Annotated in this window: 46 protein-coding genes and 1 pseudogene (1 of these 47 only partly in view); 27 read left to right on the top strand and 20 right to left on the bottom strand. The window is 67.2% G+C overall.

Annotation, left to right across the window (positions count from 1 at the left end):
* Positions 1-975 carry the 3' portion of a 3-isopropylmalate dehydrogenase gene (gene leuB, locus V3B25_RS13050; RefSeq protein ID WP_049421758.1) on the top strand. 87 nt of this gene lie to the left of the window's left edge, so only the last 975 of its 1,062 coding nucleotides appear in the window; the start codon falls outside the window, past its left edge; it ends in the stop codon at positions 973-975.
* 164 nt (positions 976-1,139) lie between these two features.
* Here the strand turns inward: leuB and V3B25_RS13045 are convergent, their stop codons facing one another.
* Positions 1,140-1,913: an SDR family oxidoreductase gene (locus tag V3B25_RS13045; protein WP_049421759.1), complete on the bottom strand. Its 774-nt coding sequence runs from the start codon at positions 1,911-1,913 to the stop codon at positions 1,140-1,142.
* Positions 1,914-2,030: 117 nt separating this feature from the next.
* On the opposite strand from V3B25_RS13045, the gene V3B25_RS13040 reads away from it, so the two are divergent.
* Positions 2,031-2,936: a LysR family transcriptional regulator gene (locus V3B25_RS13040; RefSeq protein WP_049421761.1), complete on the top strand. Its 906-nt coding sequence runs from the start codon at positions 2,031-2,033 to the stop codon at positions 2,934-2,936.
* Positions 2,937-3,055: 119 nt separating this feature from the next.
* Positions 3,056-3,199: pseudogene (locus V3B25_RS13035) on the top strand (LysR family transcriptional regulator); the annotation flags it as partial.
* Positions 3,200-3,511: 312 nt separating this feature from the next.
* Here the strand turns inward: V3B25_RS13035 and V3B25_RS13030 are convergent.
* Entirely contained in the window at positions 3,512-6,673 is a 3,162-nt protein-coding gene (locus V3B25_RS13030; RefSeq protein WP_329810814.1) for an efflux RND transporter permease subunit, read from the bottom strand.
* 4 nt (positions 6,674-6,677) lie between these two features.
* A complete protein-coding gene (locus V3B25_RS13025; protein WP_005410958.1) occupies positions 6,678-7,808 on the bottom strand; it encodes an efflux RND transporter periplasmic adaptor subunit in 1,131 nt (376 codons plus the stop codon).
* A 117-nt stretch (positions 7,809-7,925) separates the two neighbouring features.
* On the opposite strand from V3B25_RS13025, the gene V3B25_RS13020 reads away from it, so the two are divergent.
* The 3 genes from V3B25_RS13020 (at position 7,926) to V3B25_RS13010 (ending at position 10,765) form a co-directional block, all read left to right on the top strand.
* Entirely contained in the window at positions 7,926-8,606 is a 681-nt protein-coding gene (locus tag V3B25_RS13020) for a TetR/AcrR family transcriptional regulator (RefSeq protein WP_049421766.1), read from the top strand.
* Between the two features lie 136 nt (positions 8,607-8,742).
* A complete protein-coding gene (locus V3B25_RS13015) occupies positions 8,743-9,390 on the top strand; it encodes a protein-L-isoaspartate O-methyltransferase (protein ID WP_049421767.1) in 648 nt (215 codons plus the stop codon).
* A gap of 16 nt (positions 9,391-9,406) precedes the next feature.
* Positions 9,407-10,765 carry a TolC family outer membrane protein gene (locus V3B25_RS13010; protein WP_049421769.1) on the top strand — a complete coding sequence of 453 codons (1,359 nt, stop codon included), beginning with the start codon at positions 9,407-9,409 and terminating at the stop codon, positions 10,763-10,765.
* A gap of 100 nt (positions 10,766-10,865) precedes the next feature.
* On the opposite strand, the gene V3B25_RS13005 is transcribed toward V3B25_RS13010, so the two are convergent.
* Positions 10,866-12,083, bottom strand: coding sequence for a hypothetical protein (locus V3B25_RS13005; RefSeq protein WP_049421771.1), 1,218 nt, complete (start codon positions 12,081-12,083; stop codon positions 10,866-10,868).
* 229 nt (positions 12,084-12,312) lie between these two features.
* Positions 12,313-13,611 (bottom strand): lipid IV(A) 3-deoxy-D-manno-octulosonic acid transferase, encoded by a 1,299-nt coding sequence (waaA, locus tag V3B25_RS13000; RefSeq protein ID WP_049398381.1) that lies wholly within the window; start codon positions 13,609-13,611, stop codon positions 12,313-12,315.
* A gap of 60 nt (positions 13,612-13,671) precedes the next feature.
* Between waaA and V3B25_RS12995 the strand changes: the two genes are divergently transcribed.
* A complete protein-coding gene (locus V3B25_RS12995) occupies positions 13,672-14,589 on the top strand; it encodes an LpxL/LpxP family Kdo(2)-lipid IV(A) lauroyl/palmitoleoyl acyltransferase (protein WP_329810813.1) in 918 nt (305 codons plus the stop codon).
* A gap of 146 nt (positions 14,590-14,735) precedes the next feature.
* On the opposite strand, the gene V3B25_RS12990 is transcribed toward V3B25_RS12995, so the two are convergent.
* The 4 genes from V3B25_RS12990 to V3B25_RS12975 form a co-directional block, all read right to left on the bottom strand.
* Positions 14,736-15,185: a transposase gene (locus tag V3B25_RS12990; RefSeq protein ID WP_121504416.1), complete on the bottom strand. Its 450-nt coding sequence runs from the start codon at positions 15,183-15,185 to the stop codon at positions 14,736-14,738.
* Between the two features lie 201 nt (positions 15,186-15,386).
* Positions 15,387-16,718 carry an O-antigen ligase family protein gene (locus V3B25_RS12985; protein WP_049421775.1) on the bottom strand — a complete coding sequence of 444 codons (1,332 nt, stop codon included), beginning with the start codon at positions 16,716-16,718 and terminating at the stop codon, positions 15,387-15,389.
* The gene (locus V3B25_RS12980; RefSeq protein ID WP_201117284.1) at positions 16,699-17,814 is read right to left on the bottom strand and encodes a glycosyltransferase; all 1,116 of its coding nucleotides are present in this window, start codon (positions 17,812-17,814) and stop codon (positions 16,699-16,701) included. Before V3B25_RS12980 ends, V3B25_RS12985 begins: the two co-directional genes overlap by 20 nt.
* Positions 17,815-17,829: 15 nt before the next feature.
* On the bottom strand, positions 17,830-18,027 hold the full coding sequence (locus V3B25_RS12975; RefSeq protein ID WP_005410967.1) for a zinc-finger domain-containing protein: 198 nt from the start codon (positions 18,025-18,027) through the stop codon (positions 17,830-17,832).
* A 421-nt stretch (positions 18,028-18,448) separates the two neighbouring features.
* On the opposite strand from V3B25_RS12975, the gene V3B25_RS12970 reads away from it, so the two are divergent.
* From V3B25_RS12970 to V3B25_RS12955, 4 genes are all read left to right on the top strand, one after another.
* Positions 18,449-21,793, top strand: a complete 3,345-nt coding sequence (locus V3B25_RS12970; protein WP_329810812.1) for a GH92 family glycosyl hydrolase — start codon at positions 18,449-18,451, stop codon at positions 21,791-21,793.
* Entirely contained in the window at positions 21,790-22,524 is a 735-nt protein-coding gene (locus V3B25_RS12965) for a basic secretory protein-like protein (RefSeq protein WP_164080779.1), read from the top strand. The genes V3B25_RS12970 and V3B25_RS12965 overlap by 4 nt, the downstream gene beginning before the upstream one ends.
* A 206-nt stretch (positions 22,525-22,730) precedes the next feature.
* On the top strand, positions 22,731-23,546 hold the full coding sequence (locus V3B25_RS12960) for a hypothetical protein (protein WP_049421781.1): 816 nt from the start codon (positions 22,731-22,733) through the stop codon (positions 23,544-23,546).
* On the top strand, positions 23,543-23,686 hold the full coding sequence (locus V3B25_RS12955; RefSeq protein WP_154353323.1) for a hypothetical protein: 144 nt from the start codon (positions 23,543-23,545) through the stop codon (positions 23,684-23,686). Before V3B25_RS12960 ends, V3B25_RS12955 begins: the two co-directional genes overlap by 4 nt.
* Before the next feature lie 525 nt (positions 23,687-24,211).
* Here V3B25_RS12955 and V3B25_RS12950 read toward each other — a convergent pair.
* Positions 24,212-26,503: an NADP-dependent malic enzyme gene (locus V3B25_RS12950; protein ID WP_032129106.1), complete on the bottom strand. Its 2,292-nt coding sequence runs from the start codon at positions 26,501-26,503 to the stop codon at positions 24,212-24,214.
* Positions 26,504-26,733: 230 nt separating this feature from the next.
* Positions 26,734-28,077: a dicarboxylate/amino acid:cation symporter gene (locus tag V3B25_RS12945; RefSeq protein ID WP_049398388.1), complete on the bottom strand. Its 1,344-nt coding sequence runs from the start codon at positions 28,075-28,077 to the stop codon at positions 26,734-26,736.
* Between the two features lie 332 nt (positions 28,078-28,409).
* On the opposite strand from V3B25_RS12945, the gene V3B25_RS12940 reads away from it, so the two are divergent.
* Both V3B25_RS12940 and V3B25_RS12935 read left to right on the top strand, forming a co-directional pair.
* Positions 28,410-29,579: a porin gene (locus V3B25_RS12940; RefSeq protein WP_049421782.1), complete on the top strand. Its 1,170-nt coding sequence runs from the start codon at positions 28,410-28,412 to the stop codon at positions 29,577-29,579.
* Positions 29,580-29,645: 66 nt separating this feature from the next.
* On the top strand, positions 29,646-32,288 hold the full coding sequence (locus V3B25_RS12935) for a PAS-domain containing protein (RefSeq protein WP_329810811.1): 2,643 nt from the start codon (positions 29,646-29,648) through the stop codon (positions 32,286-32,288).
* Positions 32,289-32,926: 638 nt separating this feature from the next.
* Here V3B25_RS12935 and V3B25_RS12930 read toward each other — a convergent pair.
* Genes V3B25_RS12930 through V3B25_RS12915 form a run of 4 tightly spaced genes read right to left on the bottom strand, consistent with a single transcriptional unit; the run spans position 32,927 to position 36,731 of the window.
* The gene (locus V3B25_RS12930) at positions 32,927-33,577 is read right to left on the bottom strand and encodes a response regulator transcription factor (RefSeq protein ID WP_005414428.1); all 651 of its coding nucleotides are present in this window, start codon (positions 33,575-33,577) and stop codon (positions 32,927-32,929) included.
* A gap of 28 nt (positions 33,578-33,605) precedes the next feature.
* Entirely contained in the window at positions 33,606-34,661 is a 1,056-nt protein-coding gene (locus V3B25_RS12925; RefSeq protein ID WP_329810810.1) for an ABC transporter substrate-binding protein, read from the bottom strand.
* Positions 34,658-36,049 (bottom strand): sensor histidine kinase, encoded by a 1,392-nt coding sequence (locus V3B25_RS12920; RefSeq protein ID WP_032129112.1) that lies wholly within the window; start codon positions 36,047-36,049, stop codon positions 34,658-34,660. Before V3B25_RS12920 ends, V3B25_RS12925 begins: the two co-directional genes overlap by 4 nt.
* Positions 36,042-36,731: a response regulator gene (locus tag V3B25_RS12915; protein WP_049421790.1), complete on the bottom strand. Its 690-nt coding sequence runs from the start codon at positions 36,729-36,731 to the stop codon at positions 36,042-36,044. The genes V3B25_RS12920 and V3B25_RS12915 overlap by 8 nt, the downstream gene beginning before the upstream one ends.
* Before the next feature lie 242 nt (positions 36,732-36,973).
* Between V3B25_RS12915 and V3B25_RS12910 the strand changes: the two genes are divergently transcribed.
* From V3B25_RS12910 to V3B25_RS12890, 5 genes are all read left to right on the top strand, one after another.
* Positions 36,974-38,113, top strand: coding sequence for a porin (locus V3B25_RS12910; RefSeq protein WP_329810819.1), 1,140 nt, complete (start codon positions 36,974-36,976; stop codon positions 38,111-38,113).
* Positions 38,114-38,188: 75 nt separating this feature from the next.
* Complete coding sequence (locus tag V3B25_RS12905; protein WP_032130486.1) at positions 38,189-39,517, top strand: CitMHS family transporter; 1,329 nt, start codon at positions 38,189-38,191, stop codon at positions 39,515-39,517.
* Positions 39,518-39,541: 24 nt separating this feature from the next.
* Positions 39,542-40,282, top strand: coding sequence for an acetoacetyl-CoA reductase (phbB, locus tag V3B25_RS12900; protein ID WP_005419193.1), 741 nt, complete (start codon positions 39,542-39,544; stop codon positions 40,280-40,282).
* Between the two features lie 148 nt (positions 40,283-40,430).
* The gene (locus V3B25_RS12895; RefSeq protein ID WP_329810809.1) at positions 40,431-40,967 is read left to right on the top strand and encodes a hypothetical protein; all 537 of its coding nucleotides are present in this window, start codon (positions 40,431-40,433) and stop codon (positions 40,965-40,967) included.
* Positions 40,968-41,104: 137 nt separating this feature from the next.
* A complete protein-coding gene (locus V3B25_RS12890) occupies positions 41,105-43,402 on the top strand; it encodes a TonB-dependent receptor (protein WP_329810808.1) in 2,298 nt (765 codons plus the stop codon).
* A 521-nt stretch (positions 43,403-43,923) separates the two neighbouring features.
* Here V3B25_RS12890 and V3B25_RS12885 read toward each other — a convergent pair.
* Both V3B25_RS12885 and rsgA read right to left on the bottom strand, forming a co-directional pair.
* Positions 43,924-45,177, bottom strand: a complete 1,254-nt coding sequence (locus tag V3B25_RS12885) for a flavohemoglobin expression-modulating QEGLA motif protein (protein WP_329810807.1) — start codon at positions 45,175-45,177, stop codon at positions 43,924-43,926.
* Positions 45,178-45,405: 228 nt separating this feature from the next.
* A complete protein-coding gene (rsgA, locus tag V3B25_RS12880) occupies positions 45,406-46,515 on the bottom strand; it encodes a ribosome small subunit-dependent GTPase A (protein WP_049421802.1) in 1,110 nt (369 codons plus the stop codon).
* 114 nt (positions 46,516-46,629) lie between these two features.
* On the opposite strand from rsgA, the gene V3B25_RS12875 reads away from it, so the two are divergent.
* From V3B25_RS12875 to V3B25_RS12865, 3 genes are read left to right on the top strand one after another with little or no spacing between them, the layout of a single operon-like run.
* Entirely contained in the window at positions 46,630-47,904 is a 1,275-nt protein-coding gene (locus V3B25_RS12875; protein WP_032129867.1) for a pyridoxal phosphate-dependent aminotransferase, read from the top strand.
* 3 nt (positions 47,905-47,907) lie between these two features.
* The gene (locus V3B25_RS12870) at positions 47,908-48,525 is read left to right on the top strand and encodes an SGNH/GDSL hydrolase family protein (protein WP_329810806.1); all 618 of its coding nucleotides are present in this window, start codon (positions 47,908-47,910) and stop codon (positions 48,523-48,525) included.
* A gap of 4 nt (positions 48,526-48,529) precedes the next feature.
* Complete coding sequence (locus tag V3B25_RS12865; RefSeq protein WP_329810805.1) at positions 48,530-49,249, top strand: class I SAM-dependent methyltransferase; 720 nt, start codon at positions 48,530-48,532, stop codon at positions 49,247-49,249.
* Between the two features lie 119 nt (positions 49,250-49,368).
* Here the strand turns inward: V3B25_RS12865 and V3B25_RS12860 are convergent, their stop codons facing one another.
* Positions 49,369-50,148 carry a polysaccharide deacetylase family protein gene (locus V3B25_RS12860; RefSeq protein WP_329810804.1) on the bottom strand — a complete coding sequence of 260 codons (780 nt, stop codon included), beginning with the start codon at positions 50,146-50,148 and terminating at the stop codon, positions 49,369-49,371.
* A 59-nt stretch (positions 50,149-50,207) separates the two neighbouring features.
* On the opposite strand from V3B25_RS12860, the gene grxD reads away from it, so the two are divergent.
* Positions 50,208-51,134 (top strand): Grx4 family monothiol glutaredoxin, encoded by a 927-nt coding sequence (grxD, locus tag V3B25_RS12855; protein WP_049421809.1) that lies wholly within the window; start codon positions 50,208-50,210, stop codon positions 51,132-51,134.
* Positions 51,135-51,211: 77 nt separating this feature from the next.
* Here grxD and V3B25_RS12850 read toward each other — a convergent pair whose 3' ends face one another.
* Together V3B25_RS12850 and V3B25_RS12845 are read right to left on the bottom strand one after the other, a co-directional pair.
* Positions 51,212-51,751 carry a DUF924 family protein gene (locus V3B25_RS12850; RefSeq protein WP_049421811.1) on the bottom strand — a complete coding sequence of 180 codons (540 nt, stop codon included), beginning with the start codon at positions 51,749-51,751 and terminating at the stop codon, positions 51,212-51,214.
* 43 nt (positions 51,752-51,794) lie between these two features.
* Positions 51,795-52,571 (bottom strand): AMP nucleosidase, encoded by a 777-nt coding sequence (locus V3B25_RS12845; RefSeq protein WP_005414446.1) that lies wholly within the window; start codon positions 52,569-52,571, stop codon positions 51,795-51,797.
* Positions 52,572-52,722: 151 nt separating this feature from the next.
* Between V3B25_RS12845 and V3B25_RS12840 the strand changes: the two genes are divergently transcribed.
* From V3B25_RS12840 to V3B25_RS12820, 5 genes are all read left to right on the top strand, one after another.
* Positions 52,723-54,132, top strand: a complete 1,410-nt coding sequence (locus V3B25_RS12840; protein WP_049421813.1) for an amidohydrolase — start codon at positions 52,723-52,725, stop codon at positions 54,130-54,132.
* On the top strand, positions 54,132-55,394 hold the full coding sequence (locus V3B25_RS12835; RefSeq protein WP_329810803.1) for an amidohydrolase family protein: 1,263 nt from the start codon (positions 54,132-54,134) through the stop codon (positions 55,392-55,394). Before V3B25_RS12840 ends, V3B25_RS12835 begins: the two co-directional genes overlap by 1 nt.
* A gap of 20 nt (positions 55,395-55,414) precedes the next feature.
* Positions 55,415-56,047, top strand: coding sequence for a 2-hydroxychromene-2-carboxylate isomerase (locus V3B25_RS12830; protein ID WP_049421816.1), 633 nt, complete (start codon positions 55,415-55,417; stop codon positions 56,045-56,047).
* A gap of 95 nt (positions 56,048-56,142) precedes the next feature.
* On the top strand, positions 56,143-57,084 hold the full coding sequence (locus tag V3B25_RS12825) for a DegV family protein (RefSeq protein WP_032129875.1): 942 nt from the start codon (positions 56,143-56,145) through the stop codon (positions 57,082-57,084).
* 77 nt (positions 57,085-57,161) lie between these two features.
* Positions 57,162-57,500, top strand: a complete 339-nt coding sequence (locus tag V3B25_RS12820) for a hypothetical protein (protein WP_006469105.1) — start codon at positions 57,162-57,164, stop codon at positions 57,498-57,500.
* The last annotated feature ends 171 nt before the right edge of the window (positions 57,501-57,671 follow it).

Here is a 57,671-nt window from a genome sequence, read left to right as displayed (position 1 = left end):
ACACGCTTCAACCACACCTTCACCTTCAGCGAGCACGACATCGGTGGCATCGCCATCGACCGCCACGGCGAGCCGCTGCCGGCCTCTACGTTGACCGCCTGCCAAGCCGCCAACGCGGTGCTGCTGGGTGCGGTCGGCGGCCCGAAGTGGTCCGATCCCAACGCCAAGGTGCGCCCGGAACAGGGCCTGCTGGCGATCCGCAAGGCGCTGGGCCTGTATGCCAACCTGCGCCCGGTGCGTACCCACGAAGCCGCAGTGCACGCCTCGCCGATCAAGGCCGAGCTGCTGCAGGGCGTGGACTTCGTGGTGGTACGTGAGCTGACCGGTGGCATCTACTTCGGCGACAAGACCCGCGACGCCGACAGCGCCAGCGACCTGTGCCGCTACACCGTGGCCGAGATCGAACGCGTGCTGCGCAGTGCCTTCCGCCTGGCCCGGCAGCGCCGCGGCAAGGTCACCTCGGTGGACAAGGCCAACGTGCTGGAGACCTCGCGCCTGTGGCGTGACGTGGCCGCGCGCATCGGCCGCGAGGAATTCCCGGACGTTGCACTGGAGCACCAGCTGGTCGATTCCATGGCCATGCACCTGCTGGCCAAGCCGCGCGAGTACGATGTGATCGTCACCGAGAACATGTTCGGCGACATCCTCACCGACGAAGCCTCGATGCTGGCCGGCTCGCTCGGCCTGCTGCCGTCGGCCTCGCTGGGCGAACCCGGTGCGGTCGGCATCTACGAGCCCATCCATGGCTCGGCCCCGGACATCGCTGGCAAGGGCATCGCCAATCCGTACGCGACGATCTTCAGCGCCGCGATGCTGCTGCGCCATTCGCTGGGGCTGGAAGCCGAAGCCGCTGCGGTGGAAGCCGCCGTGCACGCCGTGCTGGATGATGGGGTGTTCACCGCTGATCTGGCAGCCAAGGGCCACGCGGTGAGCACGGCAGCCGCCACCGACGCGGTGCTGGCCAAACTCGCCTGATCCGATAGCGCCACGCCATGCGTGGCGCCTCTCCCTTCGCACATTGCGGGCCGCCCCCCATGGGGTGGCTCTACTGTAGATCCACGCCATGCGTGGATGCGCCATCCGTGCCAACCAAGGTTGGCACCTACCACCGCAGTAGAGCCACGCCCTGCGTGGCTGCGTTACTTGGTGGTGTACCCACCATTGACCAGGATGGTCTGCCCGGTCATCCACCAGCCATCGGTGACCAGGAAACGGATCCACGGCACGATGTCGGCGATGTCGGTCAGGCCGGTGCGGGTGAACGCCGAGAGCGCGGCCGCGGTCTTGTGGTACGCCTGCGCATCGGCACTCTCGGCCGGGTAGAAGAACGGCGTGTCCATCGGGCCCGGCCCGATCGCAGTCACCGAGATTCCGCGCTCACCGAACTCCTTCGACGCGGCGCGGGTGAAATGCTCAACCGGCGCCTTGGTGCCGGCATAGCTGGAATAGAACGGCGTGAACGCACCCAGCAGTGAGGTGACCAGAGTGCAGATGCGGCCACCGTCGTTGACGTGGTGTCCAGCCTCCTTGAGGAAGAAGAACGCGGCCTTGGCATTGACCGCGCTCATCTCGTCGTACTCGGCTTCGCTGATCTCCAGCAGCGGCTTCTTCAGCACCTTGCCGACCGTATTGATGGCGATGTCGGGACGGCCGACTGCGGCCACGGCATCGGCGAACAAGCGCTCCATCGCTGCGGCCGAAGTCAGGTCGCCCTGCAGCGCCACCGCCTTGCTGCCAGCGGCCTGCACGGCGGCGACCGTTGCTTCCGCATCAGCCTGGGTGGCGGCACTGTTGTAGTGGATGACGATGGCTTTGGCGCCCTGGCTGGCGAAGTCGCGGGCGATCAGTCCGCCCAGGTTCTTGGCGCCACCGGCGATCAGCACGGTCTTGCCCTTGAGGGAATGGTCGGTCATGGCGTTTGTCTCAGGAGGGGGCTGCCCGGGGTGGCAACCCTGCCCTGACGACGATATCGTGCAGAAAATGCGGATAAAGCCCGCCACATTGACTTAACTTTCCAGAGTAGGCGAACAATGGACCGGATCGATCGCTTCCGCATCTTCACCCGGGTGGTGGAATGCGCCAGCTTCACCCGCGCCGCCGACCAGCTCGGCCTGCCCCGCTCCACGGTATCGGCGGCCATCGCCGAACTGGAGCAGCGGCTCGGCACCCGCCTGCTGCAGCGATCGACCCGTCGGGTGTCCACCACCCATGATGGGGACGTGTTCCATGCCCGCTGCCTGCGCCTGATCGCCGAGGTTGAAGACGCCGAATCGCTGTTCCGGCAAGACGATGCGCAGCCGGTGGGCCTGCTGAAAATCGATGTGCCCAGCCGGATCGGCCGCCGCATCCTCGCCCCGGCCCTGCCCGACTTCTTCGCGCGCCATCCGCAGGTTGAAGTGGACCTGGGCATGACCGACCGCGCGGTGAACCTGATCGAAGACGGCTGTGATGCGGTGCTGCGGGTCGGCCAGCTGGGTGACTCCAGCCTGGTGGCCCGCATGCTGGGACAGCTCGACTTCGTCAACGTCGCCGCGCCGGCCTACCTGCGCGAACACGGCGTACCGCAGCATCCTGCCGACCTGCAGCAGCACCGCGCGGTGAACTACGCATCGCCGACCACGGCGCGGGTGGAACCGTGGGAATGGCAGGACGGTGGCCAGCTGCGCACGCTGCCGATGCCTGGCTGGGTACGGGTAAACAGCGCCGAGGCCTCGATCGCGTGCTGCGTGGCGGGGCTCGGCCTGCTGCAGATTCCGCGCTACGACGTGCAGGCCGAACTGCAATCCGGTGCGCTGGTGGAAGTGATGCCGCAGTACGTGGCGCAGCCGTTACCGGTGACCTTGCTGCAGCCGCACCGGCAACACCGCGCGCAACGCGTGCAGGTGTTCATCGAATGGCTGCTGCCGGTGCTGCGGAACGGCCTGCAGCTGCAGTAGATCCACGCCATGCGTAGATGCATGCCGCGCAGATCAGTAGATCCACGCCATGCGTGGATGACTGATCCTGGTCCTCCGCAGCCACCCATGGGGTGGCTCTACTGCAGAAACTACCAACCTTGGTGGAAGTGATGCCACAGCACGTGGCGCAACCGCTGCCGGTGACCCTGTTGCAGCCGCATCGGCAGCACCGCGCGCAACGCGTGCAGGTGTTCATTGAATGGCTGCTGCCAGCGCTGCGGAGCGGCCTGCAGCTGCAGTAGATCCACGCCGTGCGTGGATGCACGCATCAGTGCCAACCAAGGTTGGCACCTACCAGGGCGAAGACCCGCTGCGGTAAATCCATGCCATGCGTGGATGCGTGCATCAGTGCCAACCAAGGTTGGCACCTACCAGGGCGAAGACCCGCTGCGGTAAATCCACGCCATGCGTGGATGCGTGCATCAGTGCCAACCAAGGTTGGCACCTACCAGGGCCAAGACCCGCTGCGGTAGATCCACGCCATGCGTGGATGCGTGCATCAGTGCCAACCAAGGTTGGCACCTACCAGGGCAGTGGCCGCCGAACCCGGGGCATTACGCCCCGGATTCGTCCGGCTTGACCCGGAACCACGCGGCGTACAGCGCCGGCAGGAACACCAGGGTCAGCACCGTGCCCACGATCAGGCCACCCATGATCGAAATCGCCATCGAGCCATAGAACGCACTGCGTGACAGCGGAATCATCGCCAGCACCGCCGCCAGCGCGGTCAGCACGATCGGGCGGAAGCGGCGCACCGTCGCGTCGATGATCGAATGCCAGCGGTCATGCCCGGCATCGATGTCCTGCTGGATCTGGTCGATCAGGATCACCGAGTTGCGCATGATCATGCCGGCCAGCGCGATCGTGCCCAGCAGTGCCACGAAGCCGAACGGCGCGCGGAACAGCAGCAGGAACAACGTCGCGCCGATGATGCCCAGCGGCGCGGTCACCAGCACCATCGCCGCACGCGAGAAGCTGCGCAGCTGCAGCATCAGCAGCGTGGCCACCACCACCAGGAACAGCGGCATGCCGGCCTTGATTGAGTTCTGGCCACGTGCCGAATCCTCCACGGTACCGCCGGTTTCCAGCAGGTAGCCATTCGGCAGCTCGGCACGGATGCCATCCAGCGTCGGCAGGATCTGATGCACCACGTCGAGTGGCTGCATGCCATCACTGATGTCGGCGCGCACGGTCACCGTCGGCAGACGGTTACGGTGCCAGATGATGCCATCCTCGAAGCCGTACTCCATCGTCGCCACCTGCGACAGCGTGATGCTGCCGCCGTTGGCGGTCGGCATCGACAGGCTGGACAGCAGCTCCAGCTGGTTGCGCTCATCGGCCGGGCCACGCAGCAGCATCTCGATCTGGCGGTTGCCCTCGCGGTACACGCTCACCGACTGCCCGGCCAGCGAACTGGACAGGAACTGGCTGACCTGGGCACTGCTCACGCCCAGCGCCCGCGCACGCTCCTGGTCGATCACCAGCCGCACCACCTTGCTCGGCTCGCTCCAGTCCAGGTTGACGTTCATCACGTGCGGGTTCTCACGCACCTTGGCTTCGACCTGGCGCGCGATCGCCTGCACCTTCTCGATGTGCTCGCCGGAAATGCGCATCTGCACCGGATAGCCGACCGGCGGGCCGTTCTCCAGGCGGGTCACGCGCATCTGCACGTCCGGGAACTTCGGAATCACCTCGTGCAGCAGCCAGTCACGGGTGCTTTCGCGCGCCTTGATGTCCTTGGCCAGTACCACGAACTGGGCGAAGTTGGTGGCCGGCAGCTGCTGGTCCAGCGGCAGGTAGAAGCGCGGCGAACCGGTGCCCACGTAGGACACGTAGTTGGCGATGCCATCGCGGTTGGACAGCAGCTTCTCCAGCTTCTCGGCCTGGGCCTGGGTCGAGCGCAGCGATGCGCCCTCGGCCAGCTCGATGTCCACCATCAGTTCCGGCCGGGTCGAATCCGGGAAGAACTGCTGCGGCACGAAGCGGAACATCATCAGCGAGAACACGAACAGGGCGATGGTCGCGGCAATCACCCACCAGCGGTGGCGCAGGCAGCCATCGAGGAAGCGACGGAAGCTGCGGTAGAACGGGCGCTGGTACGGATCGTGGTCGTGCCCGTGCAGCGGCGGCGCGATCAGGTTGGCCAGCGCCGGATAGCGGTCGGCCCACTGCTGGCGCTTGGCATGCCAGCGCGCGGACAGGCTGCCCGGCTTCGGCGGCTGCGGATTGAACAGGTCCGGCAGCATCTTGTCGCCCAGGTACGGGATGAACAGCACCGCGGCAATCCACGACACCACCAGTGCGATAGTCACCACCTGGAACAGCGAGCGGGTGTACTCACCCGTGCTCGATGCCGCCGTGGCGATCGGCAGGAAGCCGGCCGCCGTGATCAGCGTACCGGTCAGCATCGGGAACGCGGTCGACTCCCAGGCGAAACTGGCCGCACGCAGGCGGTCGTAGCCCTGCTCCATCTTGGTGGCCATCATCTCCACCGCGATGATCGCATCGTCCACCAGCAGGCCCAGCGCCAGCACCAGCGCGCCCAGCGAGATCTTGTGCAGGCCGATGTCGAAGTAGTGCATGACGAAGAAGGTCATCGCCAGCACCAGCGGGATGGTCACACCTACCACCAGGCCGGTGCGCAGGCCCAGCGAGAAGAAGCTGACCAGCAACACGATCACTACGGCTTCGGTCAGCACCTGCACGAACTCGCCGACCGACTCCTCCACCGACTGCGGCTGATCGGACACCTTGCGCAGCTGCATGCCGGCCGGCAGGGTCTTCTGCAGGCGTTCGAACTCGGCATCGAGGTTGGCGCCGAGCTTGAGGATGTCACCGCCATCCTTCATCGCCACCGCCAGGCCGATGGCCTCTTCGCCCATGAAGCGCATCTTCGGCGACGCCGGGTCGGCGAAGCCGCGCTTGACCTCGGCGATGTCGCCCAGGTGCACGGTGCGGTCACCGGCGCGGATCGGGAACTGGCGGATCGCTTCGATGGCGTTGAACTGGCCGGTCACGCGCAGCTGCACGCGGTCGGTGGCGGTCTCGAAGAAGCTGGTGCCGGTGACCGCATTCTGGTCGGCCAGCGCCTGCTGTACCTGCTGCATCGACACACCCAGCGTGGCCAGGCGGGTGTTGGACAGCTCGATCCACACCTTCTCGTCCTGCAGGCCGACCAGGTCGATCTTGCCGACATCGGGCACGCGCTGCAGTTCCAGCTGGATGCGGTCGGCGTAGTCGCGCATCACCGCGTAGTCGAAGCCCTTGCCGGTCAACGCATAGATGTTGCCGTAGGTGTCGCCGAACTCATCGTTGAAGAACGGACCGAGGATCTCGCGCGGCAGCGTCGCACGGATGTCGCCCACGCGCTTGCGCACCTGGTACCACAGGTCCGGGATCTGCCTGGAACGCAGGCTGTCGCGGGCCATGAAGATGACCTGCGATTCGCCGGGGCGCGAATAGGAGCGGATGAACTCGTACTCGCCGGTGTTCATCAGCGCCTTCTCGATCGGCTCGGTCACCTGCCGCGAGACCTGTTCGGCGGTGGCGCCCGGCCACAGCGTGCGCACCACCATCGCCTTGAAGGTGAACGGTGGATCCTCGGACTGGCCCAGGTGCTTGTACGACCACGCGCCGATCAGCGCGAAGGCCAGCATCGCGAACAGCACCAGGGGGCGGTTGGCCAGCGCCCACTCGGATAGATTGAAGCGGCGCACCGGCTTACTCCTTGGCCTTGGCGGCAGCGGCCGGCGCGGCCGGCTTCAGCACCGGGCGGTTCTGCCGGTCCACGGCGATCACCGGCTGGCCCGCCCGCAGCAGGTGGCCACCGGCGGCAACCACCCAGTCACCCGCGTTCACGCCGGACAGCACCGGCACGGTCTCGCTGCCAAACGCACCGGTGGTGACCGAGGCGGCCTTCAGCGTGCTGTTGGCCGGATCGACCACCCACACGCTGGCGGCACCGTTGGCACCGCGCTGCAGCGCGCCCAGCGGCAGCTGCAGGGTACCGTGGCGACCGGCGCTGCTGTAGACGCGTGCGCTCTGGCCCAGTTCGACATCGGCCAGCGCATCGGCGGCCAGGCTGACGCGGGTGGCATAGGTGCGTGCCTGCGGATCGGCGGCGGCGGCGATCTCGCGGATCGTACCGGGCAGGCGCTGGCCCGGTCGGTTCCACAGTTCCACCTCGACCGGCTGGCCGACCGCGTAGTCGCGGATGGTCGCCTCGGGCAGGTCGATCAGCACTTCGCGGCCGCCATCGGCGGCCAGGTTGAAGATGGTCTGGCCGGCGGACACCACCTGCCCGGCTTCGGCCTCGCGGCTGGCGATCACGCCATCGGCCGGCGCGCGCAGCTGCGCGTAGTCGGCCTGGTTGCGCAGCACATCGAGGTTGGCGCGGGCCGCGTTGGCCTGGCCCTGCGCGGCCTTGAACGCCGCGGACTGCTGGTCCAGCTGCGAGCGGCTGACCAGTTGCTGGTCGGCCAGCACTTGGTAGCGCTTCAGGTCATCGCGGGCACGCACCAGGTCGGCCTCGGCCGCAGCCAGCTGCGCCTGTGAGGCACGGGCCTGCAGCGCGAAGTCAGCCACGTCCAGTTCGGCCAGCACGTCGCCCTTCTTCACCCGCTGGCCGGCATCGACGTGGCGCTTGACCAGGTTGCCTCCGACGCGGAACGACAGCGGGCTTTCCTGACGGGCACGCACCGTGCCCGGGAATGCCGCCGGCGCCTGTCCGGCCTGTTCGCCGGGGTGAACCACCAGTACCGGCACGGCCGCCTGCGGCGCCTGTTCCTGTCCCGAACAGGCTGCCAGCGCAGCCACCCACACCATACCGCCCATCCAGCGCACGATCTTCATCGGTCAACGTCCTGAAAACGCAGGGTTGCAACAAGGGGGAGCCGCGACTGCCGGCCCAATTTAATAAACCGGCCGGTATAGTATAAATATCGAACCGCTTGGTCTAGTATTGTTGCGATGAGTTCTTCCACTTCCCGCAAGCCGTCGGCCAAGCCCGCTGCCAAGGCCGCCGGACCCGGGCGCCCCAAGGATCTGGGCAAGCGCGCGGCGATCCTTGAAGCAGCCAAGGTACTGTTCATCGAACAGGGGTATACCGGCGTGAGCATGGACGCCATTGCCGCCCAGGCCGGCGTCTCGAAGCTGACCGTGTACAGCCACTTCGGCGACAAGGAGACCCTGTTCTCCGAGGCCGTGCAGTCAAAGTGCATTGAAATGCTGCCCGATGCCCTGTTCGTGGCCGACGCGGACGGCCCGCTGCGCGACCAGCTGATCGGCATCGGCCTGGCCTTCTTCGAACTGATCACTTCCGATGCGGCGATCTCGATCCAGCGCATGATGATGGCGCCGGAGACCGACGAACGCCTGCGCGAGCTGTTCTGGCAGGCCGGCCCGGAGCGTACCTGCGAGGCTCTGGCCGACTTCCTGCGCGCGCGCGGTGAACGCGGCGAGCTGGACATCCCCGACTATTACCTGGCCGGTCAGCAGTTCCTGACGCTGGTCAAGGGCGAAGTGCACATGCATATGATGTGCGGCATGCCACTGTCACCGGTGGAGTGCGACCCTCTTGCCCATGTGACCGCCAGCATCGACTTCTTCCTGCGCGCCTATGCGCCGCGAGGGGCCGGGACGGCTGAATAACCAAAACTGAACAAACCGGAGGTCGCGATGACTTCCGGCACTGCGACCCCGGCCACCCGGCAGCTGATGCTCTGGGCGCGCCGCCGGCCTCCGGCACCGGTAAAATGGCCGGCCCACTGCGCTGGATTTGAACCTCATGACGATTGATTACGCCCACGCCCGCGAACTGATGGTGGAACAGCAGATCCGTCCCTGGGACGTGCTGGACATCAAGGTGCTCGACGTCCTGGCCCGCCTGCCGCGCGAGGCCTTTGTCGCCGATGCACACCGGGCACTGGCCTACGCCGATGTCGAACTGCCGATCGGCCATGGCCAGAAGATGATGAAGCCGGTCATCGAGGGCCGTACCCTGCAGGCGCTGGACCTGCAGCCGGGTGACGAAGTGCTGGAGATCGGCACCGGCAGCGGCTTCCTGGCAGCCTGCATCGGCGCGCTGGCGCGCGACGTGCTGAGCCTGGAGATCGACCCGGAGCTGGCTGCCGCCGCACGTGCGCGCCTGGATGCTTCCGGCCTGGGCACCAACGTCCGCGTGGAAGTGGCTGACGCCCTGTCCTGGCAGACCGAACGCCGCTTTGACGTGATCTGTGTCACTGGTGCGGTCGACGTGGTGCCGTCACAGTTCGCCTCGTGGCTGCGTCCGGGTGGTCGCCTGTTCGTGATCCACGGCCGCTCGCCGGCGATGGAGGCCCTGCTGGTCAAGGCCGACGGCAGCAGCGAGTCCCTGTTCGAGACCGATATCGATTACCTGCGCGGTGCCGCCCCGGCACCCCAGTTCCACCTCTGAGTCCAAGGAAGCCGCAATGATCCGCCGATCCCTCGCTGTTGCGCTGGCCACTGCCCTGCTGCCGTTGTCCGCCCATGCCGCCGACCTGCTGCAGGTCTACGAGATGGCCCGCAACGGCGATCCGCAGCTGTCGGCTGCCGAATCGACCCGGCTGTACGACAAGGAAGGCGCCGTGCAGGCGCGCGCTGCCCTGCTGCCGCAGATCGACGGCACAGCCACGCTGAACCGCTCGCGCAGCGAAGCCGACCATGACGCCAACTCCGGCACTGTCACCAGCAAGCGCCGCAACTACACGATCAACGGCAGCCAGACGCTGTTCAACTGGACCCAGATCAACAACCTGCGTTCGCAGCGCGAGCTGAGCAAGGCGGCGGATTTCACCCTCGATTCGGCCAACGACAGCCTGATCGTGCGCACCTCGGCAGCCTATTTCAACGTGCTGGTGGCGATCGAATCGCTGAACGCCGCACAGACCAATGAAGCGGCCGCGAAGAAGCAGTTCGACTTCGCCGACAAGCGCCTGGAAGTGGGCCTGGCGCCGATCACCGACGTGCACGAAGCACGCGCCCAGTACGACCAGGCGCGTGCCAACACCATCGTTGCGCAGAACACCCTGGCCGATAACTACCAAGCCCTGACCGAACTGACCGGCCAGCCGGTGGTGAACCTGCGCGGCCTGCCGGCGGACTTCCGCCCGGAAGTGCCGGCCAACCGTGGCAACATCGATGAGCTGGTGCACCAGGCCACCAACCAGAATCCGGCACTGAAGGCACAGGAACTGAAGGTCAGCGCCGCCGAGGCCGGCGTGCAGGCCGCACGTGGTGGCCACTACCCGACCCTGTCGCTGGGCGGCAGCTGGGGCAAGACCGCCACCTGGGGCGACAGCACCGGTGCTGGCTCGTTGTCGCCGGATGCACGCACCAACAGCATCGGGCTGACCCTGAGCGTGCCGATCTTCGCCGGCGGTGCCACCCAGTCGGGCGTGCGCCAGGCGCTGGCCCAGCGTGACATCGCCCAGGACGGCTACGAACAGCAGAAGCGCGCCCTGGACCGCAACACCCGCAATGCCTACCAGACCCTGGTGCAGGGCATCAGCGAAGTGGAAGCCCGTCGCCTGGCGGTCGTTTCGGCACAGAGCGCCTACGACGCGTCGCAGGTTGGCCTGGAAGTCGGTACCCGTACCGTGCTGGACGTGATCCAGAACCAGCGCATCCTGTTCTCGGCGCAGCTGGACTACGCCCAGGCCCGCTATACCTTCCTGCAGAACCGCCTGCTGCTGAGCCAGTCGCTGGGTGCGCTGGACGTGGCCGAGCTGCAGGACGTGAACCGCCTGCTGACCCAGGACGCGGGCAACCCGTCGACGACCACGCACTGAGTCGTCGCCCTGCCGGCAACGAAGAAGCCACCTGGGAGGGTGGCTTTTTTGTGGGCAGCGCGTACGGCCCCACCCAGACATGGCGCAGATCCGCCGGCCGTCAGCCCGGCCACGCGCCTGCCCGCTCCACTGCGGCCAGCACGCACAGCGCCGCGGCCAGGGGCGCAAGCACCATCGCAGCACCCGGCATCGGCGCGCGCACACGCAGTACTGCCAGGCACAAAGCCGCCATCACCAGCAGGGTTGCCGGACCTGGCAGCACCGGCAATGCATCGACGGGCGTTCCCAACGCCAGCAGCGCCGCCAGCACCACGGTAACCGGTATCAGCCGTGTCCGGAACCCGGGCGCTTCATCCACGGCCACAGGCCAGAGCTGCGCTGCCAGCTGTGTGGCCAACGACAACAGCACCAGCAGCAGTGCTGCCAGCCCAGCCATGCCCGCCAGCGGCAGCAACGGCAGCAGCCACTGCAACTGCGGATGGCCCTGCAATGCCACCGACAACGGCCGCGTACCGGCCAATGCCGGGAACTCGACCAGGCCGGCCTGCAACGCCGCCAGCACGATCAGCAGCAGCATTGCCAGCAGCAGCGCGGCCGCCAGCAGCCCTGGTGACCGCGCACGCACCTGCGGGCCACGCCCAGGAAACCCCAATGCCAGACCCACACTGGCAAACACCGCCAGCAAGGGCACGCTTGCCGCCAGCACCCCGCCGGGTCCGAACCGATAGGGCGCGGTGGCGTCCGGCAGCCACGGGATCCAGTTCGCGTAGTGCACGTGGCGGACCGCCAGCGCCAGCAGCAACAGCCCAACACCGATCTTCGCCGTCAACAGCACGCAGACCATCAGCGCGATGCGACGCGGAGGCAGCAACACGAACGCACCCAGCACCAGCAGGCTGGTGACAGCCATCACCGGATCCGGCAATGCGCTGCCGGTTTCAATACCGCGACTGGCAAACACCACACGCGCGTGGCCCGCCATGGACTGCGCCACGCCGGCGCTGGTCACCACCAGCTCCAGCAGCAGCACAGCACCCAGCAGGCGCGCGACTGCCGTGCCCCAGGCGGCCCGCAGCGGGCCGTACAGGCCATCGGCTTCCGGCTGCTGCTGGTTCAGCACGTGCAGGCAATACAGCATCGGCGCTGTGCCCAGTGCGGCCAGCAGCAGACTCAGTACGATGGCCGGGCCGGCCTGGGCGGCGGTGTACTGGCCGACCAGGGCGATCACGCTGCCCCCCAGCAACAAGGTCAACGCCACCAACGCGAAGTGATCCATTCCCAGCAGCGCGTGCCGGCCACGGCGGTTGTCGCTGTCCATCGCAAGCCCTCTTGATTCCGCCCATGCGCGGTCGACAGCAGGCTGGCAGCCTGCGCCAAAGGGCGGTATCAGAATCCGTACCGTGCGCATCGCGATGTGACCACAAACACGTTCGCAGCCACGCATCCGGTCCTGCTGCGACAGGAATCCGGTTGCTAAGCAGAATTGATGCAGTCGATCACGTCAGTCGGTCCACGTAGTGTCCGCCCTGGCGGTGTTGCTGCCCGGCTCAGCTGCGCGGCGGCGGCAGATGTGGCGCGACCAGCGCCAACGTGCGCTGCAGGGCACCGCGGCCATTGCTGACCAGCGTGCATCCAGCACGGGCCATGTCCTCGCGCGCCGCTGCGTCGCCCAGCAGGTGCTGCAGCAGGTCACCTACCGCCTGCACGTCCTCGCCGATCAGCAAGGCACCGGCCTCACGCATGCGCCGTGAGATCTCGGCGAAGTTGTGCAGGTGCGGACCGGTCACAGCGGCAGTGCCCATCGCCGCCGGTTCCAGCAGATTGTGGCCACCAATCGGCTGCAGGCTGCCGCCGACGAAAGCGACCTGCGCGCAGGCATAGAACGGCATCAGCTCGCCCAGGGTGTCGATGACGAATACATCCGTGCCGGCCTCCGGCCATTGCTTCGCGCGACGGGTCGTCACGTTCCAGCCCTGCTCGCGCGCCAGCGCCTCCACCTTCGGGAAGCGCTCGGGGTGCCGCGGCGCCCACAGCAACAACAGGTCGGGGTGCTGCTGGCGCAGGCGCCGATGCAGGTCGATCACCGCCTGCTCCTCACCATCGTGGGTACTGGCCGCGATCCACACCGGGCGCCCGGCGGGCACGCAGGCGTGGAACTGCTCGACGAAGCCCTGCACATCCGGCGTGGCGATATCGAACTTGAGGTTGCCCAGCGCCTGCACCTGTTCACGCGCAGCACCCAGCTGCACGAAGCGCTCGGCGTCGTCCTGCGACTGCGCGGCCACGCAGGTGACCGTGCGCAGCGCACGGCGGATCAGCGCCGCCAGCACCCGGTAACCGCGCAGCGAACGCGCGGACAGGCGGGCGTTGAGGATGTAGACCGGGATGCGACGGTCGCGGCAGCCGAACAGCATGTTCGGCCACAGCTCGGTTTCCAGGATCAGTGCAAGGCTGGGCTGGAAATGGCCGAGGAAGCGGTTGACGCTGCCCGGTACGTCGTACGGCAGATAGACATGGTCCAGCGCGTCTCCCCACAGCGCGCGCACGCGCTCCGAGCCGGTCGGGGTGATGGTGGTGATGACCCAGCGGATGTCCGGACGCTGCTGGCGCAGGGCATTCACCAGCGGCGCGGCGGCATTGACCTCGCCCACCGAGACCGCGTGCAGCCAGACCCGCGGCTGGCCGGTCGGCTGCGGATACGAGGCATAACGCTCGTCCCAGCGCCGGAAGTATTCACGGACCCGGAAACCGCGCCAGACCAGGTGGTACACGGTGATCGGCAGCAGGATGTAGAGCACGGCCGAGTACAGGCCGCGCAGGATCCATTCGACAGGGTCTTTACGCATGCGGCAAGGATACGGGAGCCCCCCGGGAAAGACACGCAGCCGGGTTGGTAGAATGGCGCCATGTCCGATGCCACCACCGCCGTCCGCCCGTCGCTGCGCGATCCCCGCAACTGGCCGATGTTCGCCGCCATGCTCGGCGCCTTCGCCATCGCCCGCCTGCCGTGGATGCTGCAGCGTGCGCTCGGCCGTGGCGTCGGCTGGATCAGCTGGCGCCTGCTCGGCAGCCGCCGTCGCGCCGCCGAGGTCAACCTGCAGCTGTGCTTCCCGGAGAAGGACGAAGCCTGGCGCCAGCGCCTGGTGCGCGACAGCTTCGACGCGCTGGGCGTGGGCGTGCTCGAGTGCATCCGCGCCTGGTGGGGCAGCATCGACCGCATCCGCCCGCAGGTGAAGATCGAAGGCCTCGAGCATCTGCGGCAGATGCAGGCCGAATGCCGCGGCGTGCTGCTGGTCTCCGGCCACTTCATGACCCTGGAGATGTGCGGCCGCCTGCTGTGCGACTACGTCGATCTTTCAGGCATGTACCGCAAGCACAAGAACCCGGTGTACGAGTGGGCGGTGAAGTTCGGCCGCCTGCGTTATGCCAAGGCGATGTTCGCCAACGAGGACATCCGCGCGACCGTGCGCCACCTGAAGAAGGGCGGCTTCCTCTGGTATGCGCCGGATCAGGACATGCGTGGCAAGGACACCGTGTTCGTGCCGTTCTTCGGCCATACCGCATCCACCATTACCGCCACCCACCAGCTGGCGCGGATGACCGGCTGCGCGGTGATTCCGTACTTCCACCGCCGCGAGGGCGGGAAGTACTTCCTGAAGATCGGCGCACCGCTGGAGAATTTCCCCAGCGAGGATGTGGAAGCCGATACCACGCGGGTCAACCAGGCCATCGAAGAAATGGTGCGCGAAGCCCCGGACCAGTACCTGTGGATCCATCGGCGGTTCAAGCGCCAGCCGGGCGGGCGGAGCGATTTCTACAAGTAGCGGTGGGAGGGATGGCTTCATCCACGCATGGCGTGGATCTACTGCCTTGTGCGGCTTCATCCGCGTATGGCGTGGATTCAATGACGTGGGGCATTCTGAAGTAGATCCACGCCATGCGTGGATGCTCTTCGATTCCGTGCCGGGATTCACAACGGCCAGCGGCACCAGGCGTACGGGTACTCCCCCATCACGCACGCCAAGCCCGCACGGACCGGATTGGCCAGGATGTACATCGCCTTCTCGTGAAGGGATTCATCGCTGCGTACGGCGTGATCGTGGTAACCGTGCTGCCACAGCGACCCTCGCCGCTCCAATCGCCGATTCAGCAGCCGGCTGCTGCGTGATTTGAGCAGGGCCATGCACTCGGCCAGGGTTCCCCCGCGCAATTCCATCAACCAGTGCAGATGGTCGGGCATCACCACCCAGGTGAAGCTGTGGCTCACCCCCTTGCGCTCTACGAAGCGCAGTGCCTCAACCAGAATCGCTACGTTGGAAGCATCGGCAAAGAAGGGTTCACGATCGAGGGTTACCGTAGTCAATGAATAGACGTTACCGGTGCAGGAGTAACGACCGTAGCGGAGTCTTGGGCTGGCCATGGCCTCAGCGTGCGATACACACGGAGGCACGGCTAGTGGAGGTTGGCGCGTGTTTGCGTCGGTAAAGCCCCATCCACGCATGGCGTGGATCTACTACGGCGACGTTCGTTCGGTGACCGCCCCATGCACGCCATGGCGTGGATCCACCATGGGGACGTTTGTTCGGTACGGAGTAGAGCCACGCCATGCGTGGATGGACGATCACACCACCGTCGGCGTGTCGTCCGTTTCGCGGGCCAACAGGCTGCCGGCGAACAACGCGGCCAGCATCACCGTCAGGCCCCCCCAGAACGCGGAATAGAACGCCAGATGGGTATTGAGCGGGAATACGGTGACCGCCAGCGCCAGCATCGCCGGGCGCGCACGCTCACGGGCGGCGGCCGGTGCATATCGCCAGGCCCGCCAGGCCTGGGCCACCGCAGCCAACCACAGCAGCAGGCCGAGCACACCGGTTTCCGCCAGGATCTCCAGCACGATCTGATGGGCATGCAACGCCGGGGCATCGCCCCACACCGCCGGTTCGTCGCCAGACACGCAGGCCGGATAGGCATCGCGGAAACCGCGCGCGCCGACCCCGTTGATCGGGTGCTCTTCAATCATGCAGGCCGCGGCGTCCCAGATCCGCGCGCGCCCCGACAACGCCTCGTCGACACCGCGTTCGCTCCCCTCCCAGGCCATCGCCGTACGTGCGAAGCGCTCACGCAGCTGCGGCACGCTGGCGGTCAGCACACCCGCTCCGAGGACAGCGACCAGCCCCAGCAGCACCAACCGCTTCCAGCCGAACTGGCGCACGCCGCTGTAGGCCAGCACCAGCGCGAAGGTGATCCACGACGCGCGCGAGCCGGCCAGCAGCAGCACGCAGCCCAGCGCCGCCGCAGCCAGGACCCACCCTGGATTGCCGAAGCGGCGCGCCAGCGGCAGCAACAGGAACGGTGAGAGGCTGGCCAGGACCTGGCCGAACTTCAGGTTGCACGGCCCCAGCGCGCCACTGAGGCGATCGACCCATGCTGCCTCGCTGGCCGGGCACAACGCGTGACCGCTTACTGCAAACTTCAGCTGCTCAAGTGACCAGAACCACGGACTGGTACCCACAACCGCCTGCACCAGTGCATCCAGCGTCCACGCAGCGGTAATCAATGCGAGGCCACCGAAGGTCAGCCGCCGGCGTTCCGGCGTGGCCACGGCGATCGCCACCAGCCACATGAAGGGCAGGTAGCGCAGGCCGGCGGCCGCCTTGGTCCACGACGCCGCCGGATCGATCGCATCGAAGGCGGAGAACGCCTGCGGCAGCCAGTAACCGAGGAACAGGATCGAGGTCAGCGCCCACGCGGCGGGTGTCAGCAGGTGCGGGCGGCGCTGCAGGCGGCGCATGATCATGCGCACCGCGGCATAGAGCGCACCAAGACCCAGCACGGTTTCAGCGATGCCCGGCAACGGCCACAGCGCCACGTAGGCCAGCACCCACCACGGCGCCCAGCGTCCGGCGCGGTCCTCGCGCACGAGGGTTGCGGGGTCAGCCGGCGAGGTCGGCATAGAGGCGGAGGGTGTCGCGCTGCATGGCCTGCAGGGTAAACGGGATGCGGGTCGGCAAGGACGGCGGCTGCGCCAGCAGGGCCAGCGCACGTTCACCCAGCGCCCGTGCATCGCCCAGCGGCACGGCGCCGGCCGGCTGCAGCTGCTGCAGCAGTTCGCCGACGCCGCCATGGTCCCAGCCCAGTACCGGGCGACCGACCGACAACGCTTCGACCACGGTGCGGCCGAACGCTTCGGGCTTGTCCGAAAGCTGCAGCACCAGATCGCTGGCCGCATAGGCCTGGGCGATGCGCGCGGTCGGCGTGCTGATCTGCACGGCGTCGGTCACGCCCAAAGCAGTCGCCTGCCGGCGCAGGTCGGCCACGTAGGCTTCACGGCCGGGTTCATCGGTGCCCAGCATCCACAGCTGTGCCGGCACACCGGCCGCGCGCACATCCGCCAGCAACTGCAGCGCATGAGCATGCCCCTTCAGCCGGGTGCCCCGCCCCGGCAGCAGCAGCAGCGGGCCCTCAACCTGCGCCAGCCACGGGTAATCGGCTGCCAGCGCCAGTCGTGGCCGACGGTCGGCGCGGGCCACGCGGGGAAACTGTGCGACATCGACGCCGCGCGGAATCACCTGCAGCCTCGCTTCGGGAACCGTGGGGTAGTGCCGCTGCACATAGTCGCGCACGGTATTGGACACGCAGATCACGCGTTCACCGCTGGTCATCACTGCGCTGTAGCGGCTGGGCGAGTTCAACCCGTGCACGGTGGTCACCCAATGCGGGCGCTGTGCGGCAGGCATCGCGCGGATCGCGTACAGGCCCAGCCAGGCCGGCAGCCGCGAACGGGCATGCACGATGTCGGCGCCAACTTCAGCGAACAGGCGGCGCAGGGTCGGCAGGTGGCGCAGGGTCAGCAGCGATTTGCGGCCGATATCAAGGGTGAGGTGCTCGGCACCGCTATCGAGCAGCGGCTGCACCAGGCGGCCACCGGCGGAGACCACCAGCGCACGATGGCCGGCAGCGACCAGGGCCGCAGCAATTTCCAGGGTCGAGCGCTCGACACCGCCGGAGTGCAGCGCCGGCAGCAACTGCACCACGGTCAATCGGCGCATCGAAGGGGCGGCCGCTTAGTCGGCCAGCACGAACACGGAACCGCAGTACGGGCACTGCGCTTCGCCGTTGGGCTCGTCTTCGATCGGCAGGTACACGCGCGGATGCGAGTTCCACAGCGCCATTTCCGGGGTCGGGCAGCTCAGCGGCAGATCGCTGCGGTGCACGGTGTAGCGCTTCTCGGCGTTGGCGGGCGCGGTGGCGGTATGGCTCATGGCGGATGTCGATGAACGGGTTGCGAGGCCTGTGATTCTAGCATCTGGGCCGCCCCGACATTGCGCCGCAACGGGTCTTTGCGCGTACCGGGCCGATTCCCTGCGGCCCTGCATGCCACCTCGGGACGGGGTGCCGGTGGAAATTCCCGATCGATCCTGCAGGTTCACGCCGAAAATCCGCCTACAACGATATTTCCCGCATTTGGATCGAACTAAATGGCACTTGTCAGGTTGCCACGGCTGTTGCAGGATCGGGCCAGGTCGTAAACCGGCCCACTCCAATCCGACCCGATCGCATGGCCCGCCCCCACCGGACCGGCATCGCTTCTTCCACTGCCATCCCGGCGGGCGGAGCGATGCTGTCCGTGGTGTCCGCCGATGCGGGTTCTGCCCGCCGCCTGCCCTTCCGGGAGACCCCTGCATGACCCTGTCCGATCCACGCCGCGCCCTGCTCCCGCTCGCCCTGGCCCTGGCCTGTGCGACTACCGCGATGCCGGTGCGGGCACAGGGACTGCAGACCTCGTTCGAACCGGGCCAGCCGGCTCCGGCACCGGCCGCAGGCGCACTGCAGGTCACGATCGGCAACGGCCCTGCTGCGCCTTACGCCGCCAAGCGCAATGCGGGCTACAGCGGCCTGCATGCACTGCGCTACAGCAGCGAAGGCGGCAGCGCGCGACGCGAGCTGTTCAAGGCGGACATGACCATCGAGGCCGATACCACCCTGTCGTGGCTGGTGCTGCCGGAGATCGTCGGCAAGGACACCGTGGCCTCGACCTATGTGTCACTGGACCTGCTGCTGGACGATGGCAGCCGCGTTTCGGCCAGCGCTGCACGCGACCAGCATGGCGTGGCCATCGGTGCGCGCGCGCAGGGCGATTCGAAGACGCTGTATCCGCAGCAGTGGGCGCGCAAGGCGGTGCGGCTGGGCGACGTGCCCGCGCTGAAGGGCCGCCGCGTGCTGGCGATCGAACTGGACGTGGCCAGTGCCGACGGTGCACCGGTCTCGGGCTGGATCGATGACGTGCGCCTGGACACAGTGCCACGTCAGCAGCCAGCGCGCGTCTCCGACTGGGTGCTGACCACCCGTGGCACCCAGGCCAACGGCACCTTCTCGCGCGGCAACAATTTCCCGGCCACCGCGGTACCGCACGGATTCAACTTCTGGACCCCGGTGACCGATGCTGGCGCACTGAACTGGCTGTACCGCTGGAACGAACAGAACGACGCACAGAACCGCCCGCAGCTGCAGGCGCTTGCGCTGAGCCATCAGCCCAGCCCGTGGATGGGCGACCGCCAGACCTTCCAGGTGATGCCCTCGGCCAGCCGTGGCGTGCCGGAGGCCGACCGTCGCAAGCGCGCGCTGTCATTCGAGCGCAGCCATGAAAGCGCGCGCCCGTATCGCTACGACGTGCGCTTCGACAACGGCATCGCGGCCGCCATCGCGCCGACCGATCATGCCGCGCTGTTCCGCTTCGAGTTCCCCGAGGGCGGCGACGCCAACCTGCTGTTCGACAATGTCGATGCACGCGGTGGCCTGACCCTGGACGCTGCCACGCAGACACTGTCCGGCTACACCGATACGCGCAGCGGCCTGTCCAACGGCGCCAGTCGCATGTACGTGGTGGCCAGCTTCGACAGGCCGTGGCGCAGCAGTGGGCGCCTCAACACCGGCCGACCGACCGGTTACATCAAATTCGATGCCGGCAGCGACCGGCGGGTGACCATGCGCATCGCCACCTCGCTGATCTCGGTGGAGCAGGCACGGCACAACCTGGCCCTGGAAATGGCCGCAGCCGATACGCTGGAAAGCGTGGCCGGCCGTGCCCAGGATGCATGGGATGCGCGCCTGGCCCGTTTCGACATCGGCGATGCCAGCGACGACCAGAAGACCACGCTGTACTCCAGCCTGTACCGGCTGTTCCTGTACCCCAATTCCGGCCATGAGAACGTGGGCAGCGCCGCCGCACCGGAGTGGCGCTACGCCAACCAGGCCAGCGCCAGCGATGACAACACCGAGGGCAGCGCGACCCGCAGCTATGCCGCCGTGCGCGACGGCAAGGTGTTCGTCAACAACGGCTTCTGGGACACCTTCCGCACCACCTGGCCGGCCTATGCGCTGTTCACGCCCGACGATGCCGGGCAGCTGGTGCAGGGCTTCATCGAGCAGTACCGCGCCGGCGGCTGGATCGCACGCTGGTCGTCGCCGGGCTACGCCGATCTGATGGTCGGCACCAGCTCCGATGTGGCCTTCGCCGATGCATGGCTGAAGGGCGTCGGCGGTTTCGATCCGGCCGAGGCCTATGCCGCCGCGCTGAAGAACGCGACCGTGGTGCCGCCGGACCGCCATGTCGGCCGCAAAGGCATGAACCGTTCGACCTTCCGCGGCTATGCCAGTGCCGACGTGCACGAAGGCATGTCGTGGACGATGGAAGGCGCACTCAATGACTTTGGCATCGCCAACATGGCCGATGCCCTGGCCAAGCGCGCGACCGCGCCCGCCGCACGCGAGCGCTACAGCACCGAGGCCGACTACTTCCGCCATCGCGCCGCCAGTTACGCGACGATGTTCGATCCGGCGGCAGGCTTCTTCCAGGGCCGCAAGGCCGATGGTCGCTGGCGCGTGGACGCAAAGGCCTACGATCCGCGCGTGTGGGGCCACGACTACACCGAATCCAATGGCTGGACCTTCGCCTTCACCGCCGCCCATGACGGCGAAGGCCTGGCCGCGTTGTATGGCGGCCGCGAAAAGCTGGCGGCGAAGCTGGATACCTTCTTCGCCACACCTGAAACCGCGGACCCGGCACTGGCCGGCTCCTACGGCGGCACCATCCACGAGATGACCGAAGCCCGCGACGTGCGCATGGGCATGTATGCGCACAGCAACCAGCCGGCGCACCACATCCCGTGGATGTACCTGTACGCCGGGCAGCCGTGGAAGACCCAGCAGCACGTGCGCGAGATCCTGTCGCGGTTGTACGTCGGCAGCGAGATCGGCCAGGGCTACCCGGGCGATGAGGACAACGGTGAAACCTCGGCATGGTACGTACTGGCCTCGCTGGGCCTGTACCCGCTGCGCATGGGCGCCCCGGAGTACGTGATCGGCTCGCCGGCATTCGAGCATGCACGGGTGGAGCTGCAGGGTGGTGCGGTGCTTTCCGTGAACGCGGCCAACAACTCGCGTGAGAACGTCTACGTGCAGTCGCTGAAGATCAACGGTACGCCGTGGACGAAGACCTGGGTGCCGCACGACCTGATCGCCAAGGGCGCGACCCTCGACTTCGTGATGGGACCCCGCCCCTCGCGCTGGGGCAGCGGCGTGGACGATGTGCCGCGCTCGTTGACCGCGCGCGGCCAGCACCCGCAGCTGCTGCACGACCTGCTCGGCAGCGGCGCGAAGGCGACGCTGGCCGATGGCCGTGCCCTGCCCGCGCTGGTCGATGACGATGCCGGCACCACGGTGGGTCTGGGCGCCGGTGCAACCATCGCGCTGACCGGTCTGGCCGAGGGCACCCCGACGATGTACACGCTGACCAGCGGTGACGGCCGCATCCAGGGCGGTGAGTGGACGCTGGAGGCGCGCAACGGCGGCGGCAGCTGGGCCGTGCTCGACCAGCGCAGCGGCGAAGACTTCGAATCCGCCCGCCAGACCCGTCCGTTCCGCATCGCCAAACCCGGTCGTTACAGCGAGTACCGCCTGCGCCTGGCGGCACCGGCACGGCTGCCGCTGGCGGAGATCGAACTGCTGGCGGCCGGCACCGTACAATGAGCTGCATGCGCTTCCGTCTACTGCCTCTGGCCCTTGTTGCCCTGTCCTTCTCAAGCTTCGGCCAGACCCAGGCGTTCGATACGCAGCTGACCCGCGACGGCGTGACGCTGAACTACCAGGACGCCCGTGGCGCCCTGGCCGCACCGCAGCGCAAGCGGGTGATCGATACGTTCTTCTTCGCGTACCTGCGCGAACGTGCGGACTTCCATCCCGCTGCGCCGTCAATGGTGCGCATCGTGATCGATCCGGCCTACACCGGCATCGCCTTCGTCGGCGACAAGGACCAGGCAGCGACGATCACCATCAATCCGGGTTGGCTGGCGCAGCATCCGAACGACATCGACCTGGTCACCCACGAGGCGATGCACATCGTGCAGGGGTATCCCGGCTACGGCGATGCACGGGTACCGGGCTGGCTGGTGGAAGGCATCGCCGACTACGCGCGCGACCGCTACGGCATGGACAACGCCGCCGCTGGCTGGGCATTGCCGGTGAAGGTCGAGAAGGGGCAGAACGTCGACAGCGGCTACCGGGTGACCGGTGCGTTCCTGAAGTGGGCGGAGGCGGAGCATCCCGGCCTGGTGCTGGCACTGGACAAGGCCCTGCGCGACGGCCGCTATGCACCGGCGCTGTGGCAGAAGCACACCGGCAAGGCACTGCCGGCGTTGTGGGCCCAGTACGCCAAGCCGCGTTCGGACGCACCGCCGCCGGCACGGCGCGGCAAGCGCTGACCGCAGGTAGCACCGTGGCTTGCCCGGCGAAACGCCTGTTTCGCCGCGCTGCGCGCCCGCCTGGCATGGCCCGGCATGACCTGCCCAACGGGATCTCATTACGATCTCACGCGGAGTAATCCGACAAGTCGGATAGGCGCCTGTTCACAACAGCACGCGGCAGCAACCGACATCGTGACTGAGCGAGGGTCGCTAACCTTGCTTGCATGAAAATCAGAACCAAGGTCGGTAGGCGCAAAGCGGTCGTTGTGCTGGTGACAGGAGCAGCCATTGCACTGATCACGACCGCGATCTGGACGAGAAGCAACACGCCGAGCGTTCTCGCTGTTGCCCCCCAAGAGCAGCAGACCGTACGGGTTCGTATCAACGGAAAAGATGCTGCGATCGAGACGACGCAGGCCACAAGCGTTGCCGCCGCCGTGACTCAGTTGATTGCAATTCGCCGAAAGTTGTCGCCCCAGCAGGCCCTTCTGCTGGCGCAGGACATAGCGCGTTGCACAAACGCCGCAAGCTTGGCGGAAACAGACATTCCGACGGGACTGACTCCCGACCAGCAGCGTGAGTTCCGGGAAAACGTTCTGGGTGACTCAGACTGCTCCGCTCTTGAATCAGAACACTCCATCTATGACCTCGCCTACTACGCGGCGTCAGACGGCGACTCCACTGCGAAATTGATGTTCTCGGGACTGGCGTCTCATCAGTTCGACGATGAGCACTCCATGTTCGATGAAGAGCTCGTCAAGCGATTCAAGGAAGCGACAGTGAGATTCCTCAACGAAGCCGCGGACTCGGGTGACAGCAATGCCCTGATGCATCTTGCGGCCACCTTTGAGGATGGTCTGCATGTGCCTCGCGATGCAGCACGCGCACACGCCTATGCGCGCGCATTCAGCCAGGCCAGTGGCGGCAAGGGGCTTCGCTATGCCGAGCGGCTCTGGAGCCAACTCTCACCGGACCAGCAACGGGAATCGAACCGATGGCATATCGAGATATCGAGTCGAAGAAAAGGAGAAATGAAATGAACGGAAAGCTGAAACACAATCGCTGGTTGATGATCGTGGTCGCGTGCCTGGGTGGCACAGCAATCGCAGCGTCGGTTGGGAAATTCTACTGCGGCAAGGCCTGCAATGTAGCCGGGGATATGGTGGCGGAGGAAGGGTGACCATCGGAGATGTTTCGGTAGCTCAATAGCTACCACTGCGGCACACCTTGGTTGCCACGTTCGCTCAGTAGCGCCAGGCCACACCCGGCGAAATGCCTGATTCGCCACGCTGCGCGCTCGCCGGGCATGGCCCGGCGCTACCACATCGCTGCCTCAGCGCGACCGCACGAAGCCGGCGTAGAGCGCGAACAGCTGCTGGAAGTACCGCCGCGTCACTCGATTGCGCATGACACCCTCGCCCATGAAAAGTTGGTCGGGCCCAGGGTGGGAAGGCCGGTCCGGTCCCTTCCCACGGCCGGGCCGCGTGGGCGTATTGGGCCGCAACGGCGTTGCAGGGACATGACCGGGCGGCGTAGCGCGTGTGGCACAGGCCGGCGGGCGGTAGAGCCGGCCGCTGGCCGGCTGCGGTGGTGGTGGACATGATTGCGGTTGCTGGTCAGCGGCCGGCACTACCCGTTTCCGCTTTGCGGAAACAGAAACGCGCCCTGGGGGGCGCGCTTCTGCAGCTGACGCTGGAAAGAAGGCTTACGCCTTCTTTTCCGCTTCCAGCTGCTTGCGGATCTGCGCATCCACCGCCGCAATGGCGGTCATGTTCAGGATCCTGCGCGAGGTCGCGCTGGTGGTCAGGATATGCACCGGCTTGTTCACGCCCATCAGGATCGGGCCGATCGCCACGCCGTCGGTGAACACACGCACCAGGTTGTAGGCGATGTTGGCCGCTTCCAGGTTCGGCAGCACGAACAGGTTGGCGCGACCCTGCAGGGTCGAGCCCGGCAGCAGCTTCTGGCGCAGCGCTTCGTCCCATGCGGTGTCACCCTGCATTTCGCCGTCCACGTTCAGACGCGGGTTGCGCTTGAGCAGCAGCTCGCGCACCTGGCGCATCTTCAGCGCGTCCTTCGAATCGTGGCTGCCGAAGTTGGAGTGCGACAGCAGCGCCACCTTCGGCTCGATGCCGAACAGCTTCATGCGGTAGGCCGCCTGCAGGGTCGCTTCGCACAGCTGCTCGGCGGTCGGGTCTTCCTGCACGTGGGTATCGACGAAGAAGAACACGCCCTGCTGGTTGATCACGCCGGTCATCGCCGAGGTCGAGGTGACCTTCGGCTCCAGCGGCAGCACGCTGCGCACGTAGCCCAGCTTCTTGTGGAAACGGCCGACGATGCCGGTCAGCATCGCATCGGCTTCGCCACGGGCCACCATCACTGCAGCGATCAGGGTCGGGCGCGAACGCATCAGGTTCTTCGCCGCGGCCACGGTCACGCCACGACGGCCGGTCAGGCCGTGGTAGTACTGCCAGTACTCGTTGAAGCGCGGGTCGTCGTTGATGTTGGTGACTTCAACGTTCTCGCCGATCTTCAGGCGCAGGCCGAGGCGCTCGATGCGCGACTCGATCACTTCCGGGCGGCCGATCAGGATCGGGTGCGCCAGGCCGTCATCGACCACGTTCTGCACCGCCTGCAGCACCACTTCCTCTTCGCCCTCGGCATACACAACGCGCTGCTTGTCGCTGCGCGCGCGGTCGTAGACCGGCTTCATCATCAGGCTGGTGCGGTAGACGAACTGGGCCAGCTTGTCGCGGTAAGCGCCCATGTCGTCGATCGGGCGCGAGGCCACGCCCGAGTCCATCGCGGCCTGGGCCACGGCGGCCGACAGCTCCACCAGCAGGCGGCGGTCGAACGGGCGCGGGATCAGGTATTCACGACCGAAGCTCGGGGTCTCGCCGCCATAGGCCGAACCCATGTCGGTGGCCGCACGACGCGCCAGCGCCGCGATGGCGCGCACGCAGGCGATCTTCATTTCCTCGTTGATCGCGGTCGCGCCCACGTCCAGCGCACCACGGAACAGGTACGGGAAGCACAGCACGTTGTTGACCTGGTTCGGGTAGTCCGAACGGCCGGTGCCGATGATCGCGTCCGGACGGGCGGCGCGCGCCAGTTCCGGCATGATTTCCGGGGTCGGGTTGGCCAGCGCGAAGATCACCGGATCCGGCGCCATGGTCTTGACCATGTCGGCAGTCAGGATGCCCGGCGCCGACAGGCCCAGGAAGATGTCCGCGCCGTCGACGATCTCGGCCAGGGTGCGCTTGTCGGTGTCGCGCGCATAGCGCTGCTTTTCCGGGTCCAGGTCGGTACGACCGGTGTGGATCACGCCCTCGCGGTCGAAGGCCAGGATGTTCTCCGGCTTCAGGCCCAGCTGCACCAGCATGTTCACGCAGGAAATGCCGGCCGCGCCCATGCCCGTGGTCGCCAGCTTCACTTCCTCGATCTTCTTGCCGGTGATCGCCATGGCGTTGAGCACCGCTGCGCCGACGATGATCGCCGTGCCGTGCTGGTCGTCATGGAACACCGGGATCTTCATGCGCTCGCGCAGCTTGCGCTCGACCACGAAGCATTCCGGCGCCTTGATGTCTTCCAGGTTGATGCCGCCGAAGGTCGGCTCCAGCGAGGCGATGATGTCGACCAGCTTGTCCGGGTCGGTTTCATCCACTTCGATGTCGAACACATCGATGCCGGCGAACTTCTGGAACAGCACACCCTTGCCTTCCATCACCGGCTTGCCGGCCAGCGCGCCGATGTTGCCCAGGCCCAGCACCGCGGTGCCGTTGGAGATCACCGCCACCAGGTTGCCGCGGGCGGTCAGCTCGCTGGCCTGCTGCGGGTCGGCCTTGATCGCTTCACAGGCGTACGCCACGCCCGGCGAATACGCCAGCGACAGGTCGCGCTGGGTCAGCATGGGCTTGGTAGCGGAAACCTTGATCTTGCCCGGCGGGGACATCCGGTGGTAATCGAGGGCGGCCTGTTTGAAATCTTCGTTGGACATCGATGTGGGTTACATGAATGGGCAGAAGGGACAGGGGATGATACCCCCGTTGGAGCGTCTGGACCTGTCGCTATCCTGTCGCAGGCATGCTGCGACCGCACAATTCCGTGCCGTATGCGACGGTACCGCGACACCAGCTTTGGTGCGTCCCATGACAGCCATGGGACGCCTTGAAACGCCGCGGGGCCGTACCACTGTCGTGATCGGCCCCGCGGTACCACACACCTGGATCAGCCCCTGGCCGGCAGCGCCTCGGGCACGGCATCGATCAGCGGCGGCAGTTCGCTTTCGCGGCCATCCAGCGCCAGCTTCAGGCGGTTGCGGTCCAGCGCCCCCTCCCAGCGCGAGACCACCACCGTGGCCACGGCATTGCCGATGAAGTTGGTCAGCGAGCGGCATTCGCTCATGAAGCGGTCCACGCCCAGGATCAGCGCCATGCCGGCCACCGGCACCTCCGGCACCACGGCCAGGGTGGCGGCCAGGGTGATGAAGCCGGCGCCGGTGACGCCGGCCGCGCCCTTGGAGCTGAGCATGGCGACCAGCAGCAGGGCAATCTGATGGCCCAGGGTCAGTTCGGTGTTGGTGGCCTGGGCGATGAACAGCGCCGCCAGCGTCATGTAGATGTTGGTGCCGTCCAGGTTGAACGAGTAGCCGGTCGGGACCACCAGGCCCACCACCGACTTGCTGCAGCCGGCGCGTTCCATCTTCTCCATCAGCGACGGCAGCGCCGACTCCGACGAGGAGGTGCCCAGCACCAGCAGCAGTTCGGCCTTCAGGTAGCGCGCCAGCTTGAACACCGAGAAGCCGCACAGGCGGCAGACCAGGCCCAGGATGACCGCCACGAACAGGAAGGCGGTGAGGTAGAACGAACCCACCAGCCAGGCCAGGTTGATCAGCGAGCCAACACCGTACTTGCCGATGGTGAAGGCGATTGCGCCGAAGGCACCGATCGGCGCGGCCTTCATCAGGATGTGCACCAGCTTGAACACCGGGGCGACCAGCGCCTCCAGGAAGTTCACGATCGGCTTGCCCTTCTCGCCCACCGATGCCAGCGCGATGCCGAACAGCACGGCCACGAACAGCACCTGCAGGATGTTGCCATCGACGAACGCGCTGAGCAGCGTCTTCGGGATGATGTCCATCAGGAAGCCGACCAGGGTCAGGTCATGCGACTTCTCGACGTAGCTGTGCACCGCGGTCTGGTCCAGCTCGGCCGGGTTGATGTTCATGCCGGCGCCGGGCTGCACCACGTGCGCCACGATCATGCCGACGATCAGCGCCAGCGTGGAGAAGAACAGGAAGTACGCCATCGCCTTGGCGAATACGCGGCCCACCGTGCGCAGGTGGGTCATGCCGGCGATGCCGGTGACGATGGTCAGGAAGATCACCGGTGCGATGATCATCTTCACCAGGTTGATGAAGGCATCGCCGAGCGGCTTCATCTTCTCGCCGATCAACGGTTCGTAGTGGCCGAGGATGGCGCCCAGGACGATCGCCACGATCACCTGGAAGTACAGCTGGCGATAGATCGGCAACGGCTTTGCAGGCACCGGTGCTGCGGTCGGGATGTGCATGGCGGACTCCGGAAGGGGCGTTTTCAGGCACGTACGGCCCCGGGACTGCACGGGAACCGTTACCGTGGAAACTGACCGCAGGCCCTGTGCAGCACGCGCAGGGGGTGCGACCAATGGACGCCTTTGTACGCGCCGGGCACGCTGGCGCAGATAACCTATTGGTACTAGCCCCCCGGTTCAGGTGGCCGCGATGCCTACACTGGCGCCGCACCGCCCGATCAAGGGGAGGCCGGTGGCCCGAGCTGAACGGCCGGGCGCGTCATTGCGAAAGTTCCGGCCCTTGCGGCCGTTGTTGTCCTGTCCACACGCAATCTGAGAGAGCCGCACCCAACATGCGCCCGATTCCCACCTTGCTGGCCCTGTCGCTGGCCGCGCTTCCCGCCTTCGCTTCGGCTGCCGATTTCGACAACTGGCCGACCAAGTACGCCTTCGGCGACGGCACCGAGCTGGCCGCTACCGCCAACATCGCCTACGACTACAACGATTTCTCCTCGGGCAGTGGCCTTGAGGACGACGACGCCGTGCGCCGCAAGGAGTTCGGTGCGACGCTGAAGAAGAAGGGCGTCTACGACGCGATGGTCTATTACGACTTCCAGTCCGATACCTGGCTGGACGTGTTCGTGCGCTTCGAAAGCAAGGCCTTCTTCGGCCGCGACATCGGCCGCTTCCGCTTCGGCTACATGAAGACCCCGGTCGGCCTGGACGCGAACACGTCCTCGCGCGCCGGCAGCTTCCTGGAAACCGCACTGCCGGTGCAGGCCTTCTACGCTGGCCGCCGCACGGGTGTGGAATGGGTGCTTGAGCGCCCGCAGTACCTGCTGCAGGCCGGCGCCTATGGCGGCAAGGACCTGCAGGGTGACAACCCGGGCACCACCCAGGCCGTGCGTGCGGTGTGGACCCCGGTGAAGGCGCCGGGTGACGTGATCCACCTGGGCCTGGCCTACTCGCAGGAAAATCCGCGCGGTTACAGCGATGGCCGCGACGTGCACCACGAGGCCAGCGCGCGCCTGCGCGCACGTCCGGAAGCCGGCCTGACCGACATCCGCTATGTCGATTCCGGCGCGCTGGTCACCGCCGACCAGATCCGCCGCACCGGCCTGGAAGGCATCTGGATCCGCGGCCCGTTCTCGCTGCAGGCCGAAGCCCTGCGCGCCACGGTCACCCGCAATGACGGCAAGCCCGACTACACCGGCAGCGGCCAGTACGCGATGGCCAGCTGGGTATTGACCGGCGAATCGCGCCCGTACAACGCCGGTGCGGTGGCCAACATCAAGCCGGCGCACGACTACGGCGCAGTGGAACTGGTGGCCCGCTACAGCCGCCTCGACCTCGACGATGGCAGCATCCTCGGCGGCCGCCAGCACGACCTCACTCTGGGTGCGAACTGGTACCTGACCAGCCACTTCAAGTTCCAGGCCAACTACGTCAAGGTCGACGCCAGCCGTCGCGGCGTGCACAGCACGCCGGAGATCTTCGAACTGCGCGCGCAGATGCACTTCTGACCCCTTCCACGTCAGATCCCGGCGGGCGTGTACGCCACGCCCGCCGGCCCTGCGTAGACTGCCGCCATGTACTGGCTCAGCCGCCACCGGATGCTGTTGCTGACCATCGCGGTGATGGTCGGCGGCACCGTGCTGTGTGCGGTCGCCGCCGGCCACTACGCCTGGCGGCGCGCCCTCGGTGAGGAAAGCAGCCAGGTACAACGCCAGCTGCAGTTGTATGGCCAGGGCCTGCAGCAGCGCATCGACCGCTTCGGCACGCTGCCGCAGGTACTGGCACTGGATCCGGATCTTCTGCACGCCCTGCGTGTGCAGCCCTCGCCCACCGAACGGCAGCGGCTGAACCTCAAGCTGCAACGCGCCAATGAAGTCACCCGTGCCTCGACCCTGACCCTGGTCGGTCACGATGGCGTGGCGGTGGCGGCGAGCAACTGGGACCAGCCGACCACCAACGTCGGTGAGAACTACAGCTATCGTCCCTATTACCGCCAGGCGCTGGCCCAGGGCCGCGGCCGCTTCTACGGCATCGGCATGACCACCGGTGTGCCCGGCTACTACCTGTCGCAGGCCATCGAGGAAGACGGCAAGCGGCTCGGCGTGGTGGTGATCAAGGTCGAGCTGTCGGCACTGGAGCAGGAGTGGCTGAGCAGCCCTGACGTGGTGCTGGCCAGTGACGACCACGACGTGGTGTTCCTGGCCAACCGTGACAGCTGGCGCTACCGCCTGCTGCGACCGCTGGGCGCCGATGAGCGCCGCGAAATGCTGGACGCCCGCCAGTACGCCGATCGTACCCTGCAGCCACTGCGCGCACGTACCGAGGATGTACTGGCCGATGGCGGCCGCATGGTGCGCCTGCTGGATCCGGCATTGCCGCAGCCGATGCTGTGGCAGAGCCTTGCGCTGCCGGCCGAAGACTGGAACCTTCACCTGCTGCACGACGCCAGTGCCGCCACCGCCGCGGGCCGTGCGGCCGCGCTTACCGGAGGTGCTGCGTGGCTGGCGCTGGGCTTCCTGGTGCTGTTCGTGCAGCAGCGCCGGCGCCTGGCCAAGCATCGCCTGCGCAGCCGCCGCGAGCTGGAAACCCTGCTCAAGCAGCATGCACAGGAACTGCGCACCGCACAGGATGGCCTGCTGCAGGCCGCCACCGATGCCGACAGCGGCCTCAGCCGCAGCCTTGAACACCTGCCGCAGGGCGTGGTGGTGATCGACCGGGACCTGCGTCTGGTCGCATGGAATTCGCGCTACCTGGAACTGTTCCGTTTCCCGCTGGACCTGGTGCGCGTGGGGCGGCCCATCGAGGAACTGTTCCGCTTCAACGCACGCCGTGGCCTGCTCGGTCCCGGCCCGGTCGACGAGGCCATCGAGCGTCGCCTCAACCACCTGCGCAGCGGCCGTCCGCACATGCGCGAAAGTGAGAAGGACGACGGTACGGTGCTGGAAATCCGCGGCAACCCGCTGCCCGACGGCGGTTTCGTCACCAGCTACGCCGACATCACCAGCTACAAGAATGCTGCACGCGAACTGCGCTCGCTGGCCGATGCACTGGAACACCGCATCGCCGAACGTACCCACGACCTGGACGAAGCACGCCGCGAGGCCGAACAGGCCAACCGCTACAAGACCCGGTTCGTCGCCTCGGCCGTGCACGACCTGCTGCAACCGCTCAACGCAGCACGCATGTTCGTCTCGGTGCTGCGCGGCAAGCTGAGCGACCCGGCGCAACAGCAGACCAGCGATCACATCGACGCTGCACTGGCCGCGCAGGATGCGATCCTCAACAGCCTGCTGGATATCGCGCGGCTGGAATCGGGCAGCCTGCCGACCCGTGTGCAGGCGTTCCGGCTCGGGCCGCTGCTGCAGACACTGGCGCGCGAATTCGGCATCGCCGCGCAGTCACGTGGCCTGGTGGTGGACTGGGTCGATACCGATGCGGTGGTGGTCAGCGATGAAGCGCTGCTGCGCCGCATCCTGCAGAATTTCCTGTCCAACGCACTGCGCTACAGCGAACGTGGCCGCGTGCTGCTCGGCTGCCGCCGCCGCGAGGGCCTGCTGTGGATCGAAGTGCACGACCAGGGCCCCGGCATTCCCGATGCGCTGCAGGGCGAAATCTTCGAGGAATTCCGCCGCCTGCACGACGGCCAGCAGCGCGGTGCCGGGCTCGGCCTGGCCATCGTCGACCGCATCGGCCGCCTGCTCGGACATCCGATCCGGCTGCGCTCGCAGCTGGGCCAGGGCAGCGTGTTCGCGGTGGGCGTGCCGTTCGGCGACGCCAGCGCGATACCCGCCACCGCGCCCGCGCCGGTGCTGGCGCAGGAACCGGCGGCGGACAACCCGCTGCGAGGGCGCCGTGTGTGGGTGATCGATGACGATCCGCACGTGTGCGCGGCCAGCCGCGCGCTGCTGGAGCGCTGGGGCTGCGAGGTGCTGCTGGCCGATGGCCCGCAGGCAGCGCTGCAGTTGGCCACGACGACAACCGTGCCGGAGCTGGTGCTGCTGGATGTGCGCATGGGTGACCACCACGGCCCGGTGCTGTACGAGACATTGGCAGAGCTGTGGCAGGCCCGCCCGCCGGTGGTGCTGGTCACTGCCGAGCGCGATGCGGGATTGCGTGAGATGGCTGCCGAGCGTGGTTGGGGAATGATGGCCAAGCCGGTGAAGCCGCCGGCGCTGCGGGCGCTGATGAGTCAGTTGTTGATCCGGCATCGCGGGTGATTCCAGCCAACGGCGCAGCCCCTCATGGGTGGTGCCTGATTGGTCGTGGAAAGCAGAAGCCGTGGGTGGGCCGGTCGGGATGGGTTCGCGGGGGACGCCGTGAATCCGTCCCTGGAGGCTTGGCAGCCGCATCCATGCGGCTGACACCCCCGCGAACCCAACCCGACCGGCCTCTGACAGATTTCGGTGGCCTGCCACCCACGGAGAAGAAAAAGAAGAACAAAAGCCGGTCGCGCGCTGCGCTTGCTCGTGTAGAGCCGAGCCCATGCTCGGCATCGCGGGCTGACCGCAAAGCAGCCGAGCGTGGGCTCGGCTCTACAAAAGGCGGCCTGCCAGGCTGCCTTTGCTTTTGATGTTCTTTTCTCTTCCGTGGATGGATGCGCACGGAACCTGTCCGTGGCCGGGCAGGTGGGCTGCGCAGGGGCGTGAGCCGCATGGGCCCGAGGCATGCCTCGGGCGGGTTGGGCAGGACGCCCAACCCCGGTCTTGCCGTGTGCGCAGGACTGCGCACACGAGCAAGCGGCGACCGAGCTTACATGGACGTACTTGCAGCGGCCCCTGCGCAGTCCACCTGCCCGGCCTCACCCATGAACTGCTCTACGTGTCCACCCACGAGGGGCTGCGCCGTTGGCTGGAAACTACAACCCGATGCCCGCGTCGCCTTCCGGCTCCAGCGCCTTCACCAGCACTGCCGCCTGCGTGCGGCTATGGCATTCGAGCTTCTTCAGGATCGCGGTGACATGCACCTTCACCGTGTTTTCCGCCAGCCCCAGCGTGTAGGCGATCTGTTTGTTGAGCAGCCCGTCGGCCAGGCACAGCAGCACGCGGAACTGCTGCGGGGTCAGCTGGGCCAGGCGGCTGGCCAGCAGCGCGTCGGCCTCGGAGCGTTCGGCGGCCATCGCCGGGAACCACAGGCCGCCGTCGAGCACCGCCTGCACCGCCTCGCCGATGGTCTCGGCCGGCGCCGACTTCGGGATGAAACCGGCTGCGCCAAACTGCTGCGCACGGCGGATCACCCGCGGATGGTCGTTGGACGAGAGGATCACCACCGGGATGTCCGGATGCGAGCCGCGCACGTGCAGCAGCGCGGAAAAACCGTGTGCGCCAGGCATGGTCAGGTCGAGCAGCACCAGGTCCACGTCCGGGTGCGCGTCGAGGGCTTCGGCCAATGCCTCGGCGCTGGCGACCTCGCGCACCTGCGCCAGCGGCAGGCTCTGCCGCAATGACTGCACCACCGCCGAACGCAGCAGCGGGTGGTCATCGGCGATCAGGATGGTGTATTCGCTCATGCCGCCATTGTACGGGCAGGCCGTCGCCTCAGCGCCCTGCCGGCTCCACGCTGCTGCGCCAGGCATCGAGGAACTGGCGGCGCTTGAGTGCATCCAGGTACACCAGCAGGCCCGGGCCCAGCTGGATCGGGCGGCGGCTGCGGCCGGGCGCATCGTCGCCACGTGCGCTGCCGGTGACGATCGGCATCAGCCGTGCCTCGCGTGACAGCACCTGCTGGCCACGCGGCGACAACAGGTAGTCGAGGAAGCGCTGGGCTTCTTCCGGGTGTGGGCCGGTGCGTGGAATCACCGCGGTACGCAGTACCACTAGCGTGTAGTCCTCGGGCTCCACAATCGCCAGCGGAGCACCCGCGTCGATGCGCGCCTGCGCGTAAGAGCCGAGCACGTTGTAGACCAGCGACAGCTGTCCGCTGGCCACCTTGTCCAGCAGCACGCCGGTGCGCTCCTCGCGCACCACATCGTTGTCGCCCAGCGCGCCCAGCAGCGCACCGGCGATGCTGCCACGCTGCGCATCCTGCGTTGACAGCAGGTAGCCGACGCTGCTGCGTTCGATGTCATAGGTGCCGACCCTGCCGCGCAGCGGTGCGCCTTCGGCGCGCAACCGGTCCAGCAGTTGCCGGCGCGTGTGCGGCACCCTCGCAGCCGTCAGCGCGCGGGTGTTGTAGACCATCACCACCGGCTCGTAGCTGATGCCGAATGCCTCGTTGCGCCACTGCGCCCAGGCCGGCAGCGCGGCGGTCTGCGCGGAGCGGTGCGGCAGTGCATGACCATCGTTGACCAGCTTGGTCTGCAGGTCCATGCCACTGGAGATCAGCAGGTCCGGCGATGCCGGTCCGCCGCGGTCGTGCAGGTACCGCGCGTACAGGTCCTGGGTGATGATGTCCTCGTACACCACTTCGGTGCCCGGGTGCAGCCGCTGGTAGTCGGCGATGACCACCGCGAACACTTCGATGTCGGTGGTGCCGTGGATGCGCAGCTGCGCCGTGGTCTTTGCCTGTGCGGGAAAACGGCGCACATCGCCGGGCGCAGCCAGCACCGGCAGGGCCAGCAGCAAGGCAACGGCAGCAGTGAACAGGCGGATCATGGACTGCTCCGGGGCAGGCGGATGGTGGCGATCAGCCCGCCCTGAGGACGATTGCTGAGGTCGATGCGGCCACCGTGGCTGTCGACCACACGCTTGACGATGGCAAGGCCAAGCCCGGCGCCGCCGGACGGCGCGCCCTCGCCACGGGCGAAGCGCTCGAACACGCGTTCGGCATCGGCGGCGGCAATGCCGGCACCGTGGTCGGCGATGGTCAGCACGGCCTGCCCGCCTTCCACGGTCAATGCGATCTGCAACGGCCCATCACCACCGTACTTCAACGCGTTGTCGACCAGGTTCTTGATCGCCTCGCGCAGCAGCAGCGCATCGCCATGCACCTGTACCGGCTCGGCAGTCATCGCCAGCTGCACGCGCGGCGCCGGGCCGGCCTGCGGCAGCGCTTCATGCAGGGCCTGGTGCACGGTCTCGGCCAGATCCACTGCAGCAAAGCGCTGCAGATGCGAACGATGGATCACGCTGGCATCGCTGAGCAACTGATTCAACAACCGGCTCATGTGGGTGGCGTTGCGCTCGATCGCCTGCAGGCTGCGCCGCATGTCTTCGGGATCGTCGTCATCCAGCGCCAGCTGTGCCTGCGCACGCAATGCCGCCAACGGCGTGCGCATCTGGTGCGCGGCCTCGGCCATGAACGCACGCAAGGTCTCGTTGCTGCTGGACAGGCGTTCCATGAAGCGGTTCAACGCCGCCACCATCTGGTCCATCTCGCGCGGTACACGGGCATCCAGCGGCTTCAGGTCAGAGGGCTCGCGGCGTGACAGCTCGCGTTCCACCCGCACCAATGGCCGGAATGCGCGATGCACGCCAAAGGCCACCAGCGCCAGCAGCAGGCCGGACAGCACACCGATCGCCAGCAGTGCGCGGTTGACCATGTCCTGCGCGACCGCTTCACGCGCACGCCGGGTCTGGCCGACCTGCACCTGTACTTCCCCCTGCGCCGAGGCGGCAGCAAAACTGCGGCCGACCACCACGAAGCGCACGGTCTCGCCACTGTACGCCGCATCAAACAGCTGCGGTTGCGTGCCGGGCCGGCGCGGCGGCGCCGGCAGGTCTCCATAGCCGGTGATCAGGTTGCCACGGCTGTCGGCGACCCGATAGAACACGCGGTCTTCCGGGGCCATCGCCAGCAGGTCCAGCGCCGCATAGGGCAGATCGACCTGCCATTGGCCATCGACCAGGGCCACCGAATCGGCAATGGACAACGCCGAGGACACCAACAGGTGGTCGTAGGAACGGTTGGCGGCGCGCTGACCATAGCCGCGCGCGGCAAACAGCAGAGCCACCGCGAACACCGCCAGCAACGCGCCGAGGTAGAGCAGCAGCGTACGCCGCAGCGAGCCCGGTGCGGCGTTCGCGGTACGCGCGTCAGCCATCGGCGTCGGTGCTGTCATCACTGGTTTCCAGCAGGTAGCCAACGCCGCGCACCGTGGTGATGCGCAGCGGTGCGCCTGCCAGCTTCTTTCTCAGGCGCCCCACATACAGCTCGATGGCATTCGGGCCGGCTTCATCGTCGAAGCCGAACAGGCCATTGCCGATTTCGTCCTTGCCGACCACCTGGCCGAGGCGGCCGACCAGGATCTCCAGCAGCCGGTACTCGCGGTTCGGCAGTTCGATCGGTTCGCCGTCGAGGCTGACCCGGTGCGCGGCATTGTCGAACTGGAAGCCACCGATCTGCACCACTTCGCTGGCCTGGCCGCGCGCGCGTCGCAGCAGCACGCGGCAGCGCGCTTCGAACTCGCGGAAATCGAACGGCTTGCCCAGGTAATCGTCGGCGCCGACGTCCAGCGCCTGCACACGGTCTTCGATGCCGTCGCGCGCGGTCAGCATCAGCACCGGTGTGCTGTCGCCGCGCTCGCGCATGCCGGCCAGCACGCGCAGGCCATCGAGCTTGGGCAGGCCGATATCCAGAACCACCAGGTCGAAGCTCTGGTAGCGCAGCACGCTGGCGGCCGCCAGGCCATCGGCCTGCCAGTCCACGGCGTGCCCACTGCGGCGCATGCGGCGGATGATCGCATCGGCCAGATCCGGGTTGTCTTCGACCAGCAGCAGGCGCATGGGCACGGGGGTGGGAGGGGAAACGAATGCTACCGCATGCCGCCGCCGCGCTTGCCGGGCGTGGCTCAGTGAGCGCAGTGGCCGGTTTTACGCTGCACCGCACAATCCGTTGACAGGACGATGACAGCTACGGCAACCCAGACTGCGGCCGCGCACCGTCCGGTGCCCACGATTGCCGCGCGCCTGGCGCGCACCTGGGAGGGTTTGTGGAATTCACGTTTGCCTGGCGGCGCCCTGCCGCCATGATGGCGCTGGCTGCCCTGTCGGCGCCGGCCTTTGCCGCCGAAGACGATCGTCCGGTCACGGCCTCGCTCGGAGGCCGCCTGCACCTGGACTTCGCCACCTTCGACAACGACAACCGCGGTACGCCGAACAAGGATGACACCGAGATCCGCCGTGCCTGGGTCGATGTGTCCGGCAAGTTCTTCGTGGTCGACTACAAGCTGGAAGCCGATTTCTCCGGCGACCGCGTCGAGGCCAAGGACGTGTACCTGGCGCGCAGCTTCGGCAAGGTCGGCAAGCTGACCGTCGGCCAGTTCAAGCAGTACTTCTCGCTGGATGACCGTACCAGCTCCAACTACGGCACCTTCCTGGAGCGCGGCAACGCCGGCACCACGCTGGCGCCGCTGTACCGCCTGGGTGCGTCATGGCAGGCCAACCCCGGTGACTTCACCTGGGCGGCCAGCATCTACAGCCTGGAAAGCATCGACGCCTGGCAGGTGAAGGGCCGCGCCGCCGGTGGCCGCGTCACCTGGGCGCCCTCGCCCAGCGAGGGCGACGTGCTGCACCTGGGCCTGTCGCTGGCCCGTGAGGCCTACGACAACCCCGGCGCCAACGGCGTGCCTGGCCTGCGCATCCGCCCGCGCCCGGCCGGCCACCTGTCCGACGAGAGCCGCCTGACCCTGGTCGACTTCTCCGCCGGCCGCGATACCGACGTCAACAAGTGGTCGCTGGAATACGCGCAGGTGCGCGGTCCGCTGTCGTGGCAGGGCGAATTCAGTGGCGCCACCTTCGACGACGGGGCGCAGCGTGGCGACGTGATGGCGGCCTACGGCATGCTCAGCTGGTTCGTCACCGGCGAAAGCCGCGCCTACGACCGCAAGACCGGCCGCTTCGCGCGGGTGAAGGACATCCGGCACAAGGCCGGTGCCTTCGAAGTGGCGCTGCGCTACGACCAGATGTGGGGCGCACAGCACCTCGACGGTGCCCCTGACCTGCGCCGCGGCAGCACCGAAGCGTGGACGCTGGGTGGCAACTGGTACCTGCGCGACAACCTGCGCTTCATGCTCAACGTGATCGAAAGCCGCAACCGCGACCGCCTGGCCGGGGTCACGGTGGACCGCACGCGTGCGGTCACCGGCCGCCTGCAGTACGACTTCTAAGCCCGACATTCCGGGCATTCCGCCCGGGCCCCTTCCACTCCCCCACGTCCTGTTTTCGCAAGGAGTCCGCAGATGATGCTGAGCATCCTCGGCTTTGGCATGGTCATTACGTTCATGTACTTGATCATGAGCAAACGCCTGTCGCCGCTCGTCGCCCTGATCACCATCCCCATCCTGTTCGCGCTGATCGGCGGCTTCGGCGCCAACATCGACGAGATGATGCTGGAGGGCATCAAGAAGATCGCGCCCACCGGCGTGATGCTGATGTTCGCCATCCTCTACTTCGGGGTGATGATCGACGCCGGCCTGTTCGATCCGCTGGTGCGGGTGATCCTGCGCTTCGTGAAGGGCGATCCGATGAAGATCGTGCTCGGCACCGCGGTGCTGGCGATGCTGATCTCGCTGGACGGTGATGGCTCGACCACCTACATGATCACCGTCTCGGCGATGCTGCCGCTGTACCAGCGGCTGGGCATGAACGCGCTGAACATGACCTGCGTGACCATCCTCGCCGGCGGCGTGATGAACCTGACCCCGTGGGGCGGCCCGACCGCACGCGCGGCCACCGCGCTGCACGTGGACCCGGCCGATGTGTTCGTGCCGCTGATCCCGTCGATGGTGATCGCCTGTGCCGGCGTGCTGCTGCTGGCCTGGTACCTGGGCCTGAAGGAACGCCGTCGCCTGGGCGTGGTGACCCTGCCCAAGGGCGGCAGCTGGATGGACAACAGCGTGTCCGATGACAGCAACCCGCTGCCGACCGTGGAAGACGCCGAGGACATCAAGCGTCCGAAGCTCCTGTGGGTCAACCTGGCCCTGACCGTGGCGCTGATGACCGCGCTGATCATCGGCGTGCTGCCGATGCCGGTGCTGTTCATGGTCGGCTTCGCCATCGCCCTGGTGATCAACTACCCGAACCTGGCCGAGCAGCGCCGCCGCGTGGTCAACCACGCCGGCAACGTGCTGTCGGTGGTGTCGCTGATCTTCGCCGCTGGCATCTTCACCGGCATCCTCAACAACACCGGCATGGTCGAAGCGATGTCGCACAGCTTCCTGGCGGTGATCCCGGAATCGTGGGGGCCATACCTGGCGGTGATCACGGCGGTGGCGTCGATGCCGTTCACCTTCTTCATGTCCAACGACGCGTTCTACTTCGGCGTGCTGCCGATCCTGTCCGAAGCCGCCGGCAACTACGGCATCACCCCTGTGGAAATGGCGCGCGCCTCGCTGGCCGGCCAACCGGTGCACCTGCTCAGCCCGCTGGTGCCGTCCACCTACCTGCTGGTGGGCCTGGCCAAGGTCGAGTTCGCCGACCACCAGAAGTTCACCCTGAAGTGGGCCATCGCCATCTCGATGCTGTTGATGGTCGGCAGCCTGCTGTTCGGCCTGTATCCGCTCGCCGCCTGACCCCTTACCAAGGAGCCTTCTGCAATGACGCTTCGAATCGCTTACGTCACCAGCGGCATGGGCAGTGTCGGTACTGCCATCTGCCAGAGCCTGGCCCGCAGCGGCCACACCGTGGTCGCCGGTTGCGCGCCGAATTCGCCGCGCAAGGCCAACTGGCTGCGCGAACAGCGCGAACAGGGTTTCGACTTCATCGCGTCCGAAGGCAACGCGACCGACTGGGCCTCGACCAGCGCGGCGTTCGCCAAGGTCCGCGCCGAAGTCGGCGAGGTGGATGTACTGGTCAACAATTCCGGCGGCAGCCGCGACCTGCTGTTCCGGCAGATGACGGTGGAAGACTGGAACGCGGTGATCGCCTCCAACCTCAATGCGCTGTTCAACCTGACCAAGCAGGTGGTGGACGGCATGGCCACGCGGGGCTGGGGCCGCATCATCAACATCGGTTCGGTCAGCGCCCACAAGGGCCAGATCGGCCAGGTGAACTACGCCACCGCCAAGGCCGCGATGCATGGTTTCAGCCGTGCGCTGGCCGCGGAAGTGGCCTCGCGCGGGGTGACCGTCAACACGTTGTCGCCGGGCTATATCGCCAGCCAGGCCATCAGCAGCTTCCCGCCGGATGTGCTGGACCGACTGGCCGCCTCGGTACCGGTGCGCCGCCTCGGTCGCCCGGAAGAAGTGGCCGGCCTGTGCGCGTGGCTGGCCTCGGACGAAGCCTCGTACGTGACCGGCGCCGATTATCCGGTCAACGGTGGCCTGTACATGGGTTGAGCCCGTCTCCACGCAGCGCGTGGACCGCCTCCCCCACGGAGTGCGCGGGGCCGGTGAACCTTCGCTTGCGAGGGGGATCCGGCCCCTTTTTTCTACCTGTACCCGGTGCGTGCTATACCGGCAGCATCCGTGCACCGGGAGTTCGCCCATGCAGCGTCTGTGGTGGGGAAACCTTGCGATCCTGCTGCCTGCACTGTGTGCGGCGGCCGCACCCGACCAGTTGCCGATGGCTGACGATGTGCAGGCTGATCGTCTGCTCGAACTGACCCTCAGCTGGGGCAAACCGTTGCCCCGCGCGGCGCAACTGGAAGACCTTCGCGCCATGCTGCCGGCGACAGCGGCCGTCATCGAAACACCTTATGCATTGCCGGGCATCACGCTGCCGCCGGTGGCCCTGTCCCCACCGCTTCGGATCACCGGCGGCATAGTCCTGCTGCAGGCCGATCGCCAGCACGTGCACTCCGTGCGCCTGGATGTCGGAGGCGTCTGTGTGACGCGTCGGCAGATCGTCCAGCGCCAGGCCGCGCCAGCGCATGTTCTTCCTCCTTCAGGCCACGCCCCGGAGCAGGCATTGACGTTGAGCTACCCGGCCCCGGACCGATGGGTGAGCTACCTCTTTCCCGGATTGCATCACACGTGCGTCGCGGAGGTGATCCTCAAGCCGGCAGACGCATCGCCGCCATGACAAGAATGTTGCAGGACGCACACCACTGTCCTGCACCGTTCGTTGGTTTTCCGTAAAGAAGGTTTCATGTTCCGTTCGCATAGTGGCCATGCACCGCGCACGCGTGCCGGTGACCACCCCCAATGCAACGGACCACCATGCAGACCCGACACCTGACGATCGCCGTGGCGATCGCGCTCTCCGCCGCCGCCAGCGCCCATGCCGCCACCGCCGCCGATGCCGGCGCCAGCACCGATGCCGCGCTGAGCGCGCAGACGCTGGATACCGTCTCCGTGATCGGCCAGGGCGAGACCCGCCAGGTGCAGCGCATCACCGCCGTCGACAAGCAGGTGCTGCCGCCGGGCACCAGCGGCCAGAAGATCCTCGATCGCCTGCCGGGCGTGTCGGTGCAGTCCAACGACGCTTTCGGCGCCAACGAAGAATCGCAGACCATCAGCCTGCGCGGCTTCGACAAGAGCCGCCTGGGCTACACGCTGGACGGCATCCCGCTGGGCGACAACAGCTACGGCAACTACAACGGCCTGAGCATCGCCCGCGCGATCATCGCCGAGAACCTGGCCGGTGCCGAGCTGTCGCAGGGCATCGGTTCGCTGGGCGTGGCCTCGACCAGCAACCTGGGCGGCACCATCCAGTACTTCTCGATGGACCCGTCCACCGAATTCGGCGGCCGCGCCAGCGTCACCGTTGGCGACAACAGCCAGCGCCGTGGCTACCTGCGCGTGGATACCGGCGACATCAACGGCTTCTCGGCCTACGTGTCCGGCGTGCACCAGGACCAGGACATGTGGGCTGCGCCGTACCAGAACCAGACCACTCGCCAGTTCAACGCCAAGGCGGTGTGGAACGTGGGCGACCATCGTTTCGGTGCGTTCGTGGCCACCTCGCGCGCCAGCCAGGCCAACTACGCCTACCTGTCCAAGGACATGCTGGCCCGCGGCCTGGGCTATGACTGGAACATCTACGCACCGGACTGGGATCGAGCCGTGGCTGCTGCGTACTGCGCGCCGGGCACGCTGGACCGCAGCAAGTGCAGGTTCAGCGGTGGCGTCACCAGCATCGACGATGCGTACTACCAGAGCCGTGCACTGCGTGACGACAACCTGTACTCGGTGGATGCCGACCTGCGCCTGGGTGAGCAGGGGCGCCTGAAGCTGCTGGCCTATCACCACGACAACCGTGGCCAGGGCCACTGGTGGGCACCGGGCCAGCCGTCCTACCCGGGCACCGACAAGATGCTGCCGATCTCGATCCGCAGCACCAACTACACGATCAACCGTGATGGCCTGACCGCCGCACTGTCGTGGACGGTCGGTATCCACGAGCTGGAAGCCGGCCTGTGGTACGAGCAGAACGACCATAACGTGTCGCGCAACTTCTACTACATCAGCGGCCCGTTCCTGGACGACCTGTACCTGAAGAACCCGGACCGCCTGCTGTTCAACCAGGACTTCGACATCCGCACGCGCCAGTTCTACGTGCAGGACCGCATGCGCTTCCTCGACCAGCGCCTGACCGTGGACGTCGGCATCAAGAGCCCGAACACCCGCATGCGCGCCACTGCCAACCCGGGCGTGGAAACCAGCATCGCCTCAGGCACGCTGACTGCCAAGGCATCGGTGCTGCCGCAGCTGGGCCTGGGCTTCAAGCTCAACGCCAACAACGAGCTGTTCGCCTCGTATGCCGAAAACATCGCTGCCTTCGTCGGCGGTGGCAGCGGCGGCCCGCTGCAGGTGTCGCCGGAATCGTTCGCGGCCAGTGCCGGGCTGGAGCCGGAGAAGTCCAAGAGCCTGGAAGCCGGCTTCCGTACCTTCGGCGAGAAGTACCAGGCGTCGATCGCGGGCTACAACGTGAAGTTCGACAACCGCCTGCTGTCGCTGAACCCGTGCTCGAGCATCGAAGTCGGCACGCGTCCGGAGTGCGTGACGCGCTTCATCAACGTCGGTTCGGTGAAGAGCTACGGCGCGGAACTGACCTTCATCCTCAAGCCGATCGACGGCCTGCAGTGGTACAACGCGCTGTCCTGGAACAAGACCACCTACGAGGACGACTACCTGTCCGGCGGCGCGGTGGTGCCGGTGGCCGGCAAGATCACCGTGGATACGCCGCAGCGCATGGCCTCCAGTGAAATCAGCTGGAACCGCGATGGCTTCTTCGCCAGCCTGCGTGCCAAGTACACCGGCAAGCGCTACTACACCTACACCAACGACCAGTCGGTGCCGGGCGTGACCACCTTCGACGCCGGTGCGGGCTACGATTTCGGCCCGGGCCTGGGCCTGCGCAATGTGCGGGTGTCGTTGAACGCGACCAACCTGACCAACAAGCGCTATGCGGGCCAGTTGAGTTCGTTCGCACCGACCGATCCGGAGGGCAAGCGTTATGCGATCCATGCGAGCGCACCGCGGCAGTTGTTCATGACGGTGGCGGCGGAGTTCTAAATCGAAAGCGGGCGCTGCGGCGCGTTGATTGTTCCTGCATAGCGTGGGTAGGCAGGCCCATGCAGGACACGCCGTAAACCCATCCATGGGGGCTCGATCGGCGCATCCATGCGCCTCACGGTCCTGCATGGGCCTGCCTACCCACGCTGGACAGTTCCCCGCGCCGGCGCGGAGGCAATTGAAAGCAAGAGCAAAAGCAAAAGCAAAAGCAAAGAGCCGGGCGTTGCCCGGCTCTTTGCTTTTCAAGCGCAATCCCTCTGGTGGACCTGCTACCGCGCCCGCAGAAAACTGTCTGGAGGAGGCGGGGCACCCTGGCCAGGACCGTTGGCGCCATGGGCCCGAGGCATGCCTCGGGCGGGTTGGGCAGGACGCCCAACCCCGGTCTTGCCGTGTGCGCAGGACAGCGCGCACGAGCAAGGCGCCATCGAGCACCATGGAGGGGCTTTTGCGTGTCCTGGCCAGGGTGCCCCGCCTCCTCCCCACCGATAGCAGGCAGGCGCTGGCGGGTCCGCCAACGCATTTCATTCCGGCGCCAGCTGGTCCATCCGTATCCGGTTGGCGAACAGCGAGAACGCCAGCATGCCGGCCAGGCCGTTCGCCCGGCTCATCCAGTGCGGCAGCCAGCGCGGCGGCTTCAGCACCCCCGCATCGAACAACGGCGCGAACGCAATCGCATCGGTCAGGCTCATCTTGCCGGCAAACAACCAGCGGCAGACCTGCAGGCGGTCCTCGGCCAGCATGTGGCGGAAGAACGTGTGCACCGACACCAGGCCGCGCAGGTACACCGTGTCCTTGGTGAAGGCCAGGCTGCCACTCGGCGGTACCCCACGGAACACGCGCTGTGCCGAGGCGAAGCTCTCCTCCGCGTTCTGCCCGGCATCGCAGAAATAGCGGAACACTTCGATGAAATCAGCACCTTCGCGGGCCATCGCAATCGCTTCGGTACGCAGGCTGATGCGCTTCAGGCGCTCGATGTCGATGCTGCCGGTGATCTGCTCGGCAAAGGTGGCCAGCCCTTCCTGGGTTGCCGTCACCCGCGGCGAGGACAGTGCCAGGCTCGGCAGCACCGGCTGCTCGCGGCCGTTCAGGGCGGTCAGCGAATGCACCAGCGCTTCATGGTGGAACAGCTGCGCGCGGTCGTAGGCACTGAAGCGCGCACTGGTGCGCAGGCGGATGCGGGTCGGGCCGGCGGCGGCCTTGGACACCAGCTCCGGGTCGAGCTGTACCTGGATGATGCGCGATTCGAAGAACGCGTCCAGATCGTTCTGCAGTTGCAGTTGCAGCGCGATGGCCGAGACCGGCACCTGTTCTTCCGGCGCCAGCAGTTCGTGGTCCAGTTCGGCGGCGATCTGGATGAAGTGGCGTGCAGCCTCACGCGTACTGGGGCCATTGCCCGGCAGCGGCTGCTCGGGGGCGCCGAACAGCTGCACAGAACAGGTATCGACTGCAGCGGTGCCCAGCCCTTCCAGCAGCTGTGCGGCCAGGTCCCAGCTCTGTGCCGACTGCCGCACGTAGTGGCCCAGCGGATGGCTGTCGTCACAGTCGGCGGCGATCGCGGCCAGCGCGCGGCGTTCTTCGCTGAAGTCCAGCTTCGGGTAATCCACCTTCGGCAGTACCGGCTGGCCACGCGCCACGCTGTCCAGGAACGGTGCCTGCACCGTGGCTGGCCAGCTGGTCAGGCCCAGCAGGCGGATGCCTCCCACGGCCTCGACCAGGCGCGCATCGAGCGCTGCATGGTGGGCCACGTCACGGTCCAGCGTCGCAGTCGGTTCCATGCGCGGACTATAGCGCCCTGCCCGCACGTTGGTAGGTGCAATGGATCGGGTAGCTGCCAACCTTGGTTGGCATCCGCCGAAGGCGGACTTCGGATACATCCGTGCCAACCAAAGTTGGCACCTACCAGGAGCGGGCAGTTGGCATCCACCCGAAGCAGGCAGAGGCGGGTTTCATTGCAGGGGTCAGCGCCCATTGCGGTGCAATGGGATCCGACCCCGCGATACCGATCAGCGCCTGCGCGGCTTGCCGGCCGGGCGGAACTGCTGGCCCTTGCCCTTCTTGCCGCCGCGTTCCTGCGCGGTTTCGGCCTGGCGCACCGCCAGCTTGGCGGCAGCGGCGGCCACTTCTTCCTTCAGCTTGAAGTAGTTCAGCAGCCGGCTCTCTTCGATCTCGCCGGCCTCGATCGCTGCACGCACGGCACAGCCCGGTTCCTGCTGGTGCTTGCAGTCGTTGAAACGGCACTGTGCGGCCAGCGCTTCGATGTCCGCGAACCCACCCTCGGACAGGGTCTCTTCGCCGGTCGGCTTCAGCTCGCGCATCCCGGGGGTGTCGATCAGGCAGGCGCCGGTCGGCAGCGGCATCAGCGCGCGGTGCGTGGTGGTGTGGCGTCCGCGCGAATCGTTGGCGCGCACCGCGTTGGTCTTCATCCGCTGCTCGCCCAGCAGGGTGTTGGTCAGCGTGGACTTGCCGGCACCGGAGGAACCGACCAGCACCACCGTGCGGCCCGGGCCCAGCCACGGCTGCAGCACCGCCACGCTGTCGGCATCCAGGCCGTTGATCGCATGCAGCGCGATGCCCTGCATCTCCAGCTCTTCCAGCACCGCCAGCGCATCCTCGCTGTACTCGGTCTGGTCGGCCTTGGTCAGCACCACCACCGGTTCTGCACCGCCACCACCGACCAGCAGCAGGTAGCGTTCGATGCGGCGCGGATTGAAGTCGGCATCCAGGCCACAGACGATGAACACCGTATCGATGTTGGCCGCGATCACCTGCTGGTGGTAATGCTCGCCGGCCGCACCGCGCTTGATCGCGGTACGCCGCGGCAGCAGGGCGACGATGCGGATGCCATCGAGCAGCACCCAGTCACCCACCGCTGGCCGTTCATGGCTGGGGAAGCGCGGGCGCTGCCATTCCGGGAGGGACTCGGCCTTGATCGACGCATCCGGGCCATCGGCCACCACGTAGTGGGTGCGGTGCTGTTCGATCACCCGTGCCGGGCGGGCCTGCGGATGTGCGGCCATCGCGGCCTGCCAGTCGGCCTGCTGCGCCGGGCCCGGCCAGGGCCAACCAATGGTCTGCAGGGCGAAGAAATCGGGGGTCTGGGTCATCGCCGCCATTCTACCTGTGCCGGCGCCCTGCCAGCCCAGCAATGACGGGCCCGGAGCCCTTGCCATGCATTGCAGCAATTCCGGTAGGATGGAAGCCCCATGCCTTTTGACGGCCCAGCTCCCATGTCCACCAACTCGCCCAAGCCCCTGGCCATCCGCGAGCGCCTTTCCGAAGTGCGCTACGAAATCCGCGGAGAACTGGCGCGGCGAGCCCGGGAGCTGGAGGCGCAGGGCCGCAAGCTGATCAAGCTCAACATCGGCAATCCCGGCGCCTTCGGTTTCCGCGCGCCGGAGCACCTTCAGCGTGCGATCGCCGACGACATGGGCCGCACCGACCCCTACACGCACCAGCAGGGCCTGCCGGTCGCGCGTGAAGCCATCGCCAGCTACTACGCCCGCCGTGGCGCGCCCGATGCGCACCCGGACCGCGTCTTCCTCGGCAATGGCGTCAGCGAACTGATCGACCTGTCGCTGCGTGCGCTGCTCAATCCCGGCGACGAAGTGCTGGTGCCCTCGCCCGACTACCCGCTGTGGTCGGCCTCGACCATCCTCAACGATGGCCGCCCGGTGTACTACCGCTGCGCACCGGAGAACGGCTTCCAGCCGGACCCGAGCGAGATCGAGACACTGGTGTCCTCGCGCACCCGCGCCATCGTGCTGATCAACCCGAACAACCCCAGCGGCGCAAGCTACCCGCGCGAACTGCTGGAGCGCGTGGTCGAGATCGCGCGCCGCCACAACCTGCTGTTGCTGGTTGATGAGATCTACGACCAGATCCTGTACGACGACGCGGTGTTCCAGCCGGTCGCACCGCTGGCCGGTGATCATCCGTGCCTGACCTTCAGCGGCCTGAGCAAGGTGCACCGCGCCTGCGGCTGGCGCGTGGGCTGGGCCCACCTCAGCGGCGACGATGCCCGCCTGGGTGACTTCCGCGCGGCGCTGGACCTGCTCGGTGCGCTGCGCCTGTGCGCCAACGTGCCGGGCCAGTACGCCATCGAGGCCGCGGTGAACGGCCCGGACACCATTTCCGAGCTGTGCACGCCGGGCGGCCGCCTGTATGAAACCCGCCGTGCGGTGATCGAAGCCTGCGAAGCCAGCGAACACCTGTCGCTGGTCGCGCCGGCCGGTGCGCTGTACGCGTTCCCGGCCGTGGTCGGCGCTGCGGCGAAGGGCTTCGACGACCACAACTTCGCGCTGGACCTGATGAACAACGAGGGCGTGCTGGTGGTGCCGGGCTCGAGCTTCAACGTGCCCTACCGCCACCATTTCCGCGTGACCCTGATGCCGGAAGCCTCGGTGATGCGCGATGTATTCGCGCGCATTGACCGTGCCCTGGCCCGCCGTGCCGAGGACGCGACCAAGGTCGTGCCGCTGAAGCCGCGCCGTTCGGTGGCCTGACCTGTGACCCTGTCCTACCTGGCGCTGGGCGATTCGTACACCATCGGTGAAGCGGTTGCAGTCGAAGGCCGCTGGCCGCACCAGCTGGCTGCCGCGCTGCGTGCACAGGGCACTGAGCTGTCCGATCCGCAGACCATTGCGACTACCGGCTGGACCACCGACGAGCTCGATGCGGGCATCGATGCGGCCGCGCCGCAGGGGCCGTTCGATTTCGTCAGCCTGCTGATCGGCGTCAACAACCAGTACCGCGGGCGTCCGCTGGACGAATACCGCAGCCAGTTCCAGGCCCTGCTGCAGCGGGCGATCGGTTTCGTTGGCGGTGATGCCGGCCGCGTGCTGGTGCTGTCCTTCCCCGATTGGGGTGCGACCCCGTTCGGCGCCGGCAGTGGCCGCGACCTGGCCGCGATCGAGATCGAGACCGACGAATTCAATGCGGCTGCCGAGGTGATCAGCACCCAGCAGGGCGTGGCCTTCGTCGACATCACCGATATCAGCCGCGCGCAGGGCGAAGACCCGACGATGATTGCCGAGGACGGCCTGCATCCTTCAGCGCGGATGTATGCGCTGTGGAGCGCGCGCGCTCTGCCGGTGGCCGCGCATCTGCTTGGCGGCACGGACTGAGGCGATGGACGGCACGCCACGGAACGGCACGCCCCTGCCCTGCACGCCCCTGACCGCCCCGCAGGCCCGCGCGATCGCAGAAGCATTCCGGCCAGCGCAGGCCTGGGGCAGCCGCCGCGACTACTACTACACCCGCGGCAAGCTCGGCAGCGATCCGCTGTACGACGGCGTGCTGCAGCATCTGCCTGACGATGGGCAGCCGGTGCTGGACCTGGGCTGCGGGCTGGGCCTGTTCGCCCATGTGCTGCGCCAGCGCGGCGGTACCCAGCATTACCTGGGCGTGGACGTGGATGCCGGCAAGATCACCCGCGCGCAACGTGCTGCCGCCGACCTGCAGGACGTGCGCTTCGACTGCGTGGATGTGCAGGCGCCGCTGCCGGCGCAGGCCGGGCACGTCCTGCTGCTGGACGTGCTTCAGTATCTGGACGCGGGCCCACAGCAGGCCCTGCTGCGCGCGGCCAGCGCGCAGGTGGCCCACGGCGGCTGCCTGCTGCTGCGTACACCGCTGGCCACCGGCGATGGCCGCGACCGCACCACGCGGGTGGCCGACCGGCTGGCCTGGCTGATCGGCTGGATGGGCACACGACCGCGCCACTATCCCGATCCGCAGGTATTGCAGACAACGCTTGCCGAAGCTGGATTGCAGGTGACCGCACCCCGCCCGCTGCACGGGCGTACCCCCTTCAACAGCTGGCTGCTGGTGGCCAAACGCCCCGCGTTGTAGGGCCGAACCCACGCTCGGCTGTGCTGTTGCGGTAGATCCACGCCATGCGTGGATGGTCTCGCGACCATTCCTGTAGGGGCGAGCCCACGCCCGGCTGCCCAAGCGGCCAGAAGCCTGGTTTACAGGACCGGCAGCCGCGCCTTCAGCCCCCGCTCGTCCAGCGCCTGCAGCACGCGCTCGATGATCACCAGGTTGTGCCCATGGGCGGCACCTTCGTGCAGCAGCACGATCGCGCCCGGGCGCAGGTCTGGCAGCAGCCGTGCCAGCACGCCGTCCGGCGTGCAGCCGACGCCGTCGTAGCCGCGCGCGCTCCAGCCTACCCGGACCAGCCCCAACCGCTGCAGCACCGGCGCCACGAACGGATTGGTCATGCCCACCACCGAGCGGTACCAGCGCACCGGCTGGCCGCTTACCGCCTGCAGGGCATGCTGGCAGCCCTCGATCTCGGCGCGCATCGCCGCCGGGCCCAGCCTCCAGAAGCGCGCCTGCGGATGGCTGTGGCTGTGATTGCCGAGGTCATGGCCACGGCGCAGGATCTCCTGCACCAGTTCCGGCTGCGCCAGCGCTCGTTCCCCCACCAGGAAGAAGGTGGCGCGTGCCTGGTGGCGGTCCAGCAGGTCGAGCACGGCGCGGGTTTCCGGACCGGGGCCGTCATCGATGGTCAGCCATACCGTGTTGGCGGCCTCCGGCAGTCGGCTCAGCACCGGCGCATAGAAGCGGCTGTTGGGCAGGAACACCGGCACCATGAACAATGCGTGGCTGGCCACCATCAGCGGCAGACCCCACTGCCAGCCGTCCAGGGCCCAGACCAGGATCACGACCAGCTGCGACGCCACCAGCCAGGGCAGCCAGCGCCAGGGGCGGGCCGGGATGCGATGCAATGTTCCTGCGTTGCTCATCCCCCATGATGCCATGGGGGTTAGAATTGATGATTCGAATTCCCGGAACCCCGACGTCCATGTCCCTCGATCCCGCCCTGCGTTCGCGCATCGAATCCATCCTCAACGCCAACCGCGTCGTGCTGTTCATGAAGGGCCAGCCGTCGATGCCGCAGTGCGGTTTCTCGGCCAAGGCCGTGGGCGCCCTGCAGGACCTCGGCGTCGAGTTCGCCCACGTCAACGTGCTGGCCGACCAGGAAATCCGTGAAGGCATCAAGGCCTACGGCGACTGGCCGACCATCCCGCAGCTGTACATCGACGGCGAACTGGTCGGCGGCAGCGACATCGTGCTGCAGATGGCCGCCAGCGGCGAGCTGAGCAGCGTGCTGGGCCTGGCTGCGCCGGACCGTACCCCGCCGAGCATCACCGTCACCCCGGCAGCCGTGGAAATGCTCAAGGGCGCGCTGGCCGATGCCCCGGGCGCGGCCCTGCAGCTGTCCATCGACGCCGGTTTCCAGCCGAACTTCCAGCTGGCCCCGCACGACGAAGGCGCGATTGCCGCCGAGTCCAACGGCCTGCGCGTGCAGTTCGACCTGGCCAGCGCGCGTCGCGCCAACGGCATCACCATCGACTGGGTGGACGACATCCGCGGCAAGGGCTTGGCCATCGACAACCCGAACGCGCCGAAGCCGGTACAGGAAATCAGCGTGCGCGATGCCGACGACCTGGTGCGTGCCGGCAACATCACCCTGGTGGACGTGCGCCCGGCCGACGAGCGCGCCATCGCAGCCGTCGGCGTACCGTTCAAGAGCTTCGACGGCAACGGCCGCGCCGCGCTGGAAGCCCTGCCGAAGGACACCGCGCTGGCCTTCATGTGCCACCACGGTGGCCGCAGCGCGCAGGCCGCCGAGCAGTTCCGCGCCCTCGGCTTCACCAAGGTGTTCAACGTCACCGGCGGCATCAACGCCTGGTCGGAAGACGTGGACAACGGCGTGCCGAAGTACTGATCGGCACTGAAAAAGGGGACGGAGGGAATTAAGTCGTTTGTGGCAAAAACGACTTAATTCCCTCCGTCCCCTTTTTCTTAGCCGGCGAACCCGCCTTCGGCCAGGTAATCCAGTTCTTCCGGCGTGGGGATGCGGCCCAGCACGGCGTTGCGATGCGGGAAGCGCCCGAAACGGCGGATGATGTCGCGGTGCAGTTCGGCGTACTGCAGGTATTCCTTGTCACCCAGCACGTCGAACATCGCCACCGAGCGGTCCTGGTCCAGCGGATCCTCGGAGTGCTCGAACGGCAGGTAGATGAAGGCGCGCAGCTTCGGCACCAGCTGCAGGTCCAGGCCTTCCTCGATGGCGCGCATGGCGTAATGCCGGGCCAGGCCATCGGTGGCGTAGGAATGGGCAGTACCCCGGAAGCAGTTGCGCGGGAACTGGTCCAGCAGCAGCATCAGGGCCAGCGCCCCTTCGGCACTGCCCAGCCAATGTTCGCGCGCGCGCGAAGCGGCGGCGAAATGCTCATCCAGAAACAACTGGCGGAACTGCGCGTCGAACGCGTCGTCGCGGGCGAACCACTTCGCAGGGCCCGCCTCCTTCCAGAATTCCACCACTTGCGCGGCAACGTCCATCACCTACTCCCCAGGGCCGGCGCGCCGCGCCAGGCCATCATCATCATTCGTCGAAGCGCAGGTGGCGGACCGACTTGCCGTTGCGCCGGATAAGCTTAAGCGCCTCGATACCGATCTGGATATGGTTTTCCACGAACTGGGAGCTGACCTTGGCATCGGAGGCTTCGGTCTTGACCCCATCGGGGATCATCGGCTGGTCCGACACCAGCAGCAGCGCACCGCTGGGGATGTGGTTGGCGAAGCCGGCGGCGAACACGGTGGCGGTTTCCATGTCGATGGCCATGCAGCGCATCGCCCGCAGCCGCTCCTTGAAGGCCTCGTCGTGCTCCCAGACCCGGCGGTTGGTGGTGTAGACGGTGCCGGTCCAGTAATCGTGGCCGAGGTCGCGGATCATGGTCGAAACCGCACGCTGCAGCGCGAAGGCCGGCAGCGCCGGTACTTCCGGCGGCAGGTAGTCGCCCGAGGTACCCTCGCCACGGATCGCAGCGATCGGCAGCACCAGGTCGCCCAGCTGGTTCTTGCGCTTGAGACCACCGCACTTGCCCAGGAACAGCACCGCCTTGGGCATCACCGCCGACAGAAGGTCCATGATGATCGCGGCATTGGGACTGCCCATGCCGAAGTTGATCATGGTGATGCCATCGATGGTGGCACTGGCCATTGGCCGGTCCAGGCCGATGACCGGCGCGCCGGTCAGCTCGGAGAACGTATGCAGGTAGCCGCCGAAGTTGGTCAGCAGAATGTGCTGGCCGAACTGGTCCAGCGGTACGCCGGTATAGCGCGGCAGCCAGTTGTCGACGATTTCCTGCTTGCTCTTCATGGGCAGTCCGGTACGGCGGGGGACCGGGTATTTTCAGCCACCCGGCCGGTGCCGTCGAGCCACCGTCGACAGGCCTGTGAAGAAGGTCACTTGGCAAGCCCGCCGCCTCCGGGCTAGCGTCGACGGTTGGACCAGCTGCAAGGGGAAATGCATGGCATCGACGTTGTTGCGCGCCGGGGTAGCCCTGGCACTGCTTTCATTGAGCACGGCTCCGGCGGTGGGCGCCTCGCGCTTCGTCGCCGATCCCTACCCCAGCACCTACCAGGCGCATCCCGATGCGCCGGTGCTGATCCAGAACGCCACCGTGCTGACCGGCACCGGCCAGCGCCTGGACAATGCCGACGTGCTGCTGCGCGAGGGCCGCATCGTCGCCGTTGGCCGCCAGCTGCAGGCCGATGCCGGTGTCACCCGCATCGATGCGCAGGGCAAGTGGGTCACCCCTGGCCTGATCGACGTGCACTCGCACCTGGGCGTGTACCCCAGCCCCGGCGTCGGCGCGCACAGCGACGGCAACGAGATGACCGCACCGGTCACCGCCAACGTCTGGGCCGAACACTCGGTGTGGCCGCAGGACCCGGGCTTCGCCACCGCGCTGGCCGGCGGCGTGACCAGCATGCAGGTGCTGCCGGGCTCGGCCAATCTGGTGGGTGGCCGCGGCGTGACCCTCAAGAACGTACCCGCGGTGACCTACCAGGCGATGAAGTTCCCCGGTGCACCCTGGGGCCTGAAAATGGCCTGCGGCGAGAACCCCAAGCGGGTCTATGGCGAAGGCAAGGGCGTGACCCCAGCCACGCGCATGGGCAACGTGGCCGGCTACCGCGCCGCCTTCATCGATGCCGCCGACTACATCGCCAAGAACAAACCGAAGCCGGCCAAGCGCAAGGGCTGGTTCGGCAGCGACAAGGGCGACAGCGCCGGTGATGCCGGCGGCAAGCGCGATCTCAAGCTGGACACGCTGGCCGGTGCGATCGAAGGCGACATCCGCGTGCACATCCACTGCTACCGCGCCGACGAGATGGCCACCATGCTCGATCTGGCCAAGGAATTCGGCTTCAAGGTAGCCGCCTTCCACCACGGCGTGGAGGCCTACAAGCTGGCCGACCGGCTGGCCGCCGACGGCGTCTGCGGTGCGCTGTGGGCCGACTGGTGGGGCTTCAAGATGGAAGCCTTCGACGGTATCCCGGAGAACATCGCGCTGGTCGACCGGCCGAAGAACAGCTGCGCCATCGTCCACTCCGACTCACCCGAAGGCATCCAGCGCCTGAACCAGGAAGCGGCCAAGGTGATGGCGTCCGCGCGCCGCGCGCGCATGCCGGAGATCACACCCGAACATGCCATCACCTGGATGACCGCCAACGCCGCCAAGGCACTGGGCATTGAAGGCCAGACCGGCACCCTGGAGGCCGGCAAGATGGCCGATGTGGTGGTCTGGAACGGCAATCCCTTCAGCTCGTACGCGCTGGCCGAGAAGGTCTTCATTGATGGCCGCAGGTTGTACGACCGCAGTGCACCGGCAGCGACGCCGCGTTCCGATTTCCAGCTTGGCCAGGAGGTGCGCTGATGGGCGTGTTGAACAAGCGTCGCCGGGCATGGCCCGGCGCTACCTTGGTTGCGCTGTTGTTGATGACAACCGCAGCCTCGGCGCAGGACCTGCTGGTGCGCAACGCGACCGTGCATACGGCCAGCACGCGTGGCAGCCTGCAGAACGCCGATGTGCTGGTGCAGGGCGGCATCATCCGCGCGGTGGGCAACGGCCTGTCGGCGCCGGCCGGCACCAGCGTGGTCGAGGCCAATGGCCGTCCCCTGACACCGGCACTGTTCGGTGGCATCACCGAGATCGGTATCGAAGAAGTGTCGGGTGAATCGAGCACGGTGGACAGTTCGCTGAAGCTCGGTGAGCAGCCACTGCGCCCGGAATTCGACGTCACCCTCGCCTACAACCCGGCCTCAGTGCTGATTCCGGTCACGCGCCTGGAAGGCATCGGCTTCACCGCGCTGGGCGCTGCCACCGGCGGTGGTTTCGTGGCCGGCCAGGGCGGCGTGATGCGGCTCGATGGCAGCACCGATCCGATCGGCCCGCGTGCCCTGTTCCTGCGCATCGGCGCAGCGGCCTCAGAACTGACCGGCCATTCGCGTGCCGCACAGTGGATGCTGCTGCAGCAGATGATCGACGAGGCGCGTGGCCAGGTGGCTGCGGACTCGCCGCATGCATTGCTGACCCCGGCCGGGCGCCGCACGCTCAGCCGCTACCTGGCCGGCCAGGGCCGCATCGTGGTGGAAGTGGACCGTGCCGCCGATATCCGCCAGCTGCTGCGCTGGGCCGCCCGCGAGAAAGTGAAGATCGCCATCGCCGGCGCCAGCGAAGCCTGGCAGGTCGCGCCGGAGCTGGCCGCCGCACAGGTGCCGGTGTTCGTTGACGTGCTGGCCAACCTGCCGGCCAGCTTCGACCAGATCGGCGCCACCCTGGAAAGCACCGCGCGCCTGCAGCGTGCCGGCGTGGCGGTTTCCTTCGTGCAGCGCGGCGACGCCACCCACAACGCGCGCAAGATGCGCCAGCTGGCTGGCAATGCAGTGGCCAACGGCCTGCCCTGGGCTGACGGTCTGGCCGGGCTGACCCGGGTACCCGCACAGGCGTTCGGCGTGGCCGACCAGATCGGCAGCATCGAGCCCGGCAAGCGCGCCGACCTGGTGCTGTGGGAGGGCGATCCGCTGGACGTGGCGCACTATGCCGAGCAGGTCTGGCTGGGCGGCCGTGCGATGCCGATGCGCTCACGCCAGACCGAACTGCGTGACCGCTACCTGCAGCGCAACGCGCAGCCCTGACCGCACACGAGGACACACCGATGGCGACACTGCGCTGGTACTTCGACCTCATCTCGCCCTACTCCTACCTGCACTGGCAGAAGCTGAAGCAGCTGCCGCAGTTCGCGCAGATCCAGACCGTGCCGATTGCCTTCGGTGCGGTGCTGCATCACCTGGGCAACCTCGGGCCGGCCGAGATTCCGGCCAAGCGCCGCTTCATCTACCGCCAGCTGTTGTGGACCGCGCAGGCCGAGGGCACACCGCTGCGATTCCCGCCCGGCCATCCGTTCAACCCGCTCCCCGCCCTGCGCCTGTGCCTGGCCGCGGGTGCCAGCGTGCAGGCGGTGGACGTCCTGTTCGACTGGATCTGGCGCGACGGCAACGCGGCCGACAGCCCTGACGCCCTGCGCGAACCGGCCGCACAGCTGGGTATTGACGATGTCGCCAGCGCCATCGCCGACCCGGCGGTGAAGGAGCAGCTGCGCCGTAACACCGAGGCCGCAATTGGCGCCGGGGTGTTCGGTGTGCCGACCCTGGCTATCGATGAGGAGCTGTTCTGGGGCAACGACGCGCACCCGCTGATGGCGGCGGTGCTGGCCGATCCGGGCCTGCTGCGGCAGCCCGAATGGCTGCGCCTGGCCACCCTGCCGGTGGCGGTGCAGCGCAGTCGCTGAACAGGGCGTGGCGCGTTTCCCTCGCGCGCCTGGCTGGGATTTGAGATAGATTTCACGTTTCCGAACCTACAACCGCCCTGGAGGGGGAGCCGCGGATGCGCATCGGAATCGTCGTCGACTCGGCCTGCGACCTGCCGCCGGACTTCATCGCCACCCACAACATCGTGCTGCTGCCGATCACCGTACGCATCGGCGAAGCGGTGCTGGCCGATCATCGCGATGAACAGGCCACACTGAGCTTCCTGCACGCGCACGTGGCCGAACACGGTGCTGAAGCGGAAACCATCCCCTTCAGCGTCAACCAGATCCGCGACCTGTTCCTGCAGCAGCTGGTGATCGATTACGACCACGTGTTCTGCATGACCATCACCAAGACCCGCAGCCCCATCCATGACAACGCGCTGCAGGCCAGCTTCGCCATCCTCAACGACTACAAGCCGGTGCGGCAGGCGGCCGGTTACAACTCGCCGTTCGCGCTGCGCGTGCTCGACACCCAGAACCTGTTCGCCGCGCAGGCGGTGACCGCAGTGGAAGCGGTGCGCCTGCGCGACAGCAACGCCAGCGTGCAGCAGATCCGCGAGCGGCTGGAGGAGCTGGCCAGCAACGTGCACGGCTACATGGTCACCCGTGACCTGTACTACATGCGCGCGCGTGCGCGGCACAAGGGCGACCGCAGCGTCGGCCTGCTCAGCGCGGCGCTGGGCAGTGCGCTGGACATCAAGCCGGTGCTGCACGGTTACCGCGGCGAGACCGGACCGGTGGCCAAGATCAAGGGCTTCGACAACGCCGTGCAGAAGCTGTTCGCGGTAGTTGGCCAGCGCGTACGCGCCGGGCTGATGACACCGACGGTGTGCGTCAGCTACGGCGGTGAGCTGGAAGAACTGCGCACCCTGCCCGGCTATGCACAGCTGAAAGAGGTCTGCGCCACCCATGGCGTGACCGTGTACGAATCGGTGATGAGCCTGACCGGCATGGTCAACGTCGGCAAGGGCGCGGTCACCGTGGGCTTCGCCGATGGGCCGCATCGGTTCGAGTGAGGCCCCGACGCGGCGCGGATCTGCACATCGATTCCACCGCGGTTGTGCCAGTCTTCCCGCACTTCAAGGAGAACTCCATGCCTGCGCAGTACCACATCAGCCTGCCCGACCCGTCCAAGGCCCGTGGCAATGACCCTGACCTGTCCTTCCACTCGCAGGGCGCCGCCGGTTTCGCCGAAGAGCTGCAGGATGCCCTGCGCAGCGGCACGCTGTTCGAGCGCTGGAAGGCCAAGCAGCCTGACCCGGACGCGGTGGAACCGCAGTGGGGCGTGACCGATCCGGATGCCACCGTGACCGGCGAGCAGAAGGACCTGCGCATCAACCTGGTGGCCACCACCCGCATCGACAGTGACGTGTTCAAGCAGCGCCTGCGCCTGCTGGCCGGCCACCATTGGGAACTGCGCGACGTACGTTGAGACCCCGCTCTGGTAGATGCCAACCTTGGTTGGCGCCTCCTAAAAGAGCTGCCAACCAAGGTTGGCAACTACCGGGGCACACGGTAGTGGGGGGGGGGGGGCCGGCCCCCCCCCCCCCCCCCCGCCCGCCGCCCCCCCGCCGCCCGACCCCCCCCCCCCCCCCCCCCCCGG

Source organism: Stenotrophomonas sp. SMYL8, assembly GCF_036320065.1.
Lineage (GTDB): Bacteria > Pseudomonadota > Gammaproteobacteria > Xanthomonadales > Xanthomonadaceae > Stenotrophomonas > Stenotrophomonas maltophilia_A.
The sequence above is the reverse complement of the archived record's forward strand: the minus strand, read 5'-3'. Positions and strand labels throughout refer to the sequence as shown.

Bases quoted from the DNA above. Each gene is read 5' to 3' on its own strand.
- V3B25_RS12850 (WP_049421811.1), bottom strand. From the start codon at position 51,751: ATGGACGTTGCCGCGCAAGTGGTGGAATTCTGGAAGGAGGCGGGCCCT.
- V3B25_RS12960 (WP_049421781.1), top strand. From the start codon at position 22,731: ATGAAAATCAGAACCAAGGTCGGTAGGCGCAAAGCGGTCGTTGTGCTG.
- V3B25_RS12890 (WP_329810808.1), top strand. From the start codon at position 41,105: ATGCAGACCCGACACCTGACGATCGCCGTGGCGATCGCGCTCTCCGCC.
- V3B25_RS12835 (WP_329810803.1), top strand. From the start codon at position 54,132: ATGGGCGTGTTGAACAAGCGTCGCCGGGCATGGCCCGGCGCTACCTTG.
- V3B25_RS12830 (WP_049421816.1), top strand. From the start codon at position 55,415: ATGGCGACACTGCGCTGGTACTTCGACCTCATCTCGCCCTACTCCTAC.
- V3B25_RS13040 (WP_049421761.1), top strand. From the start codon at position 2,031: ATGGACCGGATCGATCGCTTCCGCATCTTCACCCGGGTGGTGGAATGC.
- V3B25_RS12845 (WP_005414446.1), bottom strand. From the start codon at position 52,571: ATGAAGAGCAAGCAGGAAATCGTCGACAACTGGCTGCCGCGCTATACC.
- V3B25_RS12915 (WP_049421790.1), bottom strand. From the start codon at position 36,731: ATGCGCCTGCTGCTGGTCGAAGACAACCCGGATCTGGCCGATGCGATC.
- V3B25_RS12920 (WP_032129112.1), bottom strand. From the start codon at position 36,049: ATGGCTGACGCGCGTACCGCGAACGCCGCACCGGGCTCGCTGCGGCGT.
- V3B25_RS12885 (WP_329810807.1), bottom strand. From the start codon at position 45,177: ATGGAACCGACTGCGACGCTGGACCGTGACGTGGCCCACCATGCAGCG.
- V3B25_RS12875 (WP_032129867.1), top strand. From the start codon at position 46,630: ATGTCCACCAACTCGCCCAAGCCCCTGGCCATCCGCGAGCGCCTTTCC.
- V3B25_RS12985 (WP_049421775.1), bottom strand. From the start codon at position 16,718: ATGCCGACCTCGCCGGCTGACCCCGCAACCCTCGTGCGCGAGGACCGC.
- V3B25_RS12965 (WP_164080779.1), top strand. From the start codon at position 21,790: ATGAGCTGCATGCGCTTCCGTCTACTGCCTCTGGCCCTTGTTGCCCTG.
- grxD (WP_049421809.1), top strand. From the start codon at position 50,208: ATGTCCCTCGATCCCGCCCTGCGTTCGCGCATCGAATCCATCCTCAAC.
- V3B25_RS12905 (WP_032130486.1), top strand. From the start codon at position 38,189: ATGCTGAGCATCCTCGGCTTTGGCATGGTCATTACGTTCATGTACTTG.
- V3B25_RS13005 (WP_049421771.1), bottom strand. From the start codon at position 12,083: ATGGACAGCGACAACCGCCGTGGCCGGCACGCGCTGCTGGGAATGGAT.
- V3B25_RS12820 (WP_006469105.1), top strand. From the start codon at position 57,162: ATGCCTGCGCAGTACCACATCAGCCTGCCCGACCCGTCCAAGGCCCGT.
- V3B25_RS12840 (WP_049421813.1), top strand. From the start codon at position 52,723: ATGGCATCGACGTTGTTGCGCGCCGGGGTAGCCCTGGCACTGCTTTCA.
- V3B25_RS12895 (WP_329810809.1), top strand. From the start codon at position 40,431: ATGCAGCGTCTGTGGTGGGGAAACCTTGCGATCCTGCTGCCTGCACTG.
- V3B25_RS12860 (WP_329810804.1), bottom strand. From the start codon at position 50,148: ATGAGCAACGCAGGAACATTGCATCGCATCCCGGCCCGCCCCTGGCGC.
- V3B25_RS12950 (WP_032129106.1), bottom strand. From the start codon at position 26,503: ATGTCCAACGAAGATTTCAAACAGGCCGCCCTCGATTACCACCGGATG.
- V3B25_RS12940 (WP_049421782.1), top strand. From the start codon at position 28,410: ATGCGCCCGATTCCCACCTTGCTGGCCCTGTCGCTGGCCGCGCTTCCC.
- V3B25_RS12975 (WP_005410967.1), bottom strand. From the start codon at position 18,027: ATGAGCCATACCGCCACCGCGCCCGCCAACGCCGAGAAGCGCTACACC.
- V3B25_RS12990 (WP_121504416.1), bottom strand. From the start codon at position 15,185: ATGGCCAGCCCAAGACTCCGCTACGGTCGTTACTCCTGCACCGGTAAC.
- V3B25_RS12995 (WP_329810813.1), top strand. From the start codon at position 13,672: ATGTCCGATGCCACCACCGCCGTCCGCCCGTCGCTGCGCGATCCCCGC.
- V3B25_RS13045 (WP_049421759.1), bottom strand. From the start codon at position 1,913: ATGACCGACCATTCCCTCAAGGGCAAGACCGTGCTGATCGCCGGTGGC.
- V3B25_RS13010 (WP_049421769.1), top strand. From the start codon at position 9,407: ATGATCCGCCGATCCCTCGCTGTTGCGCTGGCCACTGCCCTGCTGCCG.
- V3B25_RS12925 (WP_329810810.1), bottom strand. From the start codon at position 34,661: ATGATCCGCCTGTTCACTGCTGCCGTTGCCTTGCTGCTGGCCCTGCCG.
- V3B25_RS12935 (WP_329810811.1), top strand. From the start codon at position 29,646: ATGTACTGGCTCAGCCGCCACCGGATGCTGTTGCTGACCATCGCGGTG.
- rsgA (WP_049421802.1), bottom strand. From the start codon at position 46,515: ATGGCGGCGATGACCCAGACCCCCGATTTCTTCGCCCTGCAGACCATT.
- V3B25_RS13025 (WP_005410958.1), bottom strand. From the start codon at position 7,808: ATGAAGATCGTGCGCTGGATGGGCGGTATGGTGTGGGTGGCTGCGCTG.
- V3B25_RS12865 (WP_329810805.1), top strand. From the start codon at position 48,530: ATGGACGGCACGCCACGGAACGGCACGCCCCTGCCCTGCACGCCCCTG.
- V3B25_RS12980 (WP_201117284.1), bottom strand. From the start codon at position 17,814: ATGCGCCGATTGACCGTGGTGCAGTTGCTGCCGGCGCTGCACTCCGGC.
- phbB (WP_005419193.1), top strand. From the start codon at position 39,542: ATGACGCTTCGAATCGCTTACGTCACCAGCGGCATGGGCAGTGTCGGT.
- V3B25_RS12970 (WP_329810812.1), top strand. From the start codon at position 18,449: ATGACCCTGTCCGATCCACGCCGCGCCCTGCTCCCGCTCGCCCTGGCC.
- V3B25_RS12910 (WP_329810819.1), top strand. From the start codon at position 36,974: ATGATGGCGCTGGCTGCCCTGTCGGCGCCGGCCTTTGCCGCCGAAGAC.
- V3B25_RS13020 (WP_049421766.1), top strand. From the start codon at position 7,926: ATGAGTTCTTCCACTTCCCGCAAGCCGTCGGCCAAGCCCGCTGCCAAG.
- V3B25_RS12825 (WP_032129875.1), top strand. From the start codon at position 56,143: ATGCGCATCGGAATCGTCGTCGACTCGGCCTGCGACCTGCCGCCGGAC.
- V3B25_RS12955 (WP_154353323.1), top strand. From the start codon at position 23,543: ATGAACGGAAAGCTGAAACACAATCGCTGGTTGATGATCGTGGTCGCG.
- V3B25_RS12930 (WP_005414428.1), bottom strand. From the start codon at position 33,577: ATGAGCGAATACACCATCCTGATCGCCGATGACCACCCGCTGCTGCGT.
- V3B25_RS12945 (WP_049398388.1), bottom strand. From the start codon at position 28,077: ATGCACATCCCGACCGCAGCACCGGTGCCTGCAAAGCCGTTGCCGATC.
- V3B25_RS13015 (WP_049421767.1), top strand. From the start codon at position 8,743: ATGACGATTGATTACGCCCACGCCCGCGAACTGATGGTGGAACAGCAG.
- waaA (WP_049398381.1), bottom strand. From the start codon at position 13,611: ATGCGTAAAGACCCTGTCGAATGGATCCTGCGCGGCCTGTACTCGGCC.